Annotated in this window: 47 protein-coding genes, 1 pseudogene and 1 riboswitch (2 of these 49 only partly in view); of the genes and pseudogenes, 20 read left to right on the top strand and 28 right to left on the bottom strand. The window is 45.4% G+C overall.

Annotation, left to right across the window (positions count from 1 at the left end; genetic code table 11):
• Positions 1 to 357, top strand: the final stretch of a protein-coding gene (gene ansA, locus KO531_RS07925; protein WP_219250840.1) for an asparaginase. 657 nt of this gene lie to the left of the window's left edge; 357 of the gene's 1,014 nt are visible here — the last part of the coding sequence; its start codon lies beyond the left edge, outside the window; the stop codon is at positions 355 to 357.
• A 304-nt stretch (positions 358 to 661) separates the two neighbouring features.
• Here ansA and KO531_RS07930 read toward each other — a convergent pair whose 3' ends face one another.
• From KO531_RS07930 to KO531_RS07985, 12 genes are all read right to left on the bottom strand, one after another.
• Entirely contained in the window at positions 662 to 943 is a 282-nt protein-coding gene (locus KO531_RS07930; RefSeq protein WP_028759859.1) for a DUF1315 family protein, read from the bottom strand.
• Positions 940 to 1,257: a zinc ribbon domain-containing protein gene (locus KO531_RS07935; RefSeq protein WP_105252563.1), complete on the bottom strand. Its 318-nt coding sequence runs from the start codon at positions 1,255 to 1,257 to the stop codon at positions 940 to 942. The genes KO531_RS07930 and KO531_RS07935 overlap by 4 nt, the downstream gene beginning before the upstream one ends.
• 12 nt (positions 1,258 to 1,269) lie before the next feature.
• A complete protein-coding gene (locus KO531_RS07940; protein ID WP_105252564.1) occupies positions 1,270 to 2,397 on the bottom strand; it encodes a M14-type cytosolic carboxypeptidase in 1,128 nt (375 codons plus the stop codon).
• Between the two features lie 225 nt (positions 2,398 to 2,622).
• A complete protein-coding gene (locus KO531_RS07945; protein WP_028759856.1) occupies positions 2,623 to 3,303 on the bottom strand; it encodes a response regulator transcription factor in 681 nt (226 codons plus the stop codon).
• A 223-nt stretch (positions 3,304 to 3,526) separates the two neighbouring features.
• Positions 3,527 to 6,046: a TonB-dependent receptor gene (locus tag KO531_RS07950; RefSeq protein ID WP_219250841.1), complete on the bottom strand. Its 2,520-nt coding sequence runs from the start codon at positions 6,044 to 6,046 to the stop codon at positions 3,527 to 3,529.
• Between the two features lie 753 nt (positions 6,047 to 6,799).
• Positions 6,800 to 7,237, bottom strand: a complete 438-nt coding sequence (gene tnpA, locus KO531_RS07955) for an IS200/IS605 family transposase (RefSeq protein ID WP_219250842.1) — start codon at positions 7,235 to 7,237, stop codon at positions 6,800 to 6,802.
• Between the two features lie 173 nt (positions 7,238 to 7,410).
• Positions 7,411 to 8,415, bottom strand: a complete 1,005-nt coding sequence (gene ruvB, locus KO531_RS07960) for a Holliday junction branch migration DNA helicase RuvB (protein WP_028759854.1) — start codon at positions 8,413 to 8,415, stop codon at positions 7,411 to 7,413.
• A gap of 47 nt (positions 8,416 to 8,462) precedes the next feature.
• The gene (gene ruvA / locus KO531_RS07965) at positions 8,463 to 9,080 is read right to left on the bottom strand and encodes a Holliday junction branch migration protein RuvA (protein ID WP_028759853.1); all 618 of its coding nucleotides are present in this window, start codon (positions 9,078 to 9,080) and stop codon (positions 8,463 to 8,465) included.
• A complete protein-coding gene (gene ruvC, locus KO531_RS07970; protein WP_219250843.1) occupies positions 9,077 to 9,598 on the bottom strand; it encodes a crossover junction endodeoxyribonuclease RuvC in 522 nt (173 codons plus the stop codon). The genes ruvA and ruvC overlap by 4 nt, the downstream gene beginning before the upstream one ends.
• A 103-nt stretch (positions 9,599 to 9,701) precedes the next feature.
• On the bottom strand, positions 9,702 to 10,448 hold the full coding sequence (locus KO531_RS07975) for a YebC/PmpR family DNA-binding transcriptional regulator (RefSeq protein WP_198573165.1): 747 nt from the start codon (positions 10,446 to 10,448) through the stop codon (positions 9,702 to 9,704).
• 270 nt (positions 10,449 to 10,718) lie between these two features.
• Positions 10,719 to 12,497, bottom strand: a complete 1,779-nt coding sequence (aspS, locus tag KO531_RS07980) for an aspartate--tRNA ligase (protein ID WP_219250844.1) — start codon at positions 12,495 to 12,497, stop codon at positions 10,719 to 10,721.
• 184 nt (positions 12,498 to 12,681) lie between these two features.
• Positions 12,682 to 15,492, bottom strand: a complete 2,811-nt coding sequence (locus tag KO531_RS07985) for a transporter substrate-binding domain-containing protein (protein ID WP_219250845.1) — start codon at positions 15,490 to 15,492, stop codon at positions 12,682 to 12,684.
• Between the two features lie 150 nt (positions 15,493 to 15,642).
• Here KO531_RS07985 and cmoA point away from each other — a divergent pair, with 150 nt between their 5' ends.
• The 4 genes from cmoA to KO531_RS08005 all read left to right on the top strand — a co-directional run bounded on the left by cmoA (position 15,643) and on the right by KO531_RS08005 (position 20,630).
• Positions 15,643 to 16,374 carry a carboxy-S-adenosyl-L-methionine synthase CmoA gene (gene cmoA, locus KO531_RS07990; RefSeq protein WP_131524075.1) on the top strand — a complete coding sequence of 244 codons (732 nt, stop codon included), beginning with the start codon at positions 15,643 to 15,645 and terminating at the stop codon, positions 16,372 to 16,374.
• Positions 16,371 to 17,363 carry a tRNA 5-methoxyuridine(34)/uridine 5-oxyacetic acid(34) synthase CmoB gene (cmoB, locus tag KO531_RS07995; protein WP_219250846.1) on the top strand — a complete coding sequence of 331 codons (993 nt, stop codon included), beginning with the start codon at positions 16,371 to 16,373 and terminating at the stop codon, positions 17,361 to 17,363. Before cmoA ends, cmoB begins: the two co-directional genes overlap by 4 nt.
• 295 nt (positions 17,364 to 17,658) lie before the next feature.
• Positions 17,659 to 19,518 carry a M3 family metallopeptidase gene (locus tag KO531_RS08000; protein WP_219250847.1) on the top strand — a complete coding sequence of 620 codons (1,860 nt, stop codon included), beginning with the start codon at positions 17,659 to 17,661 and terminating at the stop codon, positions 19,516 to 19,518.
• A gap of 203 nt (positions 19,519 to 19,721) precedes the next feature.
• The gene (locus KO531_RS08005; RefSeq protein WP_028759846.1) at positions 19,722 to 20,630 is read left to right on the top strand and encodes a LysR family transcriptional regulator; all 909 of its coding nucleotides are present in this window, start codon (positions 19,722 to 19,724) and stop codon (positions 20,628 to 20,630) included.
• Between the two features lie 147 nt (positions 20,631 to 20,777).
• On the opposite strand, the gene KO531_RS08010 is transcribed toward KO531_RS08005, so the two are convergent.
• The 9 genes from KO531_RS08010 to KO531_RS08050 all read right to left on the bottom strand — a co-directional run bounded on the left by KO531_RS08010 (position 20,778) and on the right by KO531_RS08050 (position 32,233).
• Positions 20,778 to 22,976, bottom strand: a complete 2,199-nt coding sequence (locus tag KO531_RS08010) for a putative metalloprotease CJM1_0395 family protein (RefSeq protein ID WP_219250848.1) — start codon at positions 22,974 to 22,976, stop codon at positions 20,778 to 20,780.
• A gap of 5 nt (positions 22,977 to 22,981) precedes the next feature.
• The gene (locus tag KO531_RS08015; RefSeq protein WP_219250849.1) at positions 22,982 to 23,245 is read right to left on the bottom strand and encodes a chemotaxis protein; all 264 of its coding nucleotides are present in this window, start codon (positions 23,243 to 23,245) and stop codon (positions 22,982 to 22,984) included.
• 102 nt (positions 23,246 to 23,347) lie between these two features.
• Positions 23,348 to 24,463, bottom strand: coding sequence for a 2-iminoacetate synthase ThiH (gene thiH / locus KO531_RS08020; protein WP_219250850.1), 1,116 nt, complete (start codon positions 24,461 to 24,463; stop codon positions 23,348 to 23,350).
• A complete protein-coding gene (locus KO531_RS08025) occupies positions 24,460 to 25,224 on the bottom strand; it encodes a thiazole synthase (protein ID WP_219250851.1) in 765 nt (254 codons plus the stop codon). The genes thiH and KO531_RS08025 overlap by 4 nt, the downstream gene beginning before the upstream one ends.
• Position 25,225: 1 nt before the next feature.
• Positions 25,226 to 25,429, bottom strand: coding sequence for a sulfur carrier protein ThiS (gene thiS, locus KO531_RS08030; protein ID WP_014610604.1), 204 nt, complete (start codon positions 25,427 to 25,429; stop codon positions 25,226 to 25,228).
• A gap of 16 nt (positions 25,430 to 25,445) precedes the next feature.
• Positions 25,446 to 26,345 (bottom strand): HesA/MoeB/ThiF family protein, encoded by a 900-nt coding sequence (locus KO531_RS08035; RefSeq protein WP_219250852.1) that lies wholly within the window; start codon positions 26,343 to 26,345, stop codon positions 25,446 to 25,448.
• Entirely contained in the window at positions 26,338 to 28,269 is a 1,932-nt protein-coding gene (thiE, locus tag KO531_RS08040) for a thiamine phosphate synthase (protein ID WP_219250875.1), read from the bottom strand. Before thiE ends, KO531_RS08035 begins: the two co-directional genes overlap by 8 nt.
• A 2-nt stretch (positions 28,270 to 28,271) precedes the next feature.
• Positions 28,272 to 30,395, bottom strand: a complete 2,124-nt coding sequence (gene thiC / locus KO531_RS08045) for a phosphomethylpyrimidine synthase ThiC (protein WP_251068879.1) — start codon at positions 30,393 to 30,395, stop codon at positions 28,272 to 28,274.
• A 201-nt stretch (positions 30,396 to 30,596) separates the two neighbouring features.
• A riboswitch (TPP riboswitch) is annotated at positions 30,597 to 30,695 on the bottom strand.
• Between the two features lie 167 nt (positions 30,696 to 30,862).
• On the bottom strand, positions 30,863 to 32,233 hold the full coding sequence (locus KO531_RS08050; protein WP_219250853.1) for a hypothetical protein: 1,371 nt from the start codon (positions 32,231 to 32,233) through the stop codon (positions 30,863 to 30,865).
• Between the two features lie 494 nt (positions 32,234 to 32,727).
• Here KO531_RS08050 and KO531_RS08055 point away from each other — a divergent pair, with 494 nt between their 5' ends.
• Both KO531_RS08055 and KO531_RS08060 read left to right on the top strand, forming a co-directional pair.
• On the top strand, positions 32,728 to 33,411 hold the full coding sequence (locus tag KO531_RS08055; protein ID WP_212600966.1) for a hemolysin III family protein: 684 nt from the start codon (positions 32,728 to 32,730) through the stop codon (positions 33,409 to 33,411).
• On the top strand, positions 33,387 to 33,533 hold the full coding sequence (locus tag KO531_RS08060) for a pentapeptide repeat-containing protein (protein WP_212600965.1): 147 nt from the start codon (positions 33,387 to 33,389) through the stop codon (positions 33,531 to 33,533). Before KO531_RS08055 ends, KO531_RS08060 begins: the two co-directional genes overlap by 25 nt.
• 55 nt (positions 33,534 to 33,588) lie before the next feature.
• Here KO531_RS08060 and KO531_RS08065 read toward each other — a convergent pair whose 3' ends face one another.
• The 3 genes from KO531_RS08065 to KO531_RS08075 all read right to left on the bottom strand — a co-directional run bounded on the left by KO531_RS08065 (position 33,589) and on the right by KO531_RS08075 (position 35,929).
• Positions 33,589 to 34,197 carry a tRNA-uridine aminocarboxypropyltransferase gene (locus tag KO531_RS08065; protein WP_212600964.1) on the bottom strand — a complete coding sequence of 203 codons (609 nt, stop codon included), beginning with the start codon at positions 34,195 to 34,197 and terminating at the stop codon, positions 33,589 to 33,591.
• Positions 34,198 to 34,342: 145 nt separating this feature from the next.
• A complete protein-coding gene (locus KO531_RS08070) occupies positions 34,343 to 34,873 on the bottom strand; it encodes an NUDIX domain-containing protein (RefSeq protein ID WP_173244689.1) in 531 nt (176 codons plus the stop codon).
• A 252-nt stretch (positions 34,874 to 35,125) separates the two neighbouring features.
• Positions 35,126 to 35,929: a tRNA (adenine(22)-N(1))-methyltransferase TrmK gene (locus tag KO531_RS08075; protein WP_219250854.1), complete on the bottom strand. Its 804-nt coding sequence runs from the start codon at positions 35,927 to 35,929 to the stop codon at positions 35,126 to 35,128.
• A gap of 266 nt (positions 35,930 to 36,195) precedes the next feature.
• Here KO531_RS08075 and KO531_RS08080 point away from each other — a divergent pair, with 266 nt between their 5' ends.
• From KO531_RS08080 to KO531_RS08090, 3 genes are all read left to right on the top strand, one after another.
• Positions 36,196 to 38,358, top strand: coding sequence for a glycoside hydrolase family 97 protein (locus KO531_RS08080; RefSeq protein WP_219250855.1), 2,163 nt, complete (start codon positions 36,196 to 36,198; stop codon positions 38,356 to 38,358).
• A 373-nt stretch (positions 38,359 to 38,731) separates the two neighbouring features.
• A complete protein-coding gene (locus KO531_RS08085; protein WP_219250856.1) occupies positions 38,732 to 39,640 on the top strand; it encodes a helix-turn-helix domain-containing protein in 909 nt (302 codons plus the stop codon).
• Positions 39,641 to 39,677: 37 nt separating this feature from the next.
• Positions 39,678 to 40,127 (top strand): carboxymuconolactone decarboxylase family protein, encoded by a 450-nt coding sequence (locus KO531_RS08090; RefSeq protein WP_219250857.1) that lies wholly within the window; start codon positions 39,678 to 39,680, stop codon positions 40,125 to 40,127.
• A gap of 82 nt (positions 40,128 to 40,209) precedes the next feature.
• On the opposite strand, the gene KO531_RS08095 is transcribed toward KO531_RS08090, so the two are convergent.
• Positions 40,210 to 41,217, bottom strand: a complete 1,008-nt coding sequence (locus KO531_RS08095) for a class I SAM-dependent methyltransferase (protein ID WP_219250858.1) — start codon at positions 41,215 to 41,217, stop codon at positions 40,210 to 40,212.
• Between the two features lie 211 nt (positions 41,218 to 41,428).
• Positions 41,429 to 41,722, bottom strand: a complete 294-nt coding sequence (locus KO531_RS08100; protein ID WP_173244678.1) for a YciI family protein — start codon at positions 41,720 to 41,722, stop codon at positions 41,429 to 41,431.
• Between the two features lie 890 nt (positions 41,723 to 42,612).
• On the opposite strand from KO531_RS08100, the gene KO531_RS08105 reads away from it, so the two are divergent.
• Both KO531_RS08105 and KO531_RS08110 read left to right on the top strand, forming a co-directional pair.
• Positions 42,613 to 44,274, top strand: coding sequence for an MFS transporter (locus tag KO531_RS08105; protein WP_219250859.1), 1,662 nt, complete (start codon positions 42,613 to 42,615; stop codon positions 44,272 to 44,274).
• Between the two features lie 148 nt (positions 44,275 to 44,422).
• The gene (locus KO531_RS08110; RefSeq protein ID WP_219250860.1) at positions 44,423 to 46,960 is read left to right on the top strand and encodes a glycoside hydrolase family 15 protein; all 2,538 of its coding nucleotides are present in this window, start codon (positions 44,423 to 44,425) and stop codon (positions 46,958 to 46,960) included.
• A gap of 120 nt (positions 46,961 to 47,080) precedes the next feature.
• On the opposite strand, the gene KO531_RS08115 is transcribed toward KO531_RS08110, so the two are convergent.
• Positions 47,081 to 47,899, bottom strand: a complete 819-nt coding sequence (locus KO531_RS08115; protein WP_219250861.1) for a helix-turn-helix transcriptional regulator — start codon at positions 47,897 to 47,899, stop codon at positions 47,081 to 47,083.
• 80 nt (positions 47,900 to 47,979) lie between these two features.
• Here KO531_RS08115 and KO531_RS08120 point away from each other — a divergent pair, with 80 nt between their 5' ends.
• The 8 genes and pseudogenes from KO531_RS08120 to KO531_RS08150 all read left to right on the top strand — a co-directional run bounded on the left by KO531_RS08120 (position 47,980) and on the right by KO531_RS08150 (position 57,045).
• Positions 47,980 to 49,371: an SLC13 family permease gene (locus tag KO531_RS08120; protein ID WP_219250863.1), complete on the top strand. Its 1,392-nt coding sequence runs from the start codon at positions 47,980 to 47,982 to the stop codon at positions 49,369 to 49,371.
• A gap of 223 nt (positions 49,372 to 49,594) precedes the next feature.
• The gene (umuD, locus tag KO531_RS08125) at positions 49,595 to 50,011 is read left to right on the top strand and encodes a translesion error-prone DNA polymerase V autoproteolytic subunit (RefSeq protein WP_249195895.1); all 417 of its coding nucleotides are present in this window, start codon (positions 49,595 to 49,597) and stop codon (positions 50,009 to 50,011) included.
• A pseudogene (locus tag KO531_RS08130) lies at positions 50,008 to 50,247 on the top strand (DNA polymerase V subunit UmuC); the annotation flags it as partial. The gene umuD and the pseudogene KO531_RS08130, both read left to right, overlap by 4 nt.
• A gap of 184 nt (positions 50,248 to 50,431) precedes the next feature.
• Positions 50,432 to 51,031 (top strand): hypothetical protein, encoded by a 600-nt coding sequence (locus KO531_RS22390; protein ID WP_251068881.1) that lies wholly within the window; start codon positions 50,432 to 50,434, stop codon positions 51,029 to 51,031.
• A gap of 29 nt (positions 51,032 to 51,060) precedes the next feature.
• Complete coding sequence (locus KO531_RS22395) at positions 51,061 to 51,831, top strand: site-specific integrase (protein WP_251068882.1); 771 nt, start codon at positions 51,061 to 51,063, stop codon at positions 51,829 to 51,831.
• Between the two features lie 4 nt (positions 51,832 to 51,835).
• A complete protein-coding gene (locus tag KO531_RS08140; RefSeq protein ID WP_219250865.1) occupies positions 51,836 to 54,304 on the top strand; it encodes a hypothetical protein in 2,469 nt (822 codons plus the stop codon).
• 11 nt (positions 54,305 to 54,315) lie between these two features.
• Complete coding sequence (locus KO531_RS08145; protein ID WP_219250866.1) at positions 54,316 to 56,505, top strand: integrase; 2,190 nt, start codon at positions 54,316 to 54,318, stop codon at positions 56,503 to 56,505.
• Positions 56,506 to 56,508: 3 nt separating this feature from the next.
• A complete protein-coding gene (locus tag KO531_RS08150; protein WP_219250867.1) occupies positions 56,509 to 57,045 on the top strand; it encodes a hypothetical protein in 537 nt (178 codons plus the stop codon).
• Between the two features lie 284 nt (positions 57,046 to 57,329).
• On the opposite strand, the gene KO531_RS08155 is transcribed toward KO531_RS08150, so the two are convergent.
• Positions 57,330 to 57,671, bottom strand: partial view of a hypothetical protein gene (locus KO531_RS08155; protein ID WP_251068883.1) — the final stretch only. Its footprint extends 396 nt past the window's final position; 342 of the gene's 738 nt are visible here — the last part of the coding sequence; its start codon lies beyond the right edge, outside the window — the gene reads right to left on this strand; its stop codon occupies positions 57,330 to 57,332.

Genomic DNA, 57,671 nt, shown 5'->3' on the forward strand with positions numbered 1-57,671 from the left:
GGGATATCGACACAGATTTTTGAGAACATTCTGCAACAGCCAGTTAAAGCCCTCATACTGCTGACATTTGGTGTGGGTAACGCACCGCAGGATGCCGCCTTACTCAAAACCTTAAGGCAAGCAGATAAACGTGGCATAGTGCTGGTGAATCTAACCCAATGTTTCCAAGGTAAGGTGAATATGGGCGGCTACGCCACAGGCAATGCATTAGCCAAAGCAGGCGTGATCAGTGGCGCCGATATGACCATAGAAGCGGCCTTAGCAAAACTGCATTATTTGCTATCTAAAAATTTGCAACCAGCTGAGATAAAAGCGGCCATGTTGCAAAATCTAGTCGGTGAACTGAGCATAGATTAAAGATATAGTCTTCTAATCTGTTTGTTGCCCTCAAACGCTAGCAACAAAAAAGCCCATATTTGATGGGCTTTTTTGATTTAAACTCAGACTAGATTTTAGCTCAGACTTAAAAACACTAAATGAGTGTTTATTTTAAGACTTTTGCAGATCAAGATTTGCATTGAAGTTATTTGATATCAAATCAATATTAGCATTGATATCACTAACAAAAGATAAAATGCTAATTCCCCTTGCCAACCTCAGACTTACGCCGAATTCCTAATAAAGCACACCTTACAAGCCGATCTGCGTGGACAGTCAGAAATTATAAATCCTGTGCTTTAAACCCAGCAATTGGCTCACCACGGAATTGCTTTTTCAGCTCGGCCTTAGACAGCTCATTTATTTTACCGTCAGATGCAATAGTGAAATGCTCTGTTTGCTCAAGCTTACGCGCTTGATACAACATCACCACCTGCAGAGTCGATTCACGCTGAGTCTCACTCAACACAGTGCCATCCTCCCACTTACCCAACTCAGCAGCACTGCGAAGCCTTTCATAGACTTCAATAGGCATTTGATCGATCACTTGATTGATATCCGTCATACACTTTTCCGCTTATGTAACACGATTCTGACTCGTGTAATGAGATAACCTACAAAACCAAACACAAAGCATATTCCGGCGATATTCGCACGCATACCTTCGGCGGGTTCCCCACCCCAAAACCAAATCACCACACCAGCAATGAACAAGGTCATAGCAACGAAACTCTGATTCATTAAGCTGCTGGACTTTTGAATATGACTAATGCGCGATAAGGACTCATTGTCGCCATCGGTTTTTGCTTGGCAATGGGGGCATGAAGACGCTTTGCTCGACATACGTTTACGACACACCGGACATTCAATTAATGCCATATCAGCCTCGCCCTAACGTAACTTATCAACAACGGCGAGCATGGCAATTAGCGATGCTTCACCTAAATAAATACTGCGTTCTGGTGACCAACCCACAAAAGGATCGGCCAGATTGTTATTGTCTTTAAACGGCATCTCAAGGGTATTTGATAAACACTTGAAGGTCTGGGCAACCCAATTAGACGCTACGGTCAGATTCGCTTGACCGGGCTCATCTTTATCATACCCATACTGAGTTTGAAAATCGGCACTGGCTAAGGTCAATGCTTGACTAAAGTCCGCTTGCAGCTGCGCGAGTTTATCATTATAAGCGGGGACGCCTTCACAACCCGCTAGAAACACATAAGGTAAGCCTTCATCACCATGCACATCATAAAACAGGTCAACACCCGTTTGCTGCATCTTGTTGACGACGTGATATACCTCAGGGCTTTTTTCTAAACTCGGTGTTTGCCACTCGCGGTTTAGATTAATCCCAATCGCGTTAGTGCGCAGATGACCTCTGACACTGCCATCGGGATTCATGTTGGGCACTATATAGAAATTGGCCTTATCAAGCAGCGCCTTTGCCGTGGGACAGTCATTATCGAGTAAACGATTCACTAGGCCTTCAACTAACCATTCAGCCATCGTTTCACCCGGATGTTGTCTGGCGGTGATCCAAATATTGCGTTTAGAAGGATCGCCATTCCCTACTTTCATCAGAGTAATATCGCGGCCATCTAAGGTCAGGCCTAAATGCTCTAAATTGACATCTGGGTGTAACTGGGCGCCGCTGAGTAAATCTAAATGACGCTCATAGCTGTAGGGTGCAAAGTAAGCGATTTGAATAGCATCGCAATCTAACTCTATGCTAATGCTCAGTTTACCGTCTTGATATTGAGTCGGAATACGGAACCAATGCTGGCGATCATAACTGGCCACCGCCTGATAATCTTCCCATCCCTTGGTATAAGAAGCGGTTCCCGCATTGATAATATTCAAGGTGTAATGGTTACCCACCTCACCTTCAAATCGAAAATTGAACCATTGATAAAACTCACCACCCGCATCAGGGCGGATAGCAAGTTGAATATCGTCTTTATTATCAAGATTGACGACTTGGATATTTCCGCCATCAAAGTTGGCACTGATCCGCATAATGATTCCTAATAGGTTGTTAAAACTAAGGGCAATTTAATGGCGTGCGACAGATAGCACACGGCACATTTTATTATATGGCCGATAGAATAAACCAAAACATCCCAAGGGGAAAACGAAAGCCATTAAATTCAGTCAAGACACTTGCAATCGGCCTTTAATTGACCAGTTAACACGCCTAAAATCCACAAAAAATGAGCCTTTCACTATAAGTTAATGAAGATATTAGACCATAAAACTATAACCTTGGCCTCGTACTGTATTAATCAAGTTACGCGGCAAACTGATATTGGCTAGCTTGCGGCGAGTGTTACTAATGTGCATGTCCAGATTACGGTCAAATCGGCCCAAATCTTTCTGTAGCACTGAGCGCTGCAACTCTTGCTTAGTGATGACTTGGCCTTTTCTTTCAAAAAGATATTTAAATAATTTAAACTCGGTTTGGGTCAAATCGACATAGCGGGTGCCAATAGTGATCCTATAACTCATTTCATCGAAGTTAATCACTTTAGCCGCCACAGTCGCCATTTGCGGCGAGTGAGAGTGACCGGCACAGAGACGCCGCTCTAAAGCTCGTAAGCGGACAAAAATCTCTTTTATGCTAAACGGCTTACTCAGAAAATCATCTGCTCCCAATTCATAACCAGTGATGCGATCATCTTCATTATCACGTGCTGAGATCATCAGTACCGGCGTTGAACATTCACGCGCTTTTAGCAACTCAAATCCATTCATCTGTGGCATCACTAAATCAAGCACTATGATGTCTGGAGCAAAACTTTCAATGCATGCCAGACCCTCGATGCCATTAACCGCACACTTAACCTCATGCCCTTGCGTACATAGGGCATCAGCTAACCACACGCTAAACAATGGATCATCATCGACCAAGAGTATTTTACTCATCCTTAAAGCCCAAACGAGAATCTATATCATTTATATTACCATGCGAATCGAGACGACTCTAGCGCTATTACATTAGTTAAGAAGTGTGATGTTGAAAACTGTGAACAAAATACGATATTAACAACCAATTAACGGATGATTAGCGAATCTAAACTCATCTCGTAAACTCCCAATAAAAAAGCGCCCTAAGGCGCTTTTTAGAAACTAAGAGTCTGAACTTAGCTTAGAATTTAACAGTTACACCACCGTAAATCACGCGGCCGATTGTGTCATATACTTGTGGAACTGTGCCACCATCACTACCGTTAGAAACACGTGATGGTTTTTCATCAGTGAAGTTTTTCACACCTAAACTAACAGTTGTCATATCTGTGATGTGATATGTTCCAGAAATATTGTGGTATAGCACTGAGTCAACATCATAGCCTTTCGCCAAGTCTGTCATCTCACCAATATAACGGTTGAAGTACATAACACTCCAATCATCTTGACCAGCTGAGAGACTGAAGTTATTACGAACCTTAGCGTAAGCACCGAAGTTACCGTCGATAGTATCAGTGTAATCTTTATTATCCTGCTCAAAGTTCAATAAATATGTCGTGTCATTGCTGATTTTCCAATCCAAACCTAAGCCTTCAAAGTTATAGGCTAAGTTAAAATCAATACCGCTAGTATCTTGATAACCTACGTTGGTTAACGCATTCGTTAAATTACGCAAGTCACCTTCTGGGGTAATATTAAACGTTTCACAAGCTGACGTAATGCCATCTTTACAATCATCTAAGCCAGCCTGAGTATCTAAACGAGCGATCGCGTTATCCACTTTGAAGCGCCAGTAGTCTAATGTAAGAGACATACCATCAAGATAGCTTGGCGAATACACTAAACCAGCCGTATAAGACTCTGACTCTTCAGGCTTCAAATCTGGATCAGAAGTACGGTTTACCAAAATTTGTCCTGGCTGTTCATCATCTGACAACCAAGGATTTGTAAGGTAATCAAACGATCCCGAATTACCACCATATAATTCAGCAACACTTGGAGCACGGAAGCCTGTAGCCGCAACACCCCGAACCATTAAGTCATCTGTTGCAGTGTATGTTAAACCAATTTTCCAAGTGGTCGCTTTACCGAATGTTGAGTAATCGTCTAAACGCAGCGCGAATTCACCCGTTAATTTCTCGGTGAAAGGCACACTTACTTCTTGAAAAATCGAAATAACGTTGTAGTTACCATCGGTTGGATCTTGCTGTGCTGCAGTACTTTCACCTGCGACAACAATTGGATCGGGATTATAGAAACCACTCTCACGGCGGTATTCAGCACCAATCGCAAAACCAACTGCACCCGCTTTTAAATCAAACAACTCACCATTCAAGCCCGCAGATAATGTCTGTTGTTCATTACCGCCATTTGCAGCCTCTGTATAACCAACAGCATCTTTCATCGCTTGTGTAAGTAGTGCACCACTCAACCAAGCATCAGAATTAGCATAAATAGCGTTACGCATATCGCTAGCATTGATAGAGTTCTCTACTGCGGTTTCTGCTTTGTTCTTACCAAATGTATAAGTAACATCCCAGTTCATACCTGTATGAACGTCTAAAGTACCCGCTAGACCACCTGATAAACGCCAAGTATCAGTATCCTGAGTATAAATACGAGGACCTACATCATTCATACGTCTAGCATAGAAAACTTGCCCATGATCATCAGGCTTAATACCTGCAGCAATCATATCACTATCAAGTGTTAAACACTTTAATGGATCTGCATCTGGTTGACCACAGACATCAAGATATAGCTGTGCAGGTTGAGCTGCCATTTGCTGATGAGAACGACGGTTGGTATAAATAGCATCTGCAGTTAACACAACATCATTACCCAGCTCTTGAGTCATGTTAGCAAATAAACTGCGACGTTCACTTGGTGTTTGATAGTAGCTATCTTGGGTGAAATCATAAGTCTCTGTTTGTGCTACCCAATTACCATTAGCATCTTGAACCATACCATCTAGTGAACCCGTTGGTATAATTCCACTCGCACCAGGTTTAGTCCAATCACGATCAGATTGGATCACACCACGTCGGTCAGAAAAAGCGGCACCAAAGGTGTAATTACCACCATCGGTGTTAAAACCGTATAGTGCACTGACATCACCACTTTCGCCATCGCCTTTGTCTGTACCACTGCCGTTAAAATCGAACTGGAAACCTTCAAAATCTTTCTTCGTGATAATGTTCACTACACCAGCAATGGCATCAGAACCGTAAACCGCTGATGCGCCGTCTTTCAGAATTTCAACACGCGCAATCATAGCGACTGGAATCGAGTTAAGATCCACTGCACTATCGGCGCCTGAACCAGAGTTAACCATGCGGCGACCATTCAATAACACAAGCGTACGTTGTGAACCCATACCACGTAAGTCAACTTGGGCAACACCGTCAGCACCGTTGTTTGTGGTTGACCCCACTGCCGCACCCGCCATCGAAGTCTGTACTTGCAGCATTTGGTCAACAGAAGTAAAACCTTCCGCTTTAATCGCAGCAGCATCAATAACGGTCACAGGAGATGCTGTTTCCATATCTTGGCGTTGAATGCGTGAACCTGTCACTTCAATACGTTCAACTTTTGCTTTTTCTTCAGCAGCAAATGCGCTTGACGTAACAAATGCACCAGTAGTGATAGATGCAACGATAGCTAAGTTAATAGCTGACGCTACTTTAGTTCTTTTGATCATGTATGAATGCTCCCTAGATCTTACTATTATTTTTATGCTTACAGCTTGTACAGTTATTGCTGTACTAGTGTTGCACCTGATACTGAGGATTCACTTTAACTCCGTCAATGCTCAAAATTTTAACCAATAAAAACACATTGTTAATTACTGTGATTTATTTGGTTAATTAATTTGACGGTTATTTTTTAATACCCTTATTAACCACACTTACACAGAGTTAATCACCACAATATGTGGATTAGGCAAGCTTTAAGTCTGTTAATAAGAAACATAAATGAAACATTTCGCACATTAAAAAATGTGATGCGGATCACAATTTTTAATCCTCATCAAAGTTATCTAGAAGAACAGTGTATTGATTAACTATTGTTAAATCTGCATATCTAGCAATATCCACAGATAGCCAAAGCGCTAAAATACCGATAAACATAGATAAATTGCATTAAAACAGAGATACACCATGTATCAATTGTGCTAATTATGCATTTTAACAACGTCTAAAATTATGGTTTAACAATTAAGGTACAAATAATTCTACACGTCTTTGAAATGACTATTTGTTACTGATCTTGCATATTAATTTTAAATATAAGTATTAGCTTCCAATCCCTCTAAACACTCCCTATTTCTTATTCTTAAATAAATGACTTACATCTCATACGGACCACATTCAAGGACAAATTTTCTTTGTAAAGAATCCGCCTTCTTAGAAGGCGGCTTTGACTTGCCCCTGGAAGGGGCTATTCCAAGAACCTACATCATCTGCAACGACAATTGAGCCTCATGTTCCTGATCTTGTTTATCTTGATGGCGCACATATCGTCTAATGATTTCTTCATTAACACCTACTGTATCTACAAAATAACCTCTGGCCCAAAAGCTATTGCCCCATAGCTTTTTACGTACATGAGGGAATTTATTGAATAATCTTATCGCACTTCTTCCTTTCAATACTCCCATCAGCGTTGATACTGACAGCTTCGGCGGGATTATGACTACCAAGTGAACGTGGTCTATCTGAACGTTTAATTCTAAAACCTCACAACCCTTCATATTGCAAAGGATATAAATTGACCTGTATAACTCCTTACCAAGGTTTTCTTTTAACATTTTAAAACGGTACTTCGGAGTCCAAACAATATGATATTTGCAACGCCAATAAACATGTGATGAACTTCTATAATCGCCCATGCTTTTCGTTTCCTCTTACTTGTGGTGAATAAGAAGTCTCTTTTAGCATGGGCGTAATTCAGGCTATAGCCTCAAGGAACAATCACCACCGCCAGAGGCGGTGGTTTTAGGATGACAATAAAAAAAGCGACCACTTAGGTCGCCTCTCATAGGCTGTATCATCAAAATGATGATTACTCGGGTTTGATCAACTCAAAATGTTGATATGCCCGTGCGGTTGCAATACGGCCGCGGGGCGTGCGTTGGATAAAGCCTTGCTGGATCAAAAATGGCTCTAGCACATCTTCAATGGTTTCGCGTTCTTCACCTATGGCTGCTGCTAAGTTATCGAGTCCAACTGGGCCACCCATAAACTTATCGATAATGGCGAGTAGTAACTTGCGGTCCATGTAATCGAAACCTTCATTATCGACATCCAGTAAGTCTAGTGCATGGTCGGCAACAAACTTAGTGACAGCGCCATCATGCTTCACTTGCGCGTAATCCCGCACGCGGCGAAGCAATCGGTTAGCTATCCGCGGTGTACCGCGTGAACGGCGTGCGATTTCAAATGCACCTTCAGCATCAATATCCAGTTCCATCACCTGCGCCGAACGCGTGACTATGGTGCTTAAATCTTTGATGTTATAGAATTCAAGCCGTAGCGGGATCCCAAAACGCGCCCGAAGTGGTGAAGTCAAAGCCCCTGCCCGTGTTGTCGCCCCCACTAGAGTGAACGGCGGTAAATCAAGCTTGATAGAACGTGCTGCCGGCCCTTCACCTATCATGATATCCAGCTGATAATCTTCCATCGCCGGATACAAAATCTCTTCTACCACTGGGCTTAATCGGTGGATTTCATCGATGAATAACACATCACCGGATTCGAGATTGGTCAAAAGCGCGGCGAGATCGCCCGCTTTTTCCAGCACAGGCCCGGAGGTGGATTTAATGTTCACCCCCATCTCGTTCGCCACAATCATGGCTAAGGTGGTTTTACCCAATCCCGGCGGACCGTAAATCAACATATGATCTAAGGCTTCATTACGATTCTTTGCCGCTTGAATAAACACCTTAAGCTGTGCCCGAGTGTCATCTTGACCCGTGTATTCATCGAGCATTTTAGGGCGCATCGCCCTGTCGATGGATTCATCTTGAGCTTGGATCTGCGGCTGGATGAGTCTGTCTGCCTCAATCATTATTATTCCTTATCGCAGCTTTCATCTTAATTATCATCATTGTTCAATTAAAGCATCGATTTAAGGGCGGCTTTGATCAGGGTTTCTGAATCCATGCCCTCTTTGTAGGCTGCAGAAACCGATTTGCTCGCCTGCGGTGGTTTATAACCCAGTGAAATTAAAGCTGAAATAGCATCTTCTTCGGCGCTATTGACTGTCGGTGCGGGTGAGTAATTGGATTGCAGCACGAACTCACGCTCTGAGCCTGCGGAGGCTTCCATCAAGCTCTTGAGCTTATCGCGCATTTCTACCAGTAACCGCTCGGCGGTCTTCTTGCCGACACCCGGTAATTTCACTAAGGTCACTATGTCATCGCGCTCAACGCAGCCCACAAATTCTGCGGCTGTCATGCCTGATAAAATGGTCAGTGCGAGCTTGGGACCGACACCATTGGTCTTGATCAGTAAGCGAAATAACGCCCTTTCCTGCTTAGTGATAAAACCATAGAGAAGCTGTGCATCTTCACGCACCACAAAGTGGGTGTAGACCATAGTTTCATGATTAACTTCAGGCAGCTCATAAAAGCTAGTAAGCGGCATCTGCAACTCGTAACCAACACCATTAACATCGATCAAAATTTCTGGTGCTTGTTTCTCAACGAGCACGCCCCGTAAACGACCTATCATCTGTACCGTCCGTATGTTCTTGCCGTTGCCCGGCCACTCAATGCAATTAAACTCTGGCTGGTGTGATAATGACACACAGCAACACCGAGTGCATCTGCGGCGTCAGCTTGTGGGGCTGCAGGTAATTTAAGTAGTTGTTGGATCATGTGTTGTACTTGGGCTTTCTGCGCTCGCCCCGTACCCACGACAGCGCTCTTAATTTGAGTCGCACTGTATTCAGCCACAGGTAAATTGGCGACTGTGGCAGCAACAATGGCCGCGCCGCGTGCTTGGCCTAACTTGAGCGCAGAATCGGCATTTTTTGCCATAAATACGCGCTCAATCGCAAATTCGTCCGGTTGATACTGACGAATAATCTCAGTGATCCCATCAAATATTTGCTTGAGCCTGCCAGGCAGTTCTTCAGACGAAGTGCGAATACAACCACTGCCGAGGTAAATCTGATGCCGTCCCTGACATCGGATCACGCCGTAGCCTGTGATCCGTGAACCTGGGTCAACACCTAAAATAATTGCCATTAAATACCTTATATGGGATCTACATTTGCGTCCCTGTTCCTACGTTAGCGTTTGCGAGCTAAAATTGGCATCAATTGACGCCCTAATTCAGCTAACAGTCAATCTAGCCTAGGCTTGCCATCACATCATCGGAGATTTCCGCATTATGATACACCTCTTGCACATCATCGTGATCTTCAAGGGTGTCGATAAGGCGCATAAATTTTTCGGCGGTTTCTAGATCAAGCTCAGCTTTCGTCGAGGCTATCATCGCGATTTCGGCATTATCCGCCACAAAATGGGCTTTATCGAGCTGCTCTTTCACCGTATAGAAATCAACAGGATCGGTAAACACATCCACAGCACCATCATCATAGCTGACAATATCTTCCGCGCCCGCTTCAAGCGCCGCTTCCATTAATGCATCTTCATCGGTTCCCGGCGCATAGGATAACACTCCACGCTTAGTGAACAGATAAGACACAGAACCATCCGTGCCTAAGTTACCGCCCGATTTACTAAACGCATTACGTACACCACTCACAGTACGATTACGATTGTCCGTCATGGTTTCAACCATCACAGCGGTGCCGCCTGGGCCATAACCTTCATAGAGAATGGTTTCGAGTTGCTGGCCTTCTAATTCACCGGCGCCGCGTTTAATCGCACGCTCAACCGTGTCTCGGGTCATATTACCACCGAGGGCTTTATCGATGGCGACACGTAATCGTGGATTAGAGTCGGGATCTGAGCCACCTTCACGGGCTGCAACGGTTAACTCGCGAATGAATTTAGTAAAGAGTTTACCGCGTTTAGCATCTTGAGCCGCTTTACGGTGCTTAATGTTGGCCCATTTACTGTGACCTGCCATGGGAAGTCTCCTCTACTTAGGTATCATCTAGGTGCCATCGCAAAGCTTATCAAGAGCCGAAGGTGGAATGAGACTAAATAACGGCTATTTACTTAAAGGATTGAACTAACAGATATTGATAAGCGGTGGAATGACGGTTCACTAAAACAAACCGAGGCTCATGCCTCGGTTTTCGGTACGACAAAAAATAACTGACAAGGCTAACGTCAATCGACTTACACTAAAACGATTTACATAATGTCGATTTGAATAAGGTCGATTTACAAAAGATCAGTCTTCCGCTTTAACAGCTTTCTCAACCACGGCAATACCAAGTTCAGCTAATTGCTGCGGATTGGCAAAACCAGGCGCATTAGTCAGCGGACAAGCGGCAGTGGTGGTTTTCGGGAACGCCATCACATCGCGGATTGAGCTTGCGCCCGTCATCAGCATGATGATGCGGTCTAAACCAAACGCTAAACCTGCATGTGGTGGTGTGCCGTAACGCAGCGCTTCTAACAGGAAGCCGAATTTCTCTTTAGCTTCATCGTCAGTAATACCCAGAATACGGAATACCGCAGACTGCATTTCTTGGTTGTGGATACGCACTGAACCACCGCCTAATTCGCAGCCGTTTAATACCATATCGTAAGCATCAGAAACGCGATTTGCTGGGTTAGCTTCAAGTTCTGCCGCCGTTACACCACGCGGTGCGGTGAACGGATGGTGAACCGCGTGGAAGTTGCCGTTGATTTTCTCAAACATTGGGAAGTCAACTACCCACAGTGGACGCCATTCACCTTGCAATAAGCTGAAATCTTCGCCCGCTTTAAGACGCAGTGCGCCCATAGATTCGGCAACCACAGTCGCCTGATCTGCACCAAACAGGATAATGTCACCAGTTTGCACGCCAGTGCGGCTCACGATTTCATTAACTATGCTTTCGTTTAAGAATTTCAGCACAGGTGATTGAATACCTTCTAAGCCAAGGCTTAGGTCATTAATCTTCATCCACGCTAAGCCTTTAGCGCCATAGATGCCAACAAATTTAGTGTAATCATCTATTTGCTTACGAGACAGTGCAGCGCCGCCCGGAATACGCAGTGCAGCAACACGACCTTCTTCATCGTTCGCAGGACCAGAGAATACCGCAAATTCGACTTCTTTGAGTAAATCGGCAATGTCCACCAGCTCTAATGGGTTACGTAAATCTGGCTTATCTGAACCAAAACGACGCATCGCTTCGTTGTAAGTCATGCGCGGGAACTCGCCGAGATCGACGTTCAGCATTTCAAGGAACAGACCACGCATCATCTCTTCGGTTTTCGCCATCACTTGCTCAGAGCTCATGAAAGACGTTTCGATATCGATTTGGGTGAATTCTGGCTGACGGTCGGCACGTAAGTCTTCATCACGGAAGCATTTTACGATTTGGTAGTAACGATCAAAGCCTGACATCATCAGCAACTGTTTAAACAACTGTGGCGATTGTGGCAAGGCAAAGAACTGACCTTTATAAGTACGGCTTGGTACTAAATAATCGCGGGCACCTTCTGGGGTTGCCTTGGTCAGGATCGGTGTTTCTATGTCTAAGAAACCGTTTGAATCGAGGAAACGACGCACAGAACTGGTCACTTTAGCGCGGAAAATTAATCGCTGCGCCATTTCTGGACGACGTAAATCTAAGTAACGATACTTAAGACGTTGCTCTTCGCTGTTGTTCTGGTAGTTATCCATGCTCAATGGCAGTGGATCGGCAGCATTGATAATCGTCAAGGCTTGACCTAAGACTTCAATCTCACCCGTCTTCATTTGACCATTGACTTGGCTATCAGGACGGGCACGAACTAAGCCTTTGACCTGAACGCAAAATTCGGCGCGCAGCGTGCTGGCGACATTGAACACCTCAGGTAAGTCTGGATCATAGACCACTTGGATGAGACCTTCTCTGTCTCTTAAATCTAAAAAGACAACGCCACCCAAATCACGGCTACGATTAACCCAACCTACCAAGGTAACTTCTTGTCCAACGTGAGACTTATTGACGTCTCCACAATAATGACTGCGCATCTAACTCTATCCTTTATCCGGAAACCGGTGCTTTGGAAATAATCAAAACGAGATAAAAGCGGCATTATAGTAAAATAATGCCGATTACCAAAGTACTTCACACTTAGGCGGTGAAGTATCAAACAGTTTTACGCCCTTGACTAGAGGCGAACGCACTATCTGAGCATGAGCGTTCAAAAAAACATCAAGCTGAGCGATAACAGCGCCCGCCGCTACTTTTTGCTTGGTACATCAGCTGATCGGCTTTTTTCAATAAACCTATCGCTGTGTCACCATCACGGGGGTAAATCACCACGCCAATACTAACCGCTATGCTGACACTGACGCCTTGAATAAGCAAAGGGCTCGTCAGTGCCTGTAGAATATTATCAGCAACTTGGGTAGCGGCATCGAGATCTTGCACACGATTTAGCAGGATAACAAACTCATCGCCGCCAAATCGCGCAACGGTATCTGATCCACGGATAACCTTGGTTAACTTTTGGGCGACCAGTACCAGTAATTCATCGCCAATGGGATGACCGAGTTGGTCATTGATTTGTTTAAAACCATCGAGATCGATGAATAACAAAGCGAAATGTGCCTGTTCTCTGCGATGAGATAGCAAAGCTTGGGTTAGTCTGTCATCAAGTAAGGCACGATTGGGCAACTGAGTTAAAGCATCATGATTAGCCACATGCAACAAACGTTTTTCAGCCACCAATCGCTGAGTGATCTCACGATTTAAGCGACGATTCACTAACAACACAGCCACCATCACTAAGCACAAGATTATCACGCCAAACACGATATAACGCAGCCATTGCAGATATTTAGCACTCTCTGTCGCCACAGAAAATGACACCCAGCGCGTATATATTTTTTGCTGATGTTGAGCATCAACCAAAGCCAAAGCTTTATTAATCAGCGGCACCAGCGGCGCAAATTGAGGATAAACACCAATATGACTATGCTGATCGGCGAGATCACTGAGCAGCGACATTTTTAGTGTCGGATAGTGGCTGGTTTTAAGCTCAGAAGCTAAAGTCACCACTTTATCGATAAACACATCCGCATTGCCATTCGTCACGGCCGCTAATCCGGCCTGCGTATTTGGCACTATGACTAACTTGAGCGAAGGCTCCAGACTCATCAATTGCGCCACTAAATGATATCCCTCAACCACAGCCACTCTTTGACCTGCGAGCTGAGCAATATTAAAAACCGAGACTTGTTCCAGTTGCGACACTAAGGCCCACGGCGATGGCCAATAGGCTTCACTAAACGCTAAACGCTGCTGGCGCTCCGCCGTTTGCGCGACACTGCCGGCTAAACTCACCTCGCCCTTTTGCAACGCCTCGATTAACGAATGCCAATCATCAAAGGCAACGGGCGTGAGCTTAAGTTTGAGTTGTTCCTTGAGCAATTTGACGATATCGCTATTGATCCCCGCAAACTCACCCTGTTCATCCATAAACTCCATCGGTGGCCATTGTTTTAGATAACCGACTTTGAGCTCGCCTACGCTTTCCACATAGGCCTGCTCAGCGGGGCTTAAGCTGACATGACGCTCAGCTTGGGTAAAAACATGATCTTTAGGATTGAGCATCCATTTATGTTCAATCTCGGCAAATTCTTGATTGCTAATACTGTTAAACCCATTGGCTATCCTCTGTGTAAGGCCAGCATCATCGCTACGGGTCAGCACATAAATGTTGGTGCTAAATTCGAGATCAGGATACTGGCTAAAGTCAGACCAGCCTTTATTGAGCAGTAAATAATGGGATGTCCATGCACCCGCGGCGATAAAACCGACAACTTCTCCAGACCTCGCCCCCGCCACCATTGCATCCATACTGTCGTAATAACGCAGTGACACTTGGGGTAAGGCTTTACGCAAATCCACCAAATAAGGCGCTGTCGGCACCACACCAATACGTTTACCTTTTAAGCTGTCTAAATCGGTTAACTGTTGCTGATAGAGAAAGAGTCGACTCTTCACCGTATATAAATGCCAAGCCTGAGTAAGGCCCGTTTTAACATCATCACTTTCAGGATAACCTATGTGAGCATCGGCGAGACCACGACGAACATCGTCCACGCTGGAGTTCATATCACCAGAAATAAAATCAACGGCAATACCCGTTTTCTCAGACCAAAGCTGCCACATGTCCACATACAAACCATGGGGTAAACCATCGACCCCTAAGTCCACAAAAGGCTCGGCGCCCAGTTGCATCGAAATAACAATCCCAGCTTGTTGACGTTGATAGCCAAGCCAACGTCGCTCCGTTTGCTGAATAAAGTGCGCATCAAGCGCAGTGAAACCTTTATTGATTTTATCGACTAATGCAAGATTGCCCTTTTGAACTGCGGGTACAAACTGCATCGCCTTAATTTGAAGGCGGGCAGTATTGGGAAAGTTTGCGGCAATCTCTTGGGATGAGTCGGGATCTTTCAAATAGCCTTCTAACCCCGCAAAGACTACGATCTCGCCCGCGGCGACCCCAGCCAATAATTTCTCACGACTTTCGTAGCGTTTAAACACAAGCTGCGGTTCGATACGGTGTAATTCCGCTTCATGGGATGAAGCCGCTACCACACCAATTTGAAAGGGGATCAGTTCTTTGATGGATTTTTTGCCCTGCAAGGATTTATGCAAATACAAAAAAGTGCCCACATCCGCAATGGGCACTGCAAAATCAAATTCTTGCTCTCGCTCTGGGGTTTTCCCCATGCCGATATGCACTTGCGCCTTACCTTGCCGCAGTTGATCAAGGGACTCGTGCCAGTGGCGCGCCACAAAAACGACTTGGGTATGGCTTTGTTTAGTCCACTCTTTCCATAAATCAACCAGTAATCCAGTCGGCTCGCCATCGTTGTCGACATATTGATAGGGAAAGCTATCCTCACCCATAACGATGATTAATGGCTCAGAGGACAACGGACTTGCCTGCCCCGTTATGCTCAAAAAACAGCTGCACAAGATCACAATTAAGTGGATCACAAACTTCAAGTTGAGCCCTTAGTACTTGATGTACATGTAACGATTTTGTTATCTATTAAGTATTAGACAAAAATTTATCGCAAATTACTAGCATGAGACTTGCTGCTAATCGCTCTGATTCGTTAAAATGCACAGTTGAATTCCCATGAAAAATCTCAGATGAACGTTTCTCAAGACACTATCTACGCTCAAGCGAGCGAGCATATTAGCGATTTCCAGTTTGATAACCGTGTAGCAGGCGTCTTCAGTGACATGATCCGCCGCTCAGTGCCTGGATATACGCAAATTATCAATACCATAGGCGATTTTGCAGATCGTTTCGTCATGCCAAATACTCAAATTTACGATTTGGGTTGCTCACTCGGTGCCGCGACCTTAAGTATTCGTCGCCAAATCCAAGGCCGCCAATGTCGCATTATTGCTGTAGATAACAGTGAATCTATGGTCGCACGCTGCCAAGAGAACCTGAATGCCTATGTCAGCGATACGGATGTCGATCTGGTTTGCGGTGATATTCGCGATATTGATATTCAAAATGCCTCACTAGTGGTACTCAATTTTACATTGCAGTTTTTACCGCCAGAAGACAGAGAAACCCTGATAGCCAAGATTTATCAAGGTCTGAATCCCGGCGGGATGTTAGTACTATCAGAAAAAATTCGCTTCGAAGATGCCCCGATCCAAACCCTATTGGAAGAGCAACATTTGGACTTTAAACGCGCTAATGGTTACAGCGAACTTGAGATCAGCCAAAAACGCAGTGCGCTGGAAAATGTCATGAAGCCCGACACCTTAACCACGCATCAACAACGACTCACCAGCCAAGGCTTTAGTCACTTTAGTCTCTGGTTCCAATGCTTTAACTTTGCTTCTATGGTGGCCATCAAGTGATCAGCTTTAGCTCGTTTTACCAACAAATCGCCGATTCGAATCTACAACACTGGCTCGAAACCCTGCCGAGCATTTTAGGCAAGTGGCAACGAGATCATAAACACGGCAACCTGCCAAAGTGGGAAAAAGTGCTCAACAAGCTGCACTATCCTGCACCAGATCAAATAGATTTTATCGATAGCGTGACCGTCGGTAGCGGCGAGCAACTCAGCCCTGGTGAAAAAGAGAAGCTAGAAAACCTGCTGCGCCTGTTTATGCCATGGCGTAAAGGCCCCTTCCACATTCATGGCATCCATATCGATACCGAATGGCGCAGTGACTGGAAATGGGACCGCGTTAAGCAACATATTTCGCCGCTAAACAACCGCACTGTGCTCGATGTCGGTTGTGGCAGTGGTTATCACATGTGGCGCATGTTGGGCTCAGGTGCCAAACGTGTCGTCGGTATCGACCCTTCGCCGTTGTTTTTATGTCAGTTTGAAGCCGTCAAACGTTTAGCTGGCCCCCATCACCCAGTGCACCTGTTACCATTGGGTATTGAAGAGCTGCCACCGCTCGATGCATTTGACACGGTTTTCTCCATGGGCGTTTTGTATCACAGACGTTCGCCTATCGATCACTTGTTACAGCTGCGTGATCAATTGCGCACCGGTGGTGAGCTCGTGCTAGAAACCTTGGTGATAGATGGCGACGAAAATGCCGTACTCGTGCCTCAAGATAGATATGGCAAAATGAATAATGTATGGTTCATTCCGTCCGTTGCCGCGCTCATGCTCTGGTTAAAGAAGTGTGATTTCACTGATATCCGTTGTGTCGATACCGATGTCACAGCCCTTGCCGAGCAACGCCGTACCGACTGGATGCCCAACGAATCACTGGTTGAATACCTAGATCCTAACGACATCACCAAAACGGTTGAAGGTTATCCTGCGCCCAAACGCGCCACGATTATCGCGGTGAAAAATCAGCCTAATCAGAATTTAAACTAACCTTTTCAGTCTGAAGTAAGCAAATATCAGTCATTGCGTCCTCAAGGTTTGAGTTAGTAATGGCTGATATCAAAAGCCGAAAGAACACCATTCCTCTAGTACATCTGGAATCTGTAGGTGTTCAGCAGCTCAGTGTAACTCCTTCCTTGAATAGCAATACATTTGCGACTCCCACCCTTATCGTTGACATCCAGAACAGAACAGGGTTTCATGCATAACAATGACTTGAAGCTAACTCAATTGGATACTAAGTCAAAGTTAACTCATTCCATCACAGATGCAGAACACATAACCCATGTTAAAACCCACTTTACTGGTTAGCCTGTTTGGCTTGAGCCTTTATGTTACGAATGCAGCCTATGCGGCGCCAAGCCCTGTTCCCCTTTTAGTTGAACAATGCCTGCATTTGCCAAGTATTGATCTTGCGACTGTGTTCGCCAATGCGCGTTTAACTGCATCTGAATTAACCTTGGCCCAGCGCGCGCTTATTTTTGAGCAACAGATGTTAGGGCTTAATAATATCAACGACAGACTCAACTATTACCGTGGGTTTAACTTACCAAGTGAGGAACGCGAGGGTTTACTGCAATGCCAGCTACACCTCGCCGACACCCTGTCGCAACTTCTCAGCCAAACTGAATTGAGCCAACTCGCCTACGCCTTAGCCCAAGGCAATGCAGAACAAATACTGCTGAGCCAACAGCTTAAACAATTGCTACAACAACATTGGAGCGCCGAGGAAAAAGCGAAATTACATACGGCGCAGGCTAGCATAGGCCAAGGGTTAGGCAGCCAGCAATTTAGTCTTGCCTTCAATGACAGCCAATGCCAACCTGAAGTGACTCAGCAGCAACATCTGCATAAAGAAGGTGATAAAAGTGACGAGCCGAAGCGCAGCAGTGCAAAGCAGAGCGATTTTGCTGGCACTATCGTCAGTTACTTACTGACGCAAGAAAACGCCGTATGTCGCCAAAATGTATGGCAGGCCTACCAAGCCAGAGCCAGTGAAACCAACCAAACGGCATTAGAGCGAATTGCTGAGCAGCGCCAACAAGCCGCCACTGCTGCAGGCTTTACCGATTACAGCGCATTAGCGCTTAGTTCGCAGCAGTTATCGTCCCCTGAATTAGTCAAAGCCTTTCTCGATAGCCAAACCCAAGATCTGCAAGTGGCTCCCTGGGATATTGGGCGAACCCTGTCACAACAAGCATCAGCCAAGGGGCCGACATGGCAAACTTCTGACGTTTTGAGTCGCAGCTTTACTTATCTGCAAGTGTTTGGTTTGCAGTTTGAGACCATAGAAACCGCTAAGGTCGATAAAATACCTGCCGTTCCCAATCGGCCACATATCGTCAGGGTCTACCACCAGCAAAGATTGTTAGGTGAAATCTATGTGGCGTATAACCCAAATCCACAGCAAGGTAGTCAACAGCAGACATTGCGTCAAAGTGTACTCGGCCAGCAATTTGGACAACAAGCATTGGATCTCAAACCACAGCTGAGTAACTACAAAGACATTGAGCAATTAACCGAATCCATCGCAGAGGCTGTCACTTCCCTTGCTAAAGCGAGTCATTTCTACCTCAACAATGCCATGGGACAGAGTCAAGATAGCTATTTTGTGGCGAGCCTCTGGTTAGCTGAAGTGCTACGCCATCAACTATTTCCGCAATTTGAGCACACCTATTTACAGGAGCGTGAAACACTGGCTAAAGCTTATTCGAAGCAGCTTAAAGTCTTTCGCGCTAAGGTTGCAGTCAACTTTTACCAAAACTCAAGTGCACAAGTCTACCCCGATCTCGGTGCGGAGTTTAATGCGAGCTTTGGTCAAGACTGGCCACAAACACAGGATTATCCTTATAGCTTCAATGCTATCGCCAACGAAGGACCGCTCTACTACCAATCACTCTGGCAAGCATCGCTAGCCAGGCTGATAGATCAATCCACATTCAACTGCCGAGACAAACTCAAATTATTCAATGTATTAGTCATCAATGAAGACGCTTTAAGCTTCAGTGACCAATTAAAAGTGGTCATTGGCGCCCCCGTTAATAGTGCTGCACTGATCCAAAGAATTTCAAATAGCGCCGCTTCAGAACATGCTGACAATTCCAACAATCAAGCTTTCGACGCAACAGGTTCTTGTGCGTTTTAAGTGTGAATGCTTAGGATGTGTTTGTGACTCGCTCGGGCGCAAACACTGAAAATCGTCATGATTAGCCTCTCTATCACCTTAATAACTTAGCGCGACATAACTATCTATATGTCGTGAGAATGACTGACTCTATGATATTTAATTGAAAAAGTCGTAAGAAGTGGCCACTATAAGCCTCAATCTATCGTTTTTTTGAGATTATAATGACTCGAGCTAAATCTACCTTAGAACAATGGCGTATTTTGCAAGCGGTGGTCGATTTTGGCGGCTATGCCCAAGCGGCCGAAAAACTCAACAAGAGTCAATCGTCACTTAACCATGCCGTTGCCAAATTACAGCATCAGTTAGGTATCGAGCTACTCGAAGTCAAAGGCCGTAAAGCCTATCTCACCCCGCAGGGCGAAGTGCTGCTGCGCCGCTCACGGCATGTCACCCAAGCCGTCAATGAGTTAGAACAACTTGCGAGTAATCTCGAACAAGGGTGGGAGCCGACACTCACGATTGCCCGTGAAATTATCTATCCGATGGAAAGCTTAGTGTGTGCCCTCAATGCGTTTCTGCCCCATAGTCGTGGCACTCGAATCATCATGTTGGACTCAGTGATCACCGGCACTCAAGAGCTCATTCAGCAGAGTAAAGTCGATATTGCTATCTGTGCAGGGGTGCCGCCTAAAGGGTATTTATCCGAACCCTTATGTGAACAAGAACTCTACCTCGTCTGTCATCCAAATCACCCACTCGCTGACTTAGGCACAATTGAAGACGATAAACTACTGGCACAATATTTACAGTTAGTGATTAAAGATACTGGAGTGCAATCCAACATTGATATCGGCTGGCTCAAAGCTGAGCAGCGCTGGACAGTCTCTAACTTCCATGAAGCTAAAGTCATTTTAAATCAAGGTATTGGTTTCTGTTGGATCCCCTCTTTCTTAGTCCAAGAAGAATTGGCTTCGGGTAATCTAGTACGTTTACATCTTGAGGGTAGCCAAAAACGTCGCATCATGTTGAGCTTAGTTATCCCTAATAGGGATCAACAAGGGCCTGCATCAAAACTGCTTGCTTCCTTGATTTTAAAACAGCACGGAATTGAAACGACGAATAGTCATTAACAGCAAGATACCAAACGAGTTATCAATGCGAGTGAGCAAAACGATAAGTGCTAACTGCTGATTAAATGGTTAGTTCTTAGTGGTACTGAGAAGTTGTTTCGCAAAAGATGATGAATAGCGAATCATGGGAATAGTTAAAGCCTAATCTTACACACTAAAGTCGACATAGCGCGCTTGTTGATAACCCAAGTATTGCGGCTGAATAAATCCTGTCTCCTGCAAGAGGTCATCTTCCACATATAACTTGCTCTGCAAAGACACATTCGAATTCGCGCTAGCACTGATATTTGAAGACTGCTCATTTACATCTTTTGCGGACAAAACATCCGTAGATTGCAAATTGCTAGGGAGCTCATTTGAAGATGCCAGATACGAAGGCTGAATATTGGCTTGCGACGTCATATCGACATGAACTGAAGGTCCAGCACTGGCTTGTGCAACCGCAGCATAATAACGGCTTGCAGTACTATCGGATTTTGAGATAAAGCCCGTCGCTAAATCCGCAGAAATTGAAGCTTCTCCAAATGCTAAAGTTGCGGTCGGTGGTTCAATCGTTTCTACTGTGGTCGATGTAGTGACTGAGTCACTGATATCAGAAGTGGTTTTCGACCCCGTATCAATGACTCTCGTATTGGCCGTTTGCGCCTCGATCGCTTGTTTTAGCTTATCAAGCGCAGTAGATGCAGGGGTGGATACCGCCTCTTGGGGCTGAGCAATATTACCTGACTCATCAACGTCTCCCGTCACGACAGGTGTATGTTTTTCTAACGGTGGCAACTCTTTGATTTGTGCATCTGCGTCTATTAATGTTTGAGCCGTTTGCAAGTCAACAATTTGTTTTTGTCGCTCCTCTGCCAGCATCACTTTAGCTTCATTCATTTTTTGCAAGGCTTCCGCGGCAACACGGATATCCGCTGATGACGGGTCAACAGGAGCCATTGCTGCGGCATAAACTTGCTTCATTTTGTTTATCGTTGCAAGCGGGTCGCCTCCCACTGGAGAGACATCAATCTGCACTTCGCCATCGGTGGCGTAACGTTGGCCATCAGCACCCTTTTCATACTTAAAACTCGGGCTCTGAGCGTATTGTCCTCCGACGGTTGCGTGGGCATGCTCATGGGCTTTAACCTCTGAATCTCGAGTTTTAAGTTCATCGACTTGCTGTTGCTGTTGAGCCTGCACTTTTTCTTGGGCTTGTATCTCTTGTTTTTGAGCCTGTTGAACCAGTGATTGCTGTTTTGCCTCTTCCGCTGCTGCTATTTGCTGTTTCCGCGATTCTTCTTCCTGTACTTGCTTTTCAAGCTGATTATCATTTGGAGCAAAGACAGCAGCTAAGACTTGTTGACTATCATCTGGGTTAGACGCTGTCGCAGGAACATCTACAGGACTAGCCTGAGCTTCACCAAAAACTTGAGTAAATTGTTCTAAGACCGTCGGTTGAGCAACATCATTGCTAGCGGATTGATCTACGGTTTGCGTAGAGTTTGACTGGCCAACAGGCCCTGCACTCGTTGCTACACTCTTATTTACAGCACTCTTATTTACAGAACTGTTGATTGCAGAATCGGTCGTAGTGGGATCAACTAACGCAGCTCCAGTAAAGACTGTTTGTGGTCCAAACACAGTAGCTAAATCAGGCATTATTGGAGAAACATCACCCGTGCTTGATGGATTGAAAGCAGGAATATCAGTACCACTCGTACCAATTGATGGACTCAGAGGCGTAAAAATATCAACGGGAATATTGCTCGTTACACTGAGATTTGGACTTATTGTAGCCAAGGAATTTACCCCAAGTCCGCTATTACTCGTACCCGCGACTGGCGAAAATACCTGAGTAGAAATAGGTGCCGCAATCTGTCCCCCGCGTACACCAGAAATGGATCTTGGTCCTGTTAACAAACTAAAACTCGCATCGGCATGTAAGCTAGCTCGATCATTTAACGTATTTACCTGAGGATTGCTCCTTGGCGTTGGTACGGAAAAAGGAGCGACCTCGAGTATTTGGCTTGCACCATTCAGTACAGGAAGTACAGATGCAGCAGTTGATGAAACAGCACTAGAAGCAGCAAAAGACACATTTGGTGGTGAGTGGAGAGATAGGGAAATGTTAGCAGCTAATGAAGTAATAGGCGTGGCTTGAACTGGAGCAAATGAAGTTCCAGTAACCTGTAGTTCATGGACACCACTCGCTTCAATTTTTGCGGAGCCTGCAGTGTGAGCGCTGGCTCCTTGATAAGTGCTATTAGCTTGACTCTGGCTTAGATTCGAGCTTAGCATCTTATCATGTGCCGAAAATGAAGAGGATGGCGCTCCAACCTTAGGTGATAGCGCCACAACCGACATGATATTTACACCTTAATATTAATGATCGAACCTATCATTTCAGAATCAGTTTCAATCACTTCTGTTGACGCTTCCCCTTGTCTTAATGACTCATTAGCGGTAAGTAATGCCGAGGTTTTATCAGGCTGCGCAACATCTCTTGTAGATTCAGCCGGAGTCGCACTTTGAGTCGGTGTAGGTTTAGCCACATCTATTGTTGCTTGAGTGAGCCCAGATTGAGCACTTTGCAAGCCTTGCAGACCGGATGAATAAGCAGATTGGATTTGCATAACGGTATTCCTGCACGCTGTGATTAATGGGTCAATTATTGACCAATCACCTGCAAAAGTACAGGTTTTATCCGCATTCTCACCATTTATTTATGGTCTTATTTATCCTGTGATCCAATTGGCTTCCCAATCCTTAAATACGGGATTAAAACCCTGCCGTTGCATCTGTTCGATGACTTGCTCGACGCTGCGATCATCGCTTATCTCAAATTGATCGAGTTGACTGTCGGGTGCTTGATAGCCGCCCGGTTGTGTCGAACTACCCGCACTGATTTGAGTAATTCCAAGTGGCAAAAGATTATCCCTCAGCTCAGGGCTTTCCCTTGTCGACATACTGATATCAAGCTGATGATTAAAAAGTCTAAATGCACAAATCATTTGCACTAAACCTAAATCCGATAGCATGACTTTTGGGGTGATCCCGCCAGTACAAGGCCTTAACCTTGGTAGCGAGATACTAAAGCGGGTGCGCCAATAGCGCCGCTCTAAATAGTCGAGATGATATCCCATCATTAACGCATCTAAACGCCAATCATCCAGCCCCAGTAATACCCCAAGACCAATTTTATCAACGCCCGCCGCCGCAACTCTGTCCGGTGTTGCTAAACGATAGGCAAAATCCATTTTTTTACCTCGGGAATGGTGACGAGCATAAGTCTCGGGCTGATAGGTCTCCTGATAAATCATCACAGCATCTAAACCTAGCGCGACTAACTGGCGATAATGGTCCTCACTCATGGGCTGAACCTCCATCGCCACATGGCTAAATTGCTGCTTTACCAATGGCAAAATCTGCTTGAAGTAATCGATACCAACCTTAGTTTCATGCTCACCCGACACCAGTAAAATAGAATCGAACCCCCTATTTTTGATAATGACCATCTCGGCCATCAACTCCTGCTCATTCAAGGTCTTGCGTTTGAGTTTGTTACTCATGCTAAAACCACAGTAATCACATTCATTAGCGCACAGATTCGAGACGTATAGCGGTAAATACATGCCCAGATTCGCGCCAAATCGCTGCCGCGTAAGCGCCGCTGAATGTTGTGCCATGGTTTCGATATAAGGTTCAGCCGCAGGTGATAACAAGGCCAGTAAGCTGCGTAAATCCCCTGCTGGACTCACTAACGCCCGCTCGACATCTTGGGCTGTGCAAGAATACAAATCGAGTAACAGTTTATCCCGTGGAATGTTGGCAAATTCAGCTACAAAATTCATTGGTTTAAAAATTCCGTCAGAGGACTGGTCTGTACCGCGCCCGTTTGTACTCGGCCAAGCCCAGCTTCAAAGGCCCGTCTGCCGCATTGCACCGCCTCCTTAAAGCACTCGGCCATCACTATCGGCGACGCGCTGCTGGCGATAGCTGTGTTAACGAGCACCGCATCGGCGCCCAGCTCCATTGCTCGCGCAGCCTGTGAAGGCGCGCCAATGCCGGCATCGATCACCACTGGCACCCGCGCCTGCTCTATGATGATTTTTAAAAAGCTTTCAGTGACTAAACCTTGATTACTGCCAATCGGACTCGCCAGTGGCATAACAGCAGCGCAGCCCACTTCTTCCAAGCGGCGACAGAGCACAGGATCGGCATGCACGTAGGGCAACACGATAAAGCCTTTCTCACAGAGGATTCTGGCCGCCTCTAAGGTTTCAATCGCATCGGGCATTAGGTACTTAGGGTCTGGATGGATTTCGAGCTTAATCCAATGAGTTCCCAGCATTTCACGGGCAAGCTCAGCCGCAAACACCGCTTCCTTGGCGTTTCTCGCCCCAGAAGTATTAGGCAATAGCTGTACACCCGCTTGACGTAACGGCGTGAGCAAATCATCTAGTCCCATTTTGAAATCAATTCGTTTCATCGCAACTGTGACTAACTGCGATTTTGAAGCCGTTATCGCCTCGATCATCACTTGGCTATTACTGAACTTTCCCGTCCCAGTAAATAAACGCGACTCAAACTCCACATCGGCAATCGTTAACATATTAGCCTCCCGCCACTGCTGAAAAAAGTTCTAATTTATCTTCATGTTGGCAGAGAATAGATTGCCAGCGATTGCGCGGAACGACCTCAGCATTCAATACGATAGCAACCGAATCGAGGGCAATATTTTGTGCGAGGATCACAGCCTCGAGTGACGTCGGTTCAGATAACGACTGCGGGATATTGTTTATGTGAATTAAAATCACGTCAAACCTCCATACTTTATAGTTTGCTAGGCTTATCGGATGATGAACGAACCTCTTTTGGACCACACACGTCACAGTGGGGATCCCGCGTTAATGCAGCCGCTGTCCATGAAAGCGATTTAGCGTCGAAGCGCCAAAAACGCCCCAACAGGCCATTTTTCGGTTCATCACCACCGCTATCCACACTCAGCAAGAGTTGCATGGCCACCAAAGATTGCATTGACGCCATCACGCCCACGCTGGGGCCGAGTACACCTTGGGTACTGCAACTCTGCGACACTCTCGTCTGTGCGGGGAAAATACAGTGATAGCAACCACCAGAGGGGAGCTGCATTTGATCGACCGCAAACAATTGGCCGCTAAATGCTGTGATTGACGCACTAACTAAAGGCAAAGTAGCTTCGATACAGCAGCGATTAATGGATTGGCGAGTCGCAAAGTTATCGGTGCAGTCAAGCACGAGCACTCTTTTACCCTGTTGTTTTAATTGTAAAACCTCAGCGAAGTGATGAGCTGATGTCTCAGCACTAAATACTGTTTCATGGGCAGTAACAGTGCACTGCGGCGCTAAGCCTTTGAGCTTTTGCTTGGCAACTCGCGCCTTATTGAGTCCAATGTCGGCATCGTTGAATAGCAATTGTCTTGGTAGATTCGATACTTCAACCTTATCCATGTCGATTAAGGTCAAGTTGCCAATGCCTGCACAGGCCAGATACTGCGCCGCCAATTGCCCTAAACCGCCAAGCCCTACAATAACAACGCTGGCGTCGGCCAGTAGTAATTGTCCGGCCTCACCCACTTCTGGCAATAAGACTTGCCGAGAATAACGGATGAAATTGGCATCACTTAGTGTATGAGCGCTTTGTGTACCGTCGCAAAGAACCTCTGCGTGAGCAAGCGGTTGGTTTTTACTCATGCTTAGCAACCTCATGCTTTACAGCCAGTTCTTCAGACAAGCTACATTGCTCCCAAGCTTGGCTCAGCTCTGCAAACGCTGCGACTGGATCCTTAGCTTTCGTTATTGCGCGCACCACAGCAATATTGCCCACCCCAGTGGCTTTCACCTTTGCCAGATTATCTAAGTCGATGCCGCCAATGGCGACCAAGGGATAATGGTCTTGGAGTAACGCCACATAGTGCTTAAGTTTTGCGAGCCCTTGGGGCGCTGAAGGCATTTGCTTCGTCGTGGTTGGGAATATATGCCCAAGCGCTATGTAGGATGGCGAGTATTGATGCGCCAATAACAACTCGAAATAACTGTGGGTGGATAGACCTAACGCGAGCCCCGCGGCTTGAATGGCCGCTAAGTCGGTAACGGCGAGATCTTCTTGGCCTAAATGTACCCCAAAGGCATGGTATTTTATCGCTAACTGCCAGTGATCATTGATAAAAAGCTGCGCATTAAAATGCTTACCTAAGGCAATGGCCGTTTGAATTTGTGCTTCTAATTCAGAGCCAACCAACTCAAATTTACCTGACTCAGACTTGCCTAGCGCAGACTTACCTGAATCAGATTCGGCTAACACTGCAGCGGTTGACTCGCTTGAATCGGTTTTTATCCGTAACTGCACGGTTTTAACACCCGCAACTAACAAACTTTCCAGCATGATTAAGTCACTCACCACGGGATAAACACCAAGATCGGCATCGAGCACTTTAAAACCGTGGGATGAGATGCATTGAGCTGGCGTCGAGACTATTCTTACCTGAGCGGTTGCCTGATCTGTTGCAGATAAAGCTGTTGCAACTAAATCACTTCTAACATCAAGGTGTTGGTTGAGTTGATGACTAATAAAATTGCCATCACACAGCCTTATCTTTGCATAGCGGGACAAGTCATTGGGCCACCCCGTGCGGGCCAACGGCCCTGGACCTTGCCCTAAACCAATCGCCGAGCTTAAGCCTTGACTCACATAGGCTTTTGCAACAACCACCGCATCTTGCAATACAAAACCCTGCGCTAACACGGCGGCAATGGCCGATGACAAAGTACAGCCGCTACCATGGTTATGACGAGTATTAACCCGCGGGCTTGCCAACCAGAAACGCCCATTTTGATGCAGCTCAGAGCTAGCGCGTACTTGATGGCAAACCAGATAATCCTCAGCAAGCCCATGATCCCAGCCGTTGCTATCGAGAGTGCTAACATTAACGTTAGCCTGAGTTTGAGCATGAGTGTTATCGTGAGTTTTAGCATGAGTATCATCAAGAATATCAGTGCTACCACTCACATCGCCCCCTTTAGCGAGCACACTGCAATCTAAACTCTGGGATAAAGCCTGTGCTGCAGCAGCGAATTGTGCTTTCGTTGAAACATCACTGTGAGTTAACCGCCCAAGTTCAAGCACATTGGGCGTGATAAGTTCGATTAAGCCTTTGAAAGGATTAAAATCTAAGGCTGATTTGGCCGTATTTTTTATATCCTGACAGTTATCTACTGCTAATGCATCGCCACAACTGGCGACCATCACAGGATCGACAATCACAGGCACAGATGGATAGTGGATTTTAAAACTCGCGATCCAATCTGCCAATAATACGACTTGAGATTGATCCGCCAATAAGCCGATTTTGATTGCTTTGGGTGGCAAGTCTGACAGTAAAGTGGTCAACTGAGCCATTAACATCGCCGCTGATACGGGCTCGACTAAAGTGACCGCCACTGAGCTTTGCGCCGTCACTGTGGTGATCACGCTGCAACCGTGGCAGCCCAAATCCTGAATCGTGGCCAAGTCCGCCTGAATACCGGCACCGCCGCCGCTGTCTGAACCGGCTATAGTCCAGACAAACGCGGGGCACTCGGTATTCATGGGCAATTTCCCCCCATGAATACCCAGCATCATTAGGCTTCCTCAGCTTCGGCGACGAGCTTGTCTTTAACGTGATAAATCTCGGCGCCCGAGGCAGCAAATTGTGCCGATTTTAGCGCCATTGCCGCTTCCAACTCCTGCGGCGTCTTGATTGTGACTTGCATAGCTTGGGCAGCCGCTTCAACTTGCTCCGCCTTCGCTTGTGCCGCCTCTAAGCCAGCGGCATAGGCGCGAACATCTTGGGTGATTTTCATCGAACAAAATTTAGGGCCGCACATAGAGCAAAAATGCGCGACTTTAGCGGATTCCTGCGGTAAAGATTCATCGTGGTAAGCGCGCGCGGTTTCAGGATCGAGTCCTAAGTTATATTGATCTTCCCAGCGGAATTCGAACCGCGCCTTTGCCAGCGCATTATCACGAATTTGCGCACTCGGATGACCTTTGGCCACATCGGCGGCGTGGGCAGCAATCTTATAAGCAATCAAACCTTGCTTAACATCTTGTTTATTCGGTAATCCTAAGTGTTCTTTTGGCGTGACATAACACAACATAGCGCAGCCGTACCAAGCGATCATGGCCGCGCCTATGCCGGAGGTGAAATGATCATACCCAGGTGCGATATCGGTGATTTGCGGGCCAAGCGTGTAAAACGGCGCTTCATCGCAGTGAGCTAACTGCTTGTCCATGTTCTCTTTAATGAGCTGCATCGGGATATGTCCCGGCCCTTCGATAATGGTTTGTACGTCGTATTCCCACGCGATTTTGACTAGCTCACCTAAGGTTTCAAGCTCTGCAAACTGGGCAGCATCATTGGCGTCGGCAATCGATCCGGGACGCATACCGTCGCCTAAAGACAGGGATACATCGTAGGCGACGCAAAGCTCACAGATCTCACGAAAATGGCTGTAGAGGAAGTTTTCCTTGTGATGACTCAGGCACCATTTGGCCATAATTGAACCGCCGCGAGAAACGATCCCAGTAACACGTTTAGCCGTCATCGGCACATAACGCAGCAGCACACCAGCATGAATAGTAAAGTAATCAACACCTTGCTCAGCTTGTTCAATCAAGGTATCGCGGAACACTTCCCAGGTTAAATCCTCTGCCACGCCGTTCACTTTCTCCAGCGCTTGATAAATCGGCACTGTGCCAATGGGCACTGGCGAGTTACGGATGATCCACTCGCGGGTTTCGTGGATATAACGACCCGTGGATAAATCCATGACAGTATCCGCGCCCCAACGGGTAGACCAGACGAGCTTTTCTACTTCTTCCTCGATGGAAGACGTCACCGCAGAATTACCGATATTGGCGTTCACTTTCACCAGAAAATTACGCCCGATGATCATAGGTTCGGCTTCGGGATGGTTAATATTCAGCGGAATAATCGCGCGGCCACGGGCAACTTCGGCGCGGACAAATTCGGCGGTAATCGGTTCACCAACTAAGGCACCAAAGGCTTCGCCCTTGGCTTTACGATTGAGGATTTCATCCTGTACTTGCGCAAGTGCCATATTCTCACGGATCGCCACATATTCCATTTCGGGAGTGATAATCCCTTGACGGGCATAGTGTAATTGACTGACGCGTTTGCCCTGCAGCGCTCTGCGTGGGCGGACAATCGCACTCGAACCTGCCTCAAAACGCAGATGGTCTAAACCGTCATCGGCGAGCCTTTGTTGGGTAAAATCCGATGTAGCGCAGGGTAATTGCTCTGTATCGTTGCGGGCTAGGATCCAGTTTTGTCTTAATTTACCAAGGCCGAGGCGCACATTGATGTCGGCCTCAGGATCGGAATAAGGTCCGGCGCAATCATACACGCGGATTGGCGGATTTTTTTCCATGATAGGCGCATCATCTGTACCGCCCACCAGCGTATCCGTCTGCATAATTTGTCGCATACCAACGCGAATATCGGCACTAGAGCCTTCGAGGTAAATCTTTTGTGAATTAGGATGTTGCAGTGGCGCTAACGTATCAATAAAGGCTTGGGCCTGCGCACGGGTTTCGCGGCGACTCGGCGCCTTAGGCACGATTGATTGACTAGACTCAGCCGATTTATTAGCCACTGTCGATTTATTAGGGATTGTCGATTCTGGCGCTGTGATTTCTATAGCATTGGCAGCTACAGCTGGGTTTGGGTTTGAACTGGACATAAGCAATCTCACGTTAAAAAATGGAGTTGCTTGTCTGGAGAATTGAGTTGTTGATAGCTGGGCATGGCAATCAATTTTTGTGGCCAACACTGGCTTCAAAAATTGAGTTACCCTGCTCAATAACAATTAAATCTCAACATTAAGGCTTAAAACACTGCTGAGTTAACAGGTGTTCAAGCCGTCTATTTTGGCGATTTAATATGTGTTATTACGCTTGTTTCCTTCGCAGGTTTTAACCTGATCAGGTTCAACGGATCCCGAATAAACGGTCTCAGCCAAGAGGCACTCCGACAAGATGAGTGCGCAGTATAGACAGAAGCGGCAGCAACAAACAAGGAAAAAAGCAATTAAAAACCTTAACTACCAATCCAAAATAAAGATTCATAATTCATTGTTTTTAATTGATTAAATTAAATAAAACTAAAAAAGTTATAACTAGCATGAAAATAGATCATAAAAGAAAGTCACTATTTATGGGGTTTGAGCATCATTTTATTTAATTGAGATTGAATGGCATCATCAATAGCTTGATTGATTTTTTTGCCACTGCAGTCAAATGAGAAGCCTAAATTTTCGGCGTAAGGATTAACTTGAGTGCCGACTTGTACCACGCGATAACAAGTATCTCCTTTACGCACAATACGATTTGGGTCTAAGGGTAAATCTAGACTCGTTGTGCCACCGAAATCATCGGCGTTAGGGACAAATAGCACCTCCATCTCTGGGCTCATTTCACTCATATTCGATTTCCGGGTGAACTTATCGGCCTGTTCAATCACGAGATCATCGAGCGCTTGCTCGCGCTGACGTTCAAAATATTGCTGCGTGAATAAACTCATGCTTGAGCTTGTCGCTATTGTGCTCTCACCTTCTGCTGCGGGCGAGCTCTTAGCGCCAAGCTGCGGCTTTATTTCTGTGGTATCAAGCGTATTAGTTGGTTTTTTTGCCATCGCTTCAGTGGGTTGAACTTCACTTGGGGCAATTGATTGAGTTTTCTTTAATTGAGATTGGCTCGATTGAGTGATGTCCGGTTTAACCGTATCTGGGTTTGCTTTTTCCGACTCTACTTTTTCAGAGACGGCCTTTTCGGGTGCTATTGTTTCAGGCATGACCTTTTCAAGTATTGGCAGAGGCTTCACTTGAGTTTGAGGTGTGGGAACAATTGTAGGCGTAACAGAATTTGTCGCTTCAGTCTTATCCTCGGCCTTGATCTCAGTTTCGGACTCTGAGGTTTCGGCTTTCTCTACCGCGGGAGCATAAATAAAGTAAGCCTTGATCGCTGCCACTTTAGGGCCACGGCTTTCTATTTCCTTCAATCCAAAGGGATTTAGCTGCGGACGCCACAAAATGCAGATAAGTAAAAATAAACACACATGCACTAAGAGTACGAAAAATAACAGACTTAATTCTTTGAAATATGGCTGACGAGCACGCAAAACTGATCTCGTACCCAATCCCTGAGCACTAGTTTGTATTGTCCTAGACAGTTCAGGTTTGGATTCAGACTCAGGAACCAATTTATGTTGATGTTGATGTTTAGCACGGATTTCTTGCAGTACTAAATCTTGGGCTTGCTCTTGGTCTATAGCTTGGGTGTCATGCTTAGAGGCTGAATGACCTGCATCGCTATTGAACGCTAATGTCTCCGCATTAGTGGTAAAAACAGGCGTTTGAGCAGCATCCAGTTCACCGAGGTGATGATCAAATGCGATAAAAGTCTCACCTTCTGGCGATGTGGCCGAAATCAGCAAAGCACTATCGACATCATCTCCAATCGCTATCGCTGTAGGAGATGCTGTCAATAAAGGCGCGGCCTTGGGTTGATGTTGAAAAGGCAAAATCCATCCTTAGGTTTTGTATAGTATCCATTGATTTCAATGATGCTTAACGTGGAACGATTACACTCTAATTCAATATCAATCCAATATCGGGTTGGTGAATATTGAAAGCGAATTATCTATTGATTGCATTTACTTACGAGTGCTCAACGCAGATTAGAGGAGGCAAACAGAGCAAAGTTCAATGCGAATGCAACCTGCTACAAGCACAGTACTTTACGCCAGTGCTTGATAAGTCACTTGCCAGTTAAGACAAATAAGGCTGGGAATTGGGATCATAATCGCGCTAAATTGAATGTTAAATCTCACGTCTTGAAGCGAGTAGCATCATCAATGCGATGCACTGATGGGAGTGCAAGACGGCGTTAAAAATCTAAAAGATGAAAAATAGAAGCCAACCATAAATTTAAGCTTACAAGTGTACGCTTAAATATGGTGATTTATTTTTCTAACTGATAGACTCAGTCATTATCGTTTACGAGTGTGTATCTACCATGTCGAGTCAAAGTGTTACCGAACAGCCAAACACAGTTAAAAACCCGGTAAAATCTGGACCATATAGTATCAAAGAAGAGATCGCTAACAGTGTATCCCATGGCCTAGGTGTCATTGCGGGGATTGTGGCATTGGTGCTCATGCTGCTTAAAGGTCAAGATCACCTAACGCCAATTCAACTTACGGGCGTAACCATTTATGGTGCGAGCATCATAGTGCTTTTCCTATGCTCGACGTTATATCACAGCGTTAGCCATTCAGGCTGGAAACATAAACTGAAGATCGCCGATCACTGCGCTATTTACTGTTTAATTGCAGGAACTTACACACCTTTGATGCTGATAAGCTTACAAGGCACGCAGTCGATAGTGATTTTAACGGCTATTTGGTCGCTTGCAATTGGTGGGATCCTATTTAAGACACTGTTTATTCACAAATTCAAAAAGTTAAGCTTAGTCTTGTATCTCGCTATGGGCTGGCTATGTGTCACTGTGATGGGCGATTTAACGGCGGCGATGTCAGAGGTAGGCTTTAATCTATTGATCTTAGGCGGGTTATTTTACACCTTAGGGGTTGTATTCTACGTCGGTAAACGCATTCCATTCAATCATGCCATTTGGCATTTGTTTGTGCTCGGCGGTGCCATGAGCCACTTTCTGTGTATTTATCTGACTGTTATTTAAATGATTATGATTTAACTGATGGTGATTTAACTGATGGTAATATAACTGGCTCTGATTTAAATGACTGTGACTTAACAGATGGTGATTCAGCTGACGGTGATTTATCTATGGGTCAAAGCTAAAAGTCGTTAATTATCTATTCATGCACTTCCTCGAACACTCTCTCAAACACTGCAATCAAGTACGGCTATTCAATTCAGTAAACAGCGACGCTAATAGCGTCGCTTGTTCTGCTCTGCCACACTGGCGCCAAAGCGCAATAATACATTCTGCGGTACACAACCCCCCTTCTTGCTGATTACGCCGCAATATAAAGGCGGATTCAGGCATAAGTGGCGGCAAACTGACTCGTGCGGCTGTTTTGAGATAGGGACTCTGGCGCAGCATCTTACGCGCCTCCTGCCAGGTCGCATCTAAAATCACCACTTGGCTCGGCATTCGTTGTGCTGCTATGACTGTAGATTGTGCAGGCGCTAACAAGGCTTGGGCGTTCGAGAGCACTGGCTCAGCTAAAACCGTATCTAAGGCATTATGATCAATGGGCCCAGTGTGCTCAGTATCACTTGCTGGAAACAACAGTTTAGCCTGCTGCGATGCCAACATAGCCACTAAATCGTTATCAGGTGCCGTTCTCGACCAGACGATGCTTTTCACCTCTTCAGGGAATGCGGCTAACGCGAGTTGGCCAGTATTCGTTTTGCGGGTTAACTCGCGCTCGTGGGTCAATAAAATAATCTGCATTGCCTTCCTTGCTGCGGCAAAAGAGTGAGAAATAGCCTTAAACATCCACAGACTCAGGCACAGACTCGAAGCATATCCGCTTAAAAGATCAGGTTAAAATAACGGTGTTCAATCGCCAACAAGCCAAGCCAACTAAGTTTGACGTGAAATAAAATCATAGATTAAAGTTATGATTTAAAAATGGTAAAATTTAAAAACATTCCAATACTATCTGTTTTAGCAGAAAAGTTTCACGCTCTATTGATTGGCCTTTATGGGGATGATTGCGCTGAATATCTTCGTTATGGGCGATAGCTTGATGAATATTAAGCCATTCAGGCCGCATGCCATTTTTAATCTCATGGGCTTCTAATCGAGTCTCACCTAAACCACGCTCACCCAGTGTGATGTCAATACGGCATACATAACAGAATGACTCCATGTGCACTACATTCGCTCCTTCACGGTACCAAGGTCGAAACTCTTCATAGCGACCAAAGGGCGCTAACACTTGAATGTCTAAGGCACCGGTTTCTTCCTGAAGCTCGCGGATCAGTCCATCTTCGAGACTCTCGCCATCATCAATTCCGCCTCCGGGTAAGCTGTAGTCGCGGTATTTTTGGGTATAAAGTAGCAAAATGTCTTCACCCGATAACACTATCGCGCGGGCAGCTCTGCGATAAAAAACGCGTGCCGTCTGTAGGTTAACCGCAGGATCTTGGGTAGTTCTCAATAAACGCATCGTCGTAGCCATTTGCCGAAAAGGAGTCGAAGCATAAACGAAAATGCGCCAAATGCAGATCAAAAACTGTAGCAGAGGCAGTAATCACACTCAGTCCCGTCCGAGTGATTGATAGGTTTTAGCGATTAGACTATTGATTATTAACGGGTTAAAATAAAATCATTTTACACATGATTTTAAGATCGCGATGCATCATCTTTTTCGCCTGATTCTCATCTTTAGTGCTCACGTAATGCCTAAACGGCAAAATGCTCAAGAGCATTCAAACTCACAATGCTCACTCAAGAGCTGGGCCAATTGCTGCTGATAGGCATCAATAATCTCTGGTGTTTGCTTGTGCGCCGGCATGCGTTGGTAATGGCCAATCACCTGAGACAGATAACGCTGCGCTCGCGGCAAACTTGCTTCATCTAACGTCTGCCACATTAACGACCCCGTAGCAGTGATAGGCAGACCATTTGGAGCTGCGATTGTACTGACATGGAGGATTTCGTAGAAACGTTGATTCTCTTCCAATAAGTGTTCCGACTTAAGCCCTAGCCCTAAGGCCGAAAGTGATTGCCTGACATAGTAATTATGATGCACGGGACACAAAATAAACTCGAGGTGCCGCAGTGGGTGTTGAGCTAAAATTGCCCGCACTAATTCCACCAGCAATTCACCACCCACGCCAGCGATGATAATCAACTGATTATCTTTGTCACTGGTTTGCTCGAGCGGTAAAGCCGTGACATCGAGGCAATGCACTTGCCACTGACTATGACGACTTAAATTAGGGTCTATGTCTAGGTTTAAGTGAGGGTCTATGTCCGGGTTTAAGTTTGGATCTAAGTGTGAATTAAGGCCTGATATGTCAGCGGGAAAGAAACGCTGCAACCGCAGTTCAAGCGCCTGCATTAGCGAAGGCACACAATCGACAAAATGCACTTGGCGAGCAACATTCCTTTTTAACAACAGCATACCGAGCAAACCATGATCGCAGCAGCAATCCCAAATATGATCATAATGACCAGTGATCATGCAGTCTATCTGTTGTAAACGTTGGCTAATTTTCACAGTTTGACCTTACTGCTGCGGCTTTTAATGCTGTTAATCCCACTATAATCGCACTTTGCCCCGCACTTTTAAGAAAAAAGAAAGCGCGCAGTTTACCCGAGTCAAAAGCAAACCACATCTTTTGTTCGTGCCCTCGCAGTACTTCTCGTCAAGTCTGTCACGCCACGCCTTAATATGGTGAATACGTATGCAGGCCGTTGCGGTTAAAAAGCCATCGCCACTAGTATGCAGTGAGTCACATTCATTATAAAAACAAGGATCAAGGAATGTTCATCAAGACCAACCCTATTCAGTTTACTCGCAGCGACTTAACTGCCCGTCACTTAACAGACAGCCACTTAACAAACAGCCACACTCGCCAGAGCTCATCGTACCAAAAGCTATCGCAAGCGCTATTAAGCCCTACAGCCCTCGCCCTTGCGGTCACGAGTCTTTTTAGTGCCAACGTATTTGCCAAAACCGTTACCGTCAGCTCACCCAACCAACAAATTCAAATCAGCTTGAGTGATGATACCGGCCGCCCCGAATATAAAATTGATTTTCGCGGTAAAACAGTCATAGAACCGAGCCGCTTAGGCTTAGTTTTTCAATCCCTTGGCGAACTCGGTCAAGGATTACAGATAAAAAGCAGCGATAAAAAAAGTGCTGATGAAAAGTGGCAACAACTTTGGGGCGAACAGGAATGGATCCGCGATCAACACAATCAACTGACTGCTGTATTAAGTAATGGCAAGGTGCAACTCGAAATCGAATTTAAAGCCTTTGACGATGGGATTGGCTTTCGCTATCACTTAGCCCCACAAGCTGCCCTGCCCGCCAATTCGCCGCTATTAATCACTAACGAGTTAACCGAGTTCAATGTCGGCAATAGCGCTAAAGCCACAGCATGGTGGATCCCTGCCCGCGGCTGGAATCGCTACGAATATTTATATCGCACCACAGCGCTTAAAGACGTCGATAGAGCCCATACCCCCTTCACCTTTAAACTCGCAGACGGTACGCACTTAAGTATCCACGAAGCCGCCTTGGTGGACTTTGCCGCCATGACCTTAGATCAACAGCGCGATGGCAAACTTAAGGCCGATCTCACGCCTTGGTCCGACGGTATTCGCGTCAAAACCCAAGTGGGTTTTTATACGCCGTGGCGCACCATTCAAATTGCCGACAAAGCAGCTGGGCTGCTCAATTCACACCTCATCCTAAACCTCAATGAACCCAATAAACTCGGCGATGTTACTTGGGTAAAACCAGGGAAATACGTCGGTATTTGGTGGGGAATGCACTTAAACGAAAATACCTGGGGCTCGGGCCCAACCCATGGCGCAACCACCCGTGAAACAAAACGTTATATGGATTTCGCCGCTAAATATCAGTTTGATGGTGTACTGGTAGAAGGTTGGAATGAAGGTTGGGACGGCGACTGGTTTCACAACGGCGATCAATTTAGCTTTACCAAGGCCTATGCTGATTTCGATCTGCCCGCCATCACAGCATACGGGGCAAAACAAAATGTACGTTTAATCGGCCACCATGAAACCGCAGGTTCAGTCACACATTATCGCGAGCAAATGGCAGATGCCTTCGCCCTGTATGAGCAGCACGGTGTTACTCAAGTCAAGACAGGCTATGTCGCCGATGGTGGCCAAATCAAGCGCATCGATGACAAAGGCATTACCCGTCACGAGTGGCACGACGGCCAGTTTATGGTCGGTGAGTATTTGCACAATGTCACTGAAGCAGCGAAACACCATATCAGTATCAATACCCACGAGCCGATTAAAGACACAGGCCTGCGCCGAACCTATCCGAACTGGATCTCCCGCGAAGGTGCCCGCGGCCAAGAGTATAATGCTTGGGGTAGCCCACCAAACAGCCCTGAACACACGGCCATGTTACCCTTTACCCGCATGCTTGCGGGTCCAATGGACTTTACCCCGGGAATTTTTGACTTAGCGCCCAAGGGGTTGGATGCTGAAAATCGTGTGCAAACCACATTGACCAAACAGCTCGCCTTGTACGTTGTGCTCTATAGCCCAATCCAAATGGCAGCGGATCTGCCGCGCAATTATGAAAAGCACTTAGATGCCTTCCAATTTATCCGCGATGTGCCCACAGATTGGTATCAAAGTGTCGCGCTGGCCGGTGAAGTCGGTGACTATGTGGTCTTTGCTCGCCAAGCGAAGGATCAAGGTGATTGGTACTTAGGCGCACTCACGGATGAAACCGCACGCAAGGTCACGGTCAAACTGGATTTCCTCTCCCCGAATAAACGTTATCAAGCACAAATTTACCGCGATGGTTCAAAGGCCGATTGGAAAACCAATCCCTATGATTATGTGATTGAAACCAAAGAGGTGAGTGCTAAAGATAGCCTAAACCTCACACTCGCCAGCAGTGGCGGCACGGCAATCAGATTCAAAGTGCTTTAGGTTTAGTTTTTTAAAGTCAGTGCGTTAACAACGTGTTTAAGCGAGTGTGAAATACAGAGTAAAAAACAGAAAGTCACCAAGGATGTACCTTGTCCTTGGTGACTTTTTATTGCCAGATAGCACCTGTTTATCCCAATACAAAACGTAAAAGTTAATCTCCCCTTGAAGCGTCTTAGCTGATGTTGGCGTAAATTCAGTTCGTGCCCATTGACCGACAAATCGGTATAAATCGAATAAACAGGCTATAAATGCCCTCGCAAACTCACCATAATTGTAGACAGACCATGCCAGTACAAGGCAAATGCGTACAAGCAACACAGGTGCAAAAATGCCTCAGCTCAGTTAGATTAATCTGACCTTCCTTTACTTGCTTATGGTGCTCAGCTTGCGATATCGGGCAAATTTATTAGAAATGCGCAGCTTTAAACGTTTCGAAACTGAACTCGCGCACTTAGGCTTTAGCCATTTTAAACCCTTAGCGCCACTTCGCCCTTGGGTGCAGCGCTACTTTCATTTGCGCGTTGCGACTGATTTACCGCAGAGCATTGAACAGACATTTTACCCAGACGGCGGCACTAGCCTGCATTTCTATTTCCCAACGCTAACTCAAACGCTCAGCGGCGATGAACCTCAAGTGTTATTTCATTGTGGTCAGAGCCGACATTCCCACGCCTTTTTACCAGGAATCGAGCTGATGACAGTTCGTTTTCACCCCGGCGGCGCGTTTCATTTACTCGGCATTGAACTGCAAGATATTATGTCTACTTCATCAATGAAGGCTATTGATGCGACGCAATTGCAGCTAACAGGATTGGATCAACTGCTATCGCAACTGGCGGAAACCAATCTGCCAGCCCAACGCGTCGCTCTACTTGAGCACTGGTTATTGCAGCTCAACCAGCGGCAATGTGATGTGGCCTTATCTCGACATAAAAGCGCTATGATTAGCTTAGTGCAGGCGAGTTTACCAAAGCTTACTCAAACCCAAGCCAGTTTAGAGGATTTCTATAGGCAACTGCCCTTAAGCCGCCGTCAATTTGAACGAAGATTTAAACAAGAAACCGGATTGTCACCCGCGCAGTTACTGCAATTAAACAGAGTCAAAATCGCCCGCAATTTACTCAGCCAATCACCTAACCTCAGCCTAGTGCAGGTCGCATTCGATTGCGGATTTTACGATCAAGCCCATCTACATCAACACTTTGTACGGGTGACACAGCAAACACCAGGACAATACAAAAAGCGTAAAATGTCGCAAATATCCAATCCTACGTCGCGCTAACCGCTTAGATTGAAGCCTCAGCTTATAGGAGGTTTTTATGTCAGAACGTATACCACGCCAGCAAATTTACCAGCTACAACCCACACTCGCTAACGCACTGCTCAGCTTAGACAAAGCAGCCGGCGACTCCCACTTTTCGCCATTACTGGTGCATTTAGTCAAGCTTAGAGCATCGCAACTCAATGGCTGCGCGTTTTGTCAGCGAATGCACGCCGAGGAAGCCAGAAGCGACGGTGAAGAACAGCTGCGTTTAGATTTACTTGCCGCTTGGCAGGAGGTCGATGGAATCTTTAATGAACGGGAACGTGCAGCGCTGCTATGGACAGAAATCTTAACCCAAGTTGCTACTGCCCCCGTGCATGACAGTCAATATTCGGCGCTTGCAGAGCATTATTCCGAGAAAGAAATTGTCGACCTCACCAGCTTAATCATTGCCATTAATGGCTGGAACCGCGTCGCGATTGCCTTCCACTTGCAACCCATCTAACGGCAAATAAACAGGGCACCGAATCGGGTGCCCTGCTTGTTAATATCACTATGTAGTTCTTATCACTATACCATTTGTATAACTAACTTAATGTCAGTGCCACTATTTTAAGTGGATGATTGTCATCGAACGAAGGGAAATCCTCATGGGGATCGAGCCAAGTGTGCGTAGTGACTGTACGACCTTGTTTTTCAACGCAGCGCACTAAACTGTCAAACCATGCTTGACGCTCGACTTTCGCCACATTGTTACAGCAAACGATAGTGCCACCGACTTTGGTCGCCATTAATGCGGGCTTGAACAAACCTTGATAATCATTGACCAAATCGACAATACCAAAAGCACTCTTGGCATAACGCGGCGGATCGAGGAACACCAGATCAAACTGGGTTTGCGCCAATTTGGGATAACTCGGTAATTTTTGATTGCGGCGCCCTCCCACACTCAAGCCTGCCAATTGGCGCAATGCCGGAAACGCATCACTCTGCACAAACTCACATACATTCGACACCTGATTTAACGCCGCATTCGCTTTGCCCGTCGCTAAAGCAAAGGAAGAAAAATCAACATTCATCACCTGAGTCGCGCCGCCGATAGCTGCCGCAGTACCAATGCCGCAGGTGTAGGAAAACAAATTCAACACAGTTTTATCTTGGCTGTGTGCCCGCACATATTCGCGGCCAATACGCATATCGAGGAATAACAGCGGATCTTGTCCTTCGTGGCGCAGTTTAGTGCTGAACTTGATGCCATTTTCCTGCATTACTCGCTCAGAACTCGCAATCTCTGTCAGTGCGGGTGATAAGGCATTCAATACACGGGAATGGCCTAAAGAACGATCGTTATACACAATCGGCAAATCGGCCTGTTGCAACAAAACAGTGCCGACATCAACCAACTCTTCGTCGGTTAAGGTTTGATGAAAACTCTGCACTAACCAAACATCGCCGTAGCGATCGACATTCAAGCCACTCACGCCTTCGACTGTGCCATGGAACACCCGAAAACAATCGGTTTGATCCTGTTCTGCTTGTTGTAAAAAATCATGGCGTTTCGCCAGAGCCGTCGATAACAGCGTTTGAATAGACATAAAAAGCGGGACTCGCGCAGCGGAAACCTGCGTAAGGTTTCAAGAGGGAAAACGGCATAATACCAAACTAGGTCGCAGAATATCGGAAAAGTTCGCCCCGAAAACAGCATAAACACCGACTAACACCCAAATGGGGGGAACTCTATGTCCACCAACCCGCCAAGCCTGTCATAACCAAGTGCACGGAATAATTTTCAAACAAAGATGTAGGTTAAATCACTTCAAGCAACGGCTCTAACCCTGGCGCCGTTTTAGTCGGCACAAACTCTATCACCTCAAACTCAGCGACATCGGCAATACAGAAAGGATCTTGCTGCAAAATAGCCTCTAGCGCCGCGCGACTTTCAGCCTTGGCGAGGATGACGCCACCGGTACGTGGCACTTTGCGACCCGAGGCGACAAAAGTCCCTGCGGCATAATACTGATCAAGATAAGCAATATGGGCGGCTAAATGTAACTCCACTTCTGCAATTGGCTTTTTATAGGTAAGCGAGACAACAAACATAGGGATCCTTTAATCAACTGAAAAAATTTAAAATAATCGAACGAAAAACACTTAATCTGGCGATCATCATAAGCTAAGTACCTATCTGATCCCACCATATCTAGGCTGGCTATTATCATAGTGCAGAGTGCGCGACTTTCGAGTCAAGCTATCGGCATCCGTACTGGATATTTATTGCATGCTGACTCTTATTAAGTGCATTGAACTCGCCGTCAGTTATGCTGCGGTTGATTTTATCACTCAGTTAACATCCGCAATAACAATACCCTTTTTTCTGAAAAATAATGCAATGACTGATCATCAAGTATTCTAACAAGATTAGAGAGTTATTTGAGCATTCCAGCAAGCCTATAACTATTGATAAACCGTCTAGATGCGTTACGCCTATGTTTCCACCCAGTTACTAAGCCATGATGAATACGTATGTAAGTAGTTGTGCAAAAATCAACGCCGAGGCTACTATAAATCCGCTCGTTTCACCCTCTGCTTGTGGGGTTTGAAATCTGTGAGGTCGTTTCTGATAGGGTTATATACAAGGATTGCTATCAGGCTTAAGTTCTTTCTGCTGACTGGCTTTAGGCCACTCACTTGGGCTAACCCCTTTGAATTAAGGTGTTAGCCCAAATTTGAAATGAATTTATCGGCGAATATGCTTCTGAGGGAGGAGTATATTCGCCATTTTTTCACAGAGTACACTCATTCATGGCATGCGCGAAACTACCATGAATAAGCCATGAATCTGACTCTTAGCTTTTATTGTATGCTCTTGGCTGTGATGAAATAGCTCACCACATAAAAGCAAAGTACAGTGCCAATCCATTGCTAGGCAAAACAATTAAAACAATAAGCACTCAAGGCAGAACGACTGCCGGCAACAGAAAGGAAGTTCAATGTCTTCGAATTACCAGCAAGATCCCCATCAAGCCGCAGCGCCTCAGTTGCCGTATGCCTTCAAGCAACAACCTGAGCTGAGTTTCTGGCAAATTTTTAATATGTGTTTCGGTTTTTTAGGTATTCAATTTGGGTTTGCCCTGCAAAATGCCAACGTCAGCCGCATTTTTCAAACCTTAGGGGCCTCTATCGATGAAATTCCCATACTGTGGATTGCCGCGCCGCTAACGGGTTTATTGGTTCAACCTATTATTGGTTATTTGAGTGATAACACCTGGGGACGCCTTGGCCGTCGCCGCCCCTATTTTTTGATTGGCGCGATTTTTACTACCCTTGCCATTTTTATCATGCCGCACTCGCCTACCCTGTGGATTGCCGCCGGCATGTTATGGATCATGGATGCCTCGATCAACATCGCCATGGAGCCGTTTCGCGCCTTCGTCGGTGACAATTTACCGAAAAGCCAACGTACTCAAGGCTATGCCATGCAAAGCTTTTTCATCGGTATTGGCGCTGTGGTGGCTTCGGCCTTACCCTATATTTTGACTCACGTTTTTGATGTTGCGAATACTGCACCAGCGGGTGAAATTGCCGATTCAGTGCGTTATGCCTTCTATTTTGGCGGCACAGTATTATTGCTCGCCGTCAGTTGGACTGTCGTATCGTCAAGAGAATATTCCCCTGAAGAATTAGCCAGCTTTAACGCAAAACAAGTCGATGCTGAAGATGAAACTTTAGCCCGCACTCGTACCCGCAAGGACTATCAATTTGCCTCCATCGTGTGGATGGGTCTCGGCGCCCTGCTCACCTTCGCTATTTGGGCGCAGGATTTAGATAAACAACTGTATATCTTAAGCTTAGGGATTTTCGCCTTTGGCCCATTACAACTATATTGCGCACTGCGTTTGGGCAATTCACAACCCGCTGAACGCAATAAGCTCGGCATGGTATTTAGCGTGGTCGATGACTTGTTCCATATGCCCAAAGCCATGCATCAACTGGCGATCGTGCAGTTTTTCTCTTGGTTCGCACTGTTTGCCATGTGGATTTACACCACTGCCGCCGTGACGTCTTACCATTTTGGCAGCAGCGATGTGTTGTCCCAAGCTTATAACGACGGCGCAGATTGGGTCGGCGTACTGTTCGCCTCTTACAATGGTTTTGCCGCCATTGCCGCGATTTTTATTCCTATGCTGGCTAAGCGTATTGGCATCAAGCTGACCCACACAGTCAATATGTTCTGTGGTGGTATAGGTTTGATTAGTTTCTTTTTTATTAAAGACCCAAGCCTGTTATGGCTGCCTATGATAGGTGTCGGTATCGCGTGGGCGTCAATTTTATCTGTGCCCTACGCCATGTTGTCGGGCATGTTACCCCCGCAAAAAATGGGCGTTTACATGGGGATTTTTAACTTCTTCATCGTGATCCCGCAGCTTCTTGCCGCCAGTGTGCTGGGTTTAGTGCTCAATGGTCTGTTCGATGGTCAACCTATTTATGCACTGATCACAGGTGGCATCTTGATGATGTGTGCAGGCATTGCCGTATTATTTGTCGACCAAGACATTGTCGAACAAAATACCTCAAATAATCAAAGTGCAGCGATGAACCGCAAGACCCACTCAATCACGAAAGCCACAAGCAAATTAACGAATAAAAGTTAGCTCTTTATAACAGCGATACACATTAGGGGACATGCAGCAATGCATGTTAAGCGCGGTGAATTCGGTCATTTGGCTAATCACAGCAGCATAAAATATCTTTATCAATTCAATCACTATAAAAATAAAACCATTATTTGGGGAGAACGAGATGGAATCGAGTCCTACGCCGCAGCAGGATCTGCACACAAGCCAAAACCGTCACACACAAGCGTTAACAAGACGCAGCCGCCTAGCGCTTGCCGTCGCCGCAAGCCTATTGGGGATAATAGGGTTAGCGGCCTGTTCACCCACGTCGAATTCAGCAACAACTGCCACAAGTGTGAATGCCGCGCCAAGTGTGCAGCGGGTTGCGCCCGGCGCACCGGGTAAAGCACCGACTTGGGCATTTTCGGGTAAAACTGGTATTGGGACGTCTTACGAGCCTTATACCCAAGGTCAATATCAAGATGCCAAGCAAAATCCCATTAGCCGCGTTTGGTTCTCCCTCGCCCAAGGTATTTTAACCGAAACCATGTATGGTCTTATTCACAATGCGCAGCTCAAAGAACTGCAATTTATGATCACGGGGAATGGCTTTGTCGATACCGAAAAAGATAACACCATCAGCAGCATAGAATATTTAGATACAGATGCTAATGGTCGCCCACAATCCCTTGCCTATAAAATTATCAATAAAGATGTTGAAGGTAAGTATCAGATTGAAAAGCATATCTTTACCGATCCAGACCGCGACACTTTGATGATGCGCGTGACCTTTACCGCCTTTGAAGACGGCATTACACCGCATTTGTATGTCAATCCGCATATCGATAACGCGGGCGCCAATGATATCGGCCGCATCGACACTCATACAAAGAATCAGGCGCTGGTGGCCTATACCGCCGCCAAAGACAGTAGCGTAATGACGGTAAAATCCGATCTGAATTTTGTGCAGGCAACCACTGGCTTTGTCGGCGTCTCCGATGGCCTAGCCGATTTGGCCGATAACGGCAAACTCGATACGCCCTATCAAACGACCAGTGCGCAAGATAAATCGACCGTTGGCAATATCGCCTTTACCGCGAGTTACCCTACGCTCATCAAAGCCAAACCCGTCACTTTTAATCTCGCCATCGGTTTTGGTAAAGATGAAGCACAAAGTTTAGCCAATGCCGATGCCAGCTTAGCCGCAGGTTATGATTCTGTGCTCAGCCATTACAATGCAGGCTGGCAGGGTTACCTAAGCTCACTGCCCGCCATCGCTAACATGGCTAACAACACCACAGATAACGGCAAGCTGCTGTATACCAGCGCTATGGTCTTGAAAGCGCAGGAAGATAAAACCTATGCGGGCGCACTGATCGCTTCGCTTTCAAACCCTTGGGGCGATACGGTTTCGGCAGCCGTGCCGAGCACTGGCTATAAAGCAGTATGGCCGCGCGACTTTTACCAATGCGCCATGGCATTCCTCGCCATGGGTGACACACAAACGCCCAAAGTGGCCTTCGAATACCTGAAAAAAGTGCAAGTGACCGAAAAGACGCCCGGCTATACAGGTACGCCAGGTTGGTTCCTGCAAAAGACCCATGTGGATGGCCAAATTGAATGGGTCGGTGTACAGCTCGATCAAACCGCCATGCCTATCATGCTCGGCTGGAAACTCTGGCAAGCGGGCGTACTCACCCCCGATGAGATCAGTCACTGGTATCAAGAGATGCTCAAAGGTGCAGCGGACTTTTTGATCAGCGGCGGTGACGTCAATCTGGATTGGAATCACACCCAAATCACCCCACCTAAAACTCAGCAAGAACGTTGGGAAGAACAAGCGGGTTACTCCCCCTCAACAACGGCTGCCGTGATCGCAGGTCTTGTTGCCGCGAGTGACATCGCCAAAGAAGCCAAAGATCCCGACTCCAGCAGCCGTTATCTTGCCGCCGCAAAAGGTTTAAGTGATAGCTTAGAAAAGCACTTAGTCACCACTCAAGGACTATTGAAGAACAGCGCAGGCGTCAGCGCGCCCTACTATTTACGTTTAAGCCCGAATGGCAAGCCAAACACCAGCGATAAACTGGCGGCAAATAACGGTAAGCAAGGTTTAGATCAGCGTCAGATCCTCGATGGCGGATTTTTAGAACTAGTACGTTATGGCGTGCGCGGTGCAACTGACAAGCTCATCAAGCAAAGCCTTCAATTGATTGATAACACTGAACTTGAACCAAACCTACGCCTTAAATATGAGTTTAGCGCCAAAGATGGCAGCACTATCCCAGGCTTTAGACGTTATGGCAACGACGGCTACGGTGAGGATACGGTTTCTGGCAATAACTACGCAGAATCCGGCAGCAACAGCGCCGATCAACGCGGTCGAATCTGGCCCTTCTTCACCGGCGAGCGCGGTCATTTTGAGCTATCACTCGCCCAAGCAAAAGGTGAGCTAACTGGCAATAACGCGCAGCAAACCAAGCAGCAGTTGATCAACACCTATGTGCAAGGCATGGAAACCTTTGCGAATGCGGGCATGATGTTACCCGAGCAAGCGTGGGACGGTGTCGGCGATGCCACCCGCTATCATTACCAACTCGGACAAGGCACCAACTCTGCCACACCGCTTGCCTGGACCCATGCCGAATACATCAAACTGGTGCGCTCAATGACCGATGGCCAAGTCTGGGATTATTACCCTATCGTCCCAGCGGCATTGAAATGACAAGTTGAAATAGCCAATTAAAATAGCGCATTAGCTTAACGATACTTTGATAAATTGAAGGCTAGAACAGCATCCTAGATGTTGTTCTAGCTTTTTATAGACGGTTTTATGATGCCTGATTTAGCGCCCGCTTTTCATAGGCTTATGCTGCGGGTAATCTTGCGGCGTGCAACCAAATTGCATTTTAAAGGCGGCACTGAAACTGCTGACACTCAAATAACCTAAACTATGGGCCACCATAGTTGTGCTCTCCCCTTGGCTTAAGCTCTCAAGCGAATTTAACAAACGAAACCTTTGCCGCCATTGTCGATAAGTGAGCCCAGTTTCAGCTTTGAATAGTCGCTCAATCGTTCTCACACTCGCGCCGCCCATTTCGGCTAACTCGGTCAGTGAGTAACTCACTTTTGGACGTCGGATCAGCGTTTGGATTAATCGGCTGAGTCTTGGATCTGAGCCAGCGGGTAAATGGGCATCCAGACTGTCCAGAGTTTGAAGCTCATCGATGGCAACCAAACCCAGCCGATGCAGTTGTCCACTGTCCATAAGATGTGAACTTTCACAAAGTTTAAGCACTAATTCGCGCATCAGCGCTGTCATAGTCACCATCACCACTTGCGTATCCTGTGGCCTAACGCCATAGCTAGGGTCAATATAAATATTGCGAGTATGGGCGTGGGTTTCACTGTTCACTTGATGGGGCAAATTGCAAGGGATCCAAACGGCATGGGTTGAGGGGACCACCCAGACGGCATTTTCACTGCGAACACGTAACAAACCTTTGGCGGCCCAAAGTAGCTGACCCCGCGGGTGCGAGTGAGGTTCGATGCCCGCTTCCGCCACCATATTGCGAGTATGGGTCAGCACGGGCCGATTGGCATCTATGATAAACGCCGCATCACTGGGTGTTAACAATGTCGCTTTAGGAACATATTTTGACACATTACCCTCTTAAAACGCCAAACTAAGTCAGCTATCTTAGTAGGCATCTTTTACGTATTCAACCCAATAGGTCGGTAAACATGAAACGTTTTATTGGCGTTAAACAGCTAGCGTTTTTCAGTGCACTGTTGATCGCTACTTTACTTACGCTTTTTCCGCTAAGTCAGCATCCCGCGGTGTTTTCCTACAGCGCAGGCGTAGTGTTAGTGACCTTGATGTTTTGGAGCACAGGTTTCTTCCCGCCCTTTATGGCGGGGTTAATCTTTTTTGCCCTTACCACCATTTTTAAACTCATTGAGCCGAGTATACTTTTCTCCGGATTCGGCTCAACTGCGGTGTGGTTAATCATTTCAGGGTTTGTGATCGGCAGTGCAATCACTCAGTCAGGTTTAAGTCGCAGAATGGCCAGTTTGATTGCCCCAATACTGACCACAAGTTATCCACGCTTAATTGCGGGTTTGGTCTTTAGTGCCGTGCTGCTTGGCTTTGTGATGCCCTCATCCGTTGGCCGTGCAGTGGTACTGGTGCCTATTGGTATGGCGTTAGCCAAGCAAGTCGGTTTTGCTCGTGGTAGCCATGGGCGGATAGGCATTGCGACCGCCTTGGCACTGGCGTGTAACATGCCCAGTTTTGCCGTGTTGCCCGCGAATATTCCCAACATGATATTAGCGGGTTCCAGTGAGAATCTATTCAATATCCACTTTGGTTATACTGAGTATCTCTTATTGCATTTTCCAATCCTTGGTTTACTCAAATCGATATTGATTGTGGCGCTAGTTATCTTCCTATTTCCTGCAAAAATTGATAAAAATCAGCCTGAACGCGTTATTGAAAAAGAAGCTTATAACCTTGGTATGCAAAAGAAAGTTGCACTGTTACTGGCGATTACTTTGCTCTTTTGGGTGACTGACTCGCTGCACGGCATCAACCCCGCTTGGGTAGGATTAACAACGGCTATCTTGTTATTGCTCCCAAAATGGGGAGTGCTTGAGCCTAAGAGTTTTAATAGTTCAGTGGATTTGTCGACCGTCATTTTTGTCGCGGCGGCCTTAGGTCTGGGAGCATTGGTCAATCATTCCGGGCTCGGCACTGCGCTAGGTCAACTGTTCAGTGAATGGTTACCATTGCAGCAAGGGGCATCGTTCCTGAATTTTATGTCGTTATCGTTAATCGCGACGCTAACGGGATTAGTGGCAACGGTTCCTGGTGTACCGACAGTGTTATCCCCCATGGCAGCAGACTTTGCCAATGCAACTGGCTTCTCCACTCCAGCGGTATTAATGACGCAGGTGATCGGTTTTTCAACCGTGATTTTTCCTTATCAGGTTGCTCCTTTGATTTTGGCGATGCAATTATCCCAAGAGCCATTAACTAAATTACTTCGCATCACCTTACCGCTGGTGGCAATAACCATAATTGCGCTCATGCCACTGGATTATTTATGGTGGCTATGGCTAGGTTGGATTAACTAAATTGCGATAACTAAAGCGGGTTAACTAAAGTGCGTTAACTGAATTAAATCTCACTCTTGGCAATATTCAAGCTGGCAAGGGTGCTTTAGAGCAGCCATCATCAATTGCTCAGCACTCGACAACGCTTGGGTCGATAACACAACTCTCCCCACATAAATTCTTTCGATAAGTTTCATTGTTAGACTATACTGTTCATACGCACAGTATATTGTGATTTATTATGATGCTTCTAGGCCGCTTCGCCAAACATACCCAATATCAGCTCTCGTTATTTAGCTCCTTGATTGCCGCAGGATTTCCGTCACCAGCCCAAGACTATGTAGAACAAACATTAGATCTCAATGAGTTATGCATCAAACACCCTGCCGCCACATTTTTTGTCAAAGTCCAAGGGGATTCGATGATCGAAGCGGGGATTTTCTCCGGTGATATTTTGGTGGTGGATCGCTCACTACAGCCAGCCCACGGTGATACCGTTGTCGCAGCGGTGAACGGTGAGTTTACCGTAAAGCAATTACAGCTACGCCCTGTGGTGCAATTGCTACCACGTAATGCCTTATTCTCCCCGATCGCCATCAATGATGAGTCTGAGTTAAACATCTTTGGGGTAGTGACCAACGTGGTGAAAAAGCTCAAATGACGCCCTCACTATTCGCCCTCGTCGATTGCAATAATTTTTATGCCTCCTGTGAGCGGATGTTTAGGCCGGATTTGGTTGGTAAGCCGATTGTGGTGTTATCCAACAATGATGGCTGCGTCGTCGCCCGCTCCGTAGAAGCCAAACAACTTGGCATCAAGATGACGGTGCCTGTATATCAAATAGCAAACCAACTCCGCCAGCATCAGGTTGCGGTATTCTCCTCCAACTATGCACTTACAGTTGGGAATTTTTTTAGATGCTACATGTTGGAATTTTTCATGATAAATAAATTAGACGAAGAGAAGAGAGGTCGTTACAGTTTTACTGTTTGTCTGGATATCTTGAAAAAGTAGATGGATGAACGCGTACCCCTTGGGGCAAGGCTTATCAGTGTGAATAACGGATGATTTAGGTGTTAATATGATTGAGCAGAATAAGTCGTTTCCAGATGACTTCGGTTTTGACTACTGTCTTATATGGATTAATAGTGATAAATATCCCTCATTTATCAGTAAGCCACACCCTGACAGTGGCGAAATCATCCATGACGTTAGGGATAACTCAAAACCGTTTGCTCATGAACTTCCAATTTTAATAGACCTCGATGGCATCAATGTGGTGCCGGTTAATCTATATCTTCACTCTTTGTTGGCAGACCCTGATATATCCTCAGATAAAACAATTCAATCTCATGCAGTTGCGCTATTGAGCTTCTATCGGTGGCTGAATACGGAAATCCCCGAACATACTCACCCAAGGACAGGACTGTTGGTTGATAAAAAATGTCCGTTAACAATATATGACTGCACCGACAAGGTAGAGGAAAGTCCAATCGTGAGATATCGAGACTATTTACTGGAAAACCTTTATACTAGGGATGAAAATGGAAAAGTTGGTGGTTCTCCAAGTACAGCTTCTAACTATGTTTTGAAAGTTGTTAATTCCTTCATCGCCAGCGGATCATTTCAATCAGCAAAACCTTTCGACCATTTGAGTTTAAGGCAAAGACTGTTCGCATAAGCAGCAAAGGAAAGAGATCTCAGCATGAAATGCTCTCACATCTTAACCGCTATCACAGTAAGGAGATTACTGTATATACCACAGGTCTCACTAAACCATTTAAAAGCATCAAAAAACCTCAAGAAGCTGATCTCAGAGAACTTAATCCACTTCGTGAAGATGAAAAGCAAGAGCTTTATAAATACCTTGATGTTGGAAACTCGACTGATACTAAAGCTCTCATGCTGTACGTAAAGACTGAAACGGGATTGAGATTGGAGGAATTGATAACATTTCCAGCCTCTGTCGTGGACAAGCCAAAAGCTAAAGTAGTTAAAGTGCAAATTGGTGAGAACATTAACGGTTGTTTAACCAAATTTAAAAAAAACAGATCAATTGAAATCCCAGCTAAGGTTATGGAACTGCTGTACGAGTACAAATTGAGTAAGGCGAGAAAGAAGGCTATTCAAAACGGACTACTTCGCCATAACCACTTATTCGTAAAATCAAATGGCAATATCTATGCTCCAAACACCATTCAAAAGTATGTGGAAACTATCCGTAACGATTTAGCACACTGTGGGCTTGATATTTATTTTTTCTCTCATGATTTACGTGCCACTTTCGCAACCGACTGGCTGTACGGCAAACACATGGAAACAGCTAAGCCCTTCGAAGCCTTGTTACAGGAGTTGGCTGATTTGATGGGGCATGAAAGCACATCTACCACCCAAAAATACGTTAACTATATGAATGACAATAAAACATGGTTGGAATTCTCTCAGCGTAAAAATGAATTCGCACAACAATCGTTGAGGTGAGTACATGGCCAAAAGTCGATTAGCAGCATCAAGAAATCAAAATAAATTACCCACTCCGCCGATTACTAAGAATAATGTTACTTCATTAGATTTGAACGTTGATATATGGCCAGAAGGGAAGCTGAACAGCACAAAACACAATTTTCTTTATTGGTGTCATGAACAGTGTGATCCAAAAAAACCATTAGCTAAACCCTCTCGATTAGAAAAAATGCAAAAGCTAAAAAGATGGGTTGATCAAGAGAAGAAAAATGAAACCAATGCATGGTCTCTAGTGGTGAAATTAAGCGCCTTAAAGGCTTATATAGCATTTTGCGACATTAAGAAGTTCGCACCTTTTAGTCAGGCTGGATATCTTTCTTACGCTGGTAACTCTGGAGAGTTACGGCGCTTAGTTGATATTGCTAATGAGCCTAAAAAATATCAGTTTCAGTATCATAATGGCGAAGAGTTTGGTTTGTTGGAATATTCAGCTCTTCAAAAAAAGATGAATCTCGACTCGCTACTTCCAATACTTGGTTTTGATGTGTCAGACATGCAAGCCACGCTCAAGAGCTTTAATGGTGAGATTGTAGATTTTGCTACACAACCTTATACATCAAGAGAATGGTATGCACTAGTTAGACGCACTCAGCTTCTCTTTTTCTCTTTGGCAACTCAACTTATTGCATATAAAGAAGAAAATCCTGATTCTCCACCACCTCAACACCTCGATAATATTGTGGTTGAAAGAAAAGATAACCGTGACATCACGATTACACTTGGGAGAAAAAATTGTTCAGCGTTAGATGGCTTAGCGAGTCCTTTTAATCAATGTATGGCAGCAGCTTACACTCTGTTTGCCTATTACACTGCATTTAACGACTCAGTGATTAGACAAGTTCGCCACCCAATTAAATTTGTTACGTCAAATAAAGATGGTCGGACATCAAAATCTGCTCAAGTCCGCGCTTATAAAGGCCGCGCTTCAAAAGATGTAAAAGCGTTATTTTCAGGCACTGAGGAAAACTCTCATCCCGAAGCCAAAGACGATGAAGCTGGGTTTATTGTCGCTGACATCAATAAGCGCGACTCTGTCGGAGAAGCTGACGGAATCACCTTTCTTCGAGCACTCGAACTCCTCTCGAAAACCTACAGCGAAGACCCTTATGACACTCTGATATATTTCCTCAATAGCGAAGGTGATAAAGGCAAAGTTGATGTATCTGGAGCTTCATTCCAATTATCAAAGAACCTAAATTTGCTTTCTGAGAGCAGAGCTGAGTTGATCGACCATCTAGTAAAAACCTATACCGACATTGTTGAAGATCAAAAGATGACCACGTTTAACAAGATTAAACGAGATGATGGTGTACACACGATGGAATCAAATGTCACCGATCTTAATAAGCAAGTTGTAACAATAAGAACAATGCCGATTGCTTACGCAGCGCTGTCATGTATGACAGATGTTTCACTGCGGAACGCGCTGATACCACTTAATTATTCAGAGAAAGATTTCGATGGAGCGATCACCGTTTCTTTCAAATACGCTGATGGCTCGTTAGGTGAGTTCATTATTGCAGCTAAATACAGACATTTTCTTCAATTGGTCGAACGCTATGCTGCGACCAGAAACCCTTTACCTAGAAAAAATTATGGTTTTGGTGGGGGGAGTTCAACAACCAGACTGCCTTACTTACTACCGCTGGGTGGTAAGCATGTTACTTATCAGTGGTCAGAGGGTGAGGTTCCGATTCGCAAAATTCTATTAAATTTATGTGGTATTGGTCGCGGTGATTACTTTCTAAATATTACAGCCAGTAGGATTCGTATTACTCATTCTAACTTAGAGTATAAAGCAGAAGAAAAAGGGTGGACAGCCCGAAAAATTTTGCAGCACAATATTGAAACAACGGAAAGACATTACCCCAACGGTCACCCTGTTTCAAACAACAGGCAAATGTCACAAGGGATGATGGGGTTAGTCTACATAGCCCAAGGTAAGAGCCGCAGTGAAGCTATAGAATCAGTTAAGAAAGAATTGGAAATTCCCATCTTAGAATACGATGTTTGGAAACAACGTAATGCTCCTACAAACCCCAATGGCATTAGCTGCGACGGGGAAATCGATTTGGTGTCCGAGAAAGATTGGCACTATACAGCACGCAAGTTCGCAGAAAAAAAAGGGATTATTGAAGAGGGTCAAGATATTACCTGCTATCAATACGATCTTTGTGTCTTTTGCAGAAGTGCCAAACTCGTTGATGATCCCTACGCTATTTATAAACTATTGAGCTTTCTCGATGCGTTAAGTGAAGCTATTGACCAATACCCAGAACGCGCTTCGGTAATTCAATTAAAGATAAATCGCTTTCAAGCTAACCTTGACGGCCTCCCATTAGAAACCATTGAACAAGCTGAGTATTTGCTCGAAGAAAAAGGGCGTTATCCACTTTTCAACTCGTTATCTTCCATTTCCCAATTTCTATAAGGACTATATCTATGCTGTCTTTTGAAAACTCACAAGATATGGATTCAACCTTAGATACCATGCGTTCGATTGGTGATAGAGGCGACTATTTACAACAGGAACTTCTCCCTGCACTACTGCGAGGCGATTGGGAAGAGTTAGATAAAATGGTGGTCTATCAAGATCAAAAAAAAACCATCTTGTTTGGCGAGAATATATGGGCGTTTAGATATTCTGACTACAAAGGGAGTGGGATCGCGAACTTGATTTTTAACATTGAGCCAAAGCAAGAAGAAAATGTCATTGTACTTCATCAAAAAGGGCGTCACATGCTTAATCAAATGAAGTGCGTAGCATTAGCAGAGATGTGGTTTTCTGTTAAACATACAGAACTGGCTTCAATTAATAATAAAAAAAACTCTCTTCGAAAGGATATTGCTCAGCTAATCAAACGTGGCATCAATTCGTTTGAGGAATTGAATCAAGGATATTTAGAAATTTTGGTTTCTGAGGGATGGTATGATATTTCTAGAAGCTATTGTTTTATAGGGTTGAATAACCTTGTCCACTTGAAAGGGCTGCTGCCTTTCAAGGTCAACTTTTCACATCAAACCCATAAGATACATAACGTGAGTTCTGATGCGCAAAACGGAAAAGTGGTGATTCCCCCACGAATCTATTTTGCGGCATTAAAAGAGTACAGTGAAGACATCGTAAAAGCCTACGGGTTAAGAGATGAAATAGAACAAGCTGTTGAGCAGATGATTTCGCTTTATGAGAATGAATTAGAAAGAAAAATCCTGAGGATTAGAAAAGGCTATGGCCATAAACCTAGTGACAGCTACGTAAAATCATGGGAACAATTTACGCAGGCGCTCAACAAAAATGGAATAACCTTAGTGGATAAAGGTGAGGATCCTCGGTGGATGCAAATATTCACATCTATTCAACCCCGCATTCAAATAAGCGGAGAACGTCTTAGAAGCTTCAGAGCACACATTGGCAACACTTGTTATGGCTGGGGTGATTTTAGGCGATATTTGAGGAGCCTAAATACAGAATCCTCATGGCTTTGTCTGACATTGTCTGGAATGCGCGTAGACGAGCTGTACAAAATAAGCCCTGTTTACGGTGCACAAAGAATGACTTTCGATAAAAATGGCTGTGAGTCGGAAACTGGCAAGGAAACCATTTACTTTTTAACTACACGCCAATCAAAGATTACGCTCAGTAGCCAAACCAAAAATGACACGTTTGTAACCACGCAAGCTGGCTGGAAAGCATTCCATATGCTGAATGCAATTAATACGCCCTATCGCAAAAGATTTGAAAAGAAATATAATCATCGAATGTTTGCAAACTTAAAGGACATCGCTTTTCCCAACCCTATAGGAAAGAGCGCATTGCACACTGTAATTAATACGACGTTTAACCGCGATAAATTTGATTTTACACTTACAGCCGAAGATATGGCGTATTTACAGACCTCAGACCCAGCCCAAACATCTTTTAATCAGGGCTATAAATTTCACTTCTCTCCACATCAGACACGGCGCACTCTCGCATACTACCTAATTGGATATGAGCTGTGTTCTTTCCCTGCCTTGAAGCAGCAATTTTCGCATTTGTCGATGGCGATGACGCGATGGTATGCCCGAAATGCCTATTCATTTGAAAAACTATACAGCGAAATACAAAAAGAACGTGTCACACAACAAGCTGAGATATTTGCTCGCATATATCAAAAAATGGCGAATGGTAAGCGTATCGCAGGTGGTAAAGGTCAAGCAGCAGTTGCTGAAATTAGTCGCCAAGGTGAAAGTTATTTTGAAGATGGATTAAGCAAACGCAAGCTATCAATTGACTACTGGATAGATCGATTGACCAACGGAAAAGAACACTTACATGCTATTGCTCCTGGGATGTATTGTACTAACACTCAATGCTCAATGCGTATCAATATTGATTTAAGTGAATGTGTAGACTGCGAATATGATTTTATTGAAAACGCTGTTTATGCCGAATCCTCCCGCATGGACGCAATGCGCAACATTGAGTTTTTAAAAGAAAACAATGAATTAAATTCCAGTTCTGCAACCAAATACCTGATGCAGGTAAAAGCTGCGGAAGCGATCATGGATGATCTAGGGTTTAAATATGAAAAGTATGAAATTGCAGAAGATGTGCTGAATTTGGTTATCGACACGACAATGGAGGCGTAAGGCATGGCAGACAAGTCTGGATTAAGCTCCACAGAAAGGCAGCTAAGAGACGCATTGGCGCGACTTGTTGATCAAAAGCCGATTAACAAAGAGTTGAAACAAAAGCTTAAAGCTAACAAGCTTAAAATTGTTGTTTCTAATGTTGAAAAAGAAGCAGGGTTATCAAATGGATCGGCCAGGCGCTATCCAGAAATAAAAGCGCTGATCGAAAGTGCTGAAGCAACGCGTATTCATGGTGCAAGCAATGTGTCCGATAATGTGGTTCGCGGTCACCCTCTCCACATAAAGGCTAAGGGAGACTTAGACAAAGCCAAACAAGAAATCAAAAAGCTCAATGAAGAAATTGAAAAGAAAGAACAAAAGCTTGGAGATTATAAAAAACGCTTAAAGTCTCAAGCTGTGAGAATGCACGAAGTGACCGTTGCAATGTGGAAACATATACCTGAAGAATGCAAGCATATTGAGTTAATGATCGATATGGAAAAAACGGGGGCAACAAGCAACGTTCTAGAATTCAAAAAGAGAGAAGAATTTGATTAGCTATGAGGCCTATTTTCTTGGTTGAATTGTACTAATCTGGACTCAGCTCGCCAAATTCAAATCACGATGCAACCGATCCGAAAGGTTGCTCAGGCTCTCTTCTGACGCATTCATTGTTTCGCATAACTTAACTAGTTTTGCTTAGTACTGCCTTGTTGACCTAATTTTTGTAATGCTAGAAAGTGTCTACAATATCAGTGGCGATTCAGTATTGCTTCGCCACTTCACATGTCTCATCCATATCAAATGCTGGCCGGGTTCAACAGTTCATGTAGTTATACAGGCTATTTGTTAGCTGAGTATCGATTCCTGATCGTTCTGATAGTATCACCAAGGATGAGTTTATCTTCAGGAAAATCTAAAACTACATTGATAATGTCTGCCATTGCTTGATTACTGAATCTAAATCCGATAGGCAGCTGATTTAGTTCATCAAATTGGGCGTCAAACGCAAGAACAAAATCTTTATGGTCTGACGATCTTCCATCTAGTACTGCATCAGGGATTTCAACATGTTGTGGTATTGGTTGAAAACCTTCAAATTCACCAATGGCTTCTACGACCTCAGCCCGTGAAGGCCAGTATTTAAGATCATATTGGTACGCCAGACTTTTAAGCTCATTTTT

It is taken from the genome of Shewanella sp. NKUCC06_TVS (assembly GCF_019345515.1).
GTDB classification, from domain to species: Bacteria; Pseudomonadota; Gammaproteobacteria; order Enterobacterales; family Shewanellaceae; genus Shewanella; species Shewanella oncorhynchi.

Excerpts from the sequence above, each read along its gene's own strand:
- KO531_RS07930 (WP_028759859.1), bottom strand. The coding sequence starts at position 943 with ATGACGGATATCAATCAAGTGATCGATCAAATGCCTATTGAAGTCTAT.
- KO531_RS07935 (WP_105252563.1), bottom strand. The coding sequence starts at position 1,257 with ATGGCATTAATTGAATGTCCGGTGTGTCGTAAACGTATGTCGAGCAAA.
- KO531_RS07940 (WP_105252564.1), bottom strand. The coding sequence starts at position 2,397 with ATGCGGATCAGTGCCAACTTTGATGGCGGAAATATCCAAGTCGTCAAT.
- KO531_RS07945 (WP_028759856.1), bottom strand. The coding sequence starts at position 3,303 with ATGAGTAAAATACTCTTGGTCGATGATGATCCATTGTTTAGCGTGTGG.
- KO531_RS07950 (WP_219250841.1), bottom strand. The coding sequence starts at position 6,046 with ATGATCAAAAGAACTAAAGTAGCGTCAGCTATTAACTTAGCTATCGTT.
- tnpA (WP_219250842.1), bottom strand. The coding sequence starts at position 7,237 with ATGGGCGATTATAGAAGTTCATCACATGTTTATTGGCGTTGCAAATAT.
- ruvB (WP_028759854.1), bottom strand. The coding sequence starts at position 8,415 with ATGATTGAGGCAGACAGACTCATCCAGCCGCAGATCCAAGCTCAAGAT.
- ruvA (WP_028759853.1), bottom strand. The coding sequence starts at position 9,080 with ATGATAGGTCGTTTACGGGGCGTGCTCGTTGAGAAACAAGCACCAGAA.
- ruvC (WP_219250843.1), bottom strand. The coding sequence starts at position 9,598 with ATGGCAATTATTTTAGGTGTTGACCCAGGTTCACGGATCACAGGCTAC.
- KO531_RS07975 (WP_198573165.1), bottom strand. The coding sequence starts at position 10,448 with ATGGCAGGTCACAGTAAATGGGCCAACATTAAGCACCGTAAAGCGGCT.
- aspS (WP_219250844.1), bottom strand. The coding sequence starts at position 12,497 with ATGCGCAGTCATTATTGTGGAGACGTCAATAAGTCTCACGTTGGACAA.
- cmoA (WP_131524075.1), top strand. The coding sequence starts at position 15,643 with ATGAACGTTTCTCAAGACACTATCTACGCTCAAGCGAGCGAGCATATT.
- KO531_RS08000 (WP_219250847.1), top strand. The coding sequence starts at position 17,659 with ATGTTAAAACCCACTTTACTGGTTAGCCTGTTTGGCTTGAGCCTTTAT.
- KO531_RS08005 (WP_028759846.1), top strand. The coding sequence starts at position 19,722 with ATGACTCGAGCTAAATCTACCTTAGAACAATGGCGTATTTTGCAAGCG.
- KO531_RS08010 (WP_219250848.1), bottom strand. The coding sequence starts at position 22,976 with ATGTCGGTTGTGGCGCTATCACCTAAGGTTGGAGCGCCATCCTCTTCA.
- KO531_RS08015 (WP_219250849.1), bottom strand. The coding sequence starts at position 23,245 with ATGCAAATCCAATCTGCTTATTCATCCGGTCTGCAAGGCTTGCAAAGT.
- thiH (WP_219250850.1), bottom strand. The coding sequence starts at position 24,463 with ATGAATTTTGTAGCTGAATTTGCCAACATTCCACGGGATAAACTGTTA.
- KO531_RS08025 (WP_219250851.1), bottom strand. The coding sequence starts at position 25,224 with ATGTTAACGATTGCCGATGTGGAGTTTGAGTCGCGTTTATTTACTGGG.
- KO531_RS08035 (WP_219250852.1), bottom strand. The coding sequence starts at position 26,345 with ATGAGTAAAAACCAACCGCTTGCTCACGCAGAGGTTCTTTGCGACGGT.
- thiE (WP_219250875.1), bottom strand. The coding sequence starts at position 28,269 with ATGCTGGGTATTCATGGGGGGAAATTGCCCATGAATACCGAGTGCCCC.
- thiC (WP_251068879.1), bottom strand. The coding sequence starts at position 30,395 with ATGTCCAGTTCAAACCCAAACCCAGCTGTAGCTGCCAATGCTATAGAA.
- KO531_RS08055 (WP_212600966.1), top strand. The coding sequence starts at position 32,728 with ATGTCGAGTCAAAGTGTTACCGAACAGCCAAACACAGTTAAAAACCCG.
- KO531_RS08065 (WP_212600964.1), bottom strand. The coding sequence starts at position 34,197 with ATGTTTAAGGCTATTTCTCACTCTTTTGCCGCAGCAAGGAAGGCAATG.
- KO531_RS08070 (WP_173244689.1), bottom strand. The coding sequence starts at position 34,873 with ATGCGTTTATTGAGAACTACCCAAGATCCTGCGGTTAACCTACAGACG.
- KO531_RS08080 (WP_219250855.1), top strand. The coding sequence starts at position 36,196 with ATGTTCATCAAGACCAACCCTATTCAGTTTACTCGCAGCGACTTAACT.
- KO531_RS08085 (WP_219250856.1), top strand. The coding sequence starts at position 38,732 with ATGGTGCTCAGCTTGCGATATCGGGCAAATTTATTAGAAATGCGCAGC.
- KO531_RS08090 (WP_219250857.1), top strand. The coding sequence starts at position 39,678 with ATGTCAGAACGTATACCACGCCAGCAAATTTACCAGCTACAACCCACA.
- KO531_RS08095 (WP_219250858.1), bottom strand. The coding sequence starts at position 41,217 with ATGTCTATTCAAACGCTGTTATCGACGGCTCTGGCGAAACGCCATGAT.
- KO531_RS08100 (WP_173244678.1), bottom strand. The coding sequence starts at position 41,722 with ATGTTTGTTGTCTCGCTTACCTATAAAAAGCCAATTGCAGAAGTGGAG.
- KO531_RS08105 (WP_219250859.1), top strand. The coding sequence starts at position 42,613 with ATGTCTTCGAATTACCAGCAAGATCCCCATCAAGCCGCAGCGCCTCAG.
- KO531_RS08110 (WP_219250860.1), top strand. The coding sequence starts at position 44,423 with ATGGAATCGAGTCCTACGCCGCAGCAGGATCTGCACACAAGCCAAAAC.
- KO531_RS08120 (WP_219250863.1), top strand. The coding sequence starts at position 47,980 with ATGAAACGTTTTATTGGCGTTAAACAGCTAGCGTTTTTCAGTGCACTG.
- umuD (WP_249195895.1), top strand. The coding sequence starts at position 49,595 with ATGCTTCTAGGCCGCTTCGCCAAACATACCCAATATCAGCTCTCGTTA.
- KO531_RS22390 (WP_251068881.1), top strand. The coding sequence starts at position 50,432 with ATGATTGAGCAGAATAAGTCGTTTCCAGATGACTTCGGTTTTGACTAC.
- KO531_RS22395 (WP_251068882.1), top strand. The coding sequence starts at position 51,061 with ATGCTCTCACATCTTAACCGCTATCACAGTAAGGAGATTACTGTATAT.
- KO531_RS08140 (WP_219250865.1), top strand. The coding sequence starts at position 51,836 with ATGGCCAAAAGTCGATTAGCAGCATCAAGAAATCAAAATAAATTACCC.
- KO531_RS08145 (WP_219250866.1), top strand. The coding sequence starts at position 54,316 with ATGCTGTCTTTTGAAAACTCACAAGATATGGATTCAACCTTAGATACC.
- KO531_RS08150 (WP_219250867.1), top strand. The coding sequence starts at position 56,509 with ATGGCAGACAAGTCTGGATTAAGCTCCACAGAAAGGCAGCTAAGAGAC.